Source organism: Nocardiopsis sp. NRRL B-16309 (genome assembly GCF_001279585.1).
In the GTDB taxonomy this organism is placed as follows: domain Bacteria; phylum Actinomycetota; class Actinomycetes; order Streptosporangiales; family Streptosporangiaceae; genus Nocardiopsis.
Map to the genome: position 1 here is coordinate 1 of NZ_LGEC01000027.1, position 57,671 is coordinate 57,671.

Here is a 57,671-nt window from a genome sequence, read left to right on the forward strand (position 1 = left end):
CCGGAGAGGGGCGGGGGGTCAGGCGGGGCGCGCGGCTCCGCGCGGGAGGTGCGGCCGTGAGCGGATGGCGGCCACCGCGCCCGCCGCTCCGAGGAGGCCCAGCGCCACCGCCGCGACCCACAGCGGGTGCGGGCCCGCGGGCTGCCCGTCGACCCGTGCCGCGCCGAGGAAGTCCAGTGGGGCGAAGCCGTTGACGACCAGGTACCACAGCAGTGGATAGAGGGCCTGGAACGGTCGCCCCACCCTGCTCACCACCCCCAGAGCGAACGCCAGGCTCGGCACGAACACCGCCCCCGCGGCCCAGGCGGCCGCGCCGGCGGAGTCCCCGGCCGCGAGCATGCGGAGCAGCGGCCCGGCGCCGGCGGCCGCCGTCAGGAGCACCCCCGCCGTCCACTCGGCCAGGAACCTCCCGGCCGGGCTCGGGTACGAGCCCAGGAGGTCGTCCAGCCCGAGGAGGCGGGACCGCGACCCCAACCGCGACCAGACCAGCAGCGGCCAGATCCACGCGACGAGGAGCACGGTGGGCGCCGAGGCGGCGGGCAGGGCGAGGGCCGCCACCGTGATCGCGGCGGCGACCCCCCACCACCAGCGGCCAAGCCCGCTCAGCAGCATCCGCAGCTCACCCGCGACCAGGCGGGGGAACACGCCCCAGGCGCTCCGGGGCGCGCGTCCCGGAGCCGGTGTTGGCGGTAGCCCCCGCCACGCCCGGGGAGCCGGGCCGGCGGCCGCGGCACGCGGTTCGGGGGCCGGCACCGGCGTGGTGGACGCCTTCGCGGCGCCGGTCCCCCGGGCGGGGTCGAACCGGTCGAACCACAGGACCGGCAGCAGCACGAGAGCGAGGGCGATCCCGACGATCAGCAGGCGGCTCGCCACCAGGTCGCCGGTGGGCGTCCAACCGGACCAGTCGAACGTCCGCAGCGGCTCGTCGACGTAGGTCAGTCCCAGGCTGAACCCGCCTCCGGCCGCGTCGATCCCCTGGGCACCGAGGGAGTCGCGGAAGGACTCGGCCACGTTCCCGACGCCCAGGCCTCCGAGCGGCGCCTGAGCGGACTGCCCGACGATCATCAGCGCCAGCGCGACCACCGACCAGACCACGTTGCCCACGCCGCCCCGCAGCAGCGGCGTCGCCTCGAACAGGACGGCCGCCGCCGCGGTCAGGACCATCAGGGGAAGGGCGAGCACCACGTACGGGGTCAGCAGTGCCACCGGGTCGACGTGCGGGGCCTCGCCGCGGACCAGCTGCATCACCACGGCCGTGGCCGCGACGACGCCCAGCATCGACACCAGCACCGCGACGTTGCCGCCGAACTTCGCCACCAGGTAGCCGGGCGTGCCCAGCCGGGTCGCGGCCAGCAGTTCCCCCACGCCCGTCCACCGGTCCCGGGCGACGGTGTTCCGCACCACGTAGAAGCCCGCGAGGGTCAACCACAGGGCGCTGGCCAGGGCCGTCACCATCCCGACGTAGGCGCTGTCGTACACGCCGCGGTATCCCGCGACGTCCACGACCGTCCAGTGGGAGCCGACGGCGGGGACCGCGAGGTAGCCGAGGCCCACGGTGGCCAGCAGGGCGACCAGGTAGGCCGGTACGCGCACGCGTTCGCGCAGGTCCCCCAGGACCAGGCGCCAGTAGCCCCTCACCACGACGGCCCCCTGAGCGCTGCCTGGAAGGGGGCCGCGGCGGGGCCGGTGCGGGACGGGGGGACGACGAGGAGGTAGAGGTCCTCCAGGTCGGGCGGCACGCTGACGGCGTCGGGCAGCGGACTGTGCCGGGACACCAGGCGGACCCGCACCCCGTCGCCGGTGCGCACCATGCGGCTCACCCGGTGGCGCGACTGGAGTCCGGCCGCCGCGTCGGCGGGCACGACCGCCTCCCACACCAGCCCCGCCGCCTCCCGGAGCAGGGAGTCCGGGGAGCCGTGCCGCAGGAGCCGGCCCGCCGCGACCACGGCGAGGTCGGTCGCCACGGACTCGACGTCGGAGACGATGTGCGTGGACAGCACGACGATCCGGTCCCGGGACAGCTCCGCGAGGAGGTTGCGGAACCGCGCCCGCTCCTCCGGGTCCAGGCCCGCGGTGGGCTCGTCGGCGATGAGCACACGCGGGTCGGCGAGCAGCGCCTGGGCGATCCCGACCCGGCGCAGCATGCCGCCCGAGTACCCGCCCAGGGGCCGTCTGACGGCGGAGGTGAGGTTGACCAGTTCGAGGAGGTCGTCGATCCGGGCCCGCGCGGTGCGTGCGGGAAGGCCCTTGGCCGCGGCGAGGTAGCCGAGGAACTCCCGGGAGGTCAGGTGCGGGTAGACGCCGAAGTCCTGGGGGAGGTAGCCCAACACGGCCCGCATCGCCTTCGGACGCGCGACGATGTCGGTGCCGTCCAGCAGCACCCGGCCCGCGGTCGGCCGGGTCACCGTGGCCATGACGCGCATCAGGGTGGACTTGCCCGCGCCGTTGGGCCCGAGGAGGCCGACCACCCCGGGGGTCAGCCGCAGGGTCAGGTCCTCGACCGCGGTGGTCCCGCCCCGGAAGGCCTTGGTCACGCCCTCCAGGTCCAGGACCGGTCCCCGGCCGCCTCCGGGTTCGGCCGGACCGGCTCCGGGCCCGGTCGGCGCGTGTTCCGTCGTTCGCTCCGTCATGGGTCCAGCCTGGCCGCGGAACGGGCCGCGCTCCATCGGGCACGGGCTACATCGAGGGGTGGGGGCGTCCCTACCCCCGGCGAGCCCTCACAGCCCTCCGGTGCCCGCGATCTCGCGGCACAGCAGGGACACGGGCCGCTCGCCGATCCGGGTGAGGACCACCGTGACCGACTCCGGGCCCGACGCCCGCAGGTCCCGGCGCAGTTTCTCGGTGTCCACCGCCGATCCCCGCTTCATGACCGTGACCGTTCCGGCGCCCCGCGCGCGCAGGGCCGACCGCAGGCGTTTGAGCGAGAACGGCATCACCTCGGTCACCTCCAGCACCCGCCACAGCGGCGAGAGCACCGCCCGGTCGGCCGTGAAGTAGGCGATCCGCTCGTCCAGCAGCGCGCCGTCCACCCGGGCCGCCGCCTCGGCGACCAGGTGGGAGCGCACCACGGCCGGATCCGGGTCGTACAGGTACCGCCGGGCCGGCGCCACGGGCGCGGCGCCCAGCCCGGGCTCCTCCACCAGCTGCCACCCGACGTCCGCCGGCGGGGGGCCCTGCGCGCCGGGCCGGGCCCCGTCCTCCGGCACGGGTCCGCGACCCGGTCCCCCCTGGGCCGCGCCCTTCCTCTCGCTCAGCACGGTCGCCCGGCGGCGCGGTCCCCGGGCCGCCGCGCCGAACCACAGCACCGTCTCCTTCAGCTCGCCGTCCACGGAGATCCACTCGGCGGACGCGCTCGGCGGGATCGCCTCGTGCGGCAGTCCGGGCGCGGCCTTCAGGCAGGCCGCCCCGGATCCCTCGGCCAGGCGTACGGCCACGTCCCACGGAGGGGAGTAGGCCGCCGGGTCGAACACCCGCCCGCGGCCTCCGCGCCGGGCCGGGTCGCAGAAGAGCAGCGGGTAGGCCCCCGGGGCGATCCCGGCGGCGTCGCCCTCGCGCACCCGTGCCAGGTGCTCCAGCCCCAGCGCGGCCACGTTGGCGCGCGCGACCGCCACGGTCAGGGGGTCGGCGTCCACGCCCTCGACCGGCACGCCCCGTTCGGCCAGCGCGAGCAGGTCCGCGCCCACGCCGCAGCACAGGTCGCCCGCCGCGGCCCCGTCGAGGACGGCGTCCGCGACCGCGGCCGTGCGCTCGGCGCGGTAGGCCGCCACGACGTGCCGTGTCGACTGCTCCAGGCCGTCCGGGGTGAAGTACATCCGCTCGGCGCGGTCCCCGAACTTGGCCCGTCCGCGCCTGCGCAGCAGAACCTGGTTCAGGGCCGCGTTGACCAGATCGGAAACGGGTAGGGCGGGATCGAGCGCCGCCAGCCGCGGGTCGCCGCGCAGCCGGGACGCCGCGGCCAGCCGGTCCGCGGCGGCCGCCTCCGGGTCCACGTCCGCCAGCAGCTCCGCCCCCGCGTCGGTGAGCAGGGCCTCGAAGGCGGGCAGGTGCATCGGACCTCCTGGAGTCGGGTGGTGCGGCGCCTGTCACCCTCCCCGGTGCCGCTTGGGGCGCGTGTCGCGAAGCCCGGCCGACCAGGCCCTCCCGCCACATTTCCATTCTGGCACTCGCAGGGGTAGAGTGCTAATCGCGACGAGGCCGGTCTGGCACCCGCGACGACAGGCCGCCGTGGTCGCCCCTTTTTCGCAGCCGGTCCGTGCGCCCGCGCGGGCCGATCTCAGGACATCGAAATTTTGAAGGGGGAGGTCACACCGTGTCGACCGCCACCAAGACCGTGCTGAAGCCGCTCGAGGACCGCGTCGTGGTCAAGACCCTGGAGGCCGAGCAGACCACGGCTTCCGGTCTGGTCATCCCGGACACCGCCAAGGAGAAGCCCCAGGAGGGCGAGATCCTGGCCGTCGGTCCCGGTCGCTGGGACGACGAGGGCGAGAACCGCATCCCGCTGGACGTGAACGTCGGCGACGTCGTCCTGTACAGCAAGTACGGCGGCACCGAGGTCAAGTACGACGGCGAGGAGTACCTGGTCCTCTCCGCCCGCGACATCCTCGCGGTCGTCGAGAAGTAGGCGGCTCCCCGCGCCCGCGGGGCACACCCACCTCGGCAAGGCCCGCCATCGCGGGCCAGGAGCCATGCGCGTCCCGCACCGGCCGGCACATCGCCGTGCGGGTGCGGGACGCACTTTTCCGACCACGGTCAAAGGAAGCACGCACACATGCCGAAGATCCTGGAGTTCGAGGACGACGCTCGCCGCGCCCTCGAGCGGGGCGTCGACCGTCTCGCCAACGCGGTGAAGGTCACGCTCGGCCCGCGCGGCCGCAACGTCGTCATCGACAAGAAGTTCGGTGCGCCCACCATCACGAACGACGGTGTGACCGTCGCCCGTGAGATCGAGCTGGACGAGCCCTACGAGAACCTGGGCGCCCAGCTGGTCAAGGAGGTCGCCACCAAGACCAACGACGCCGCGGGTGACGGCACCACCACCGCCACCGTCCTGGCCCAGGCGCTCGTGCGCGAGGGCCTGCGCAGCGTCGCCGCCGGCGCCTCGCCGATGTCCCTCAAGCGCGGCATCGACCTGGCCGCCGAGCGGGTCGCCGAGATCCTGCTGGAGCGCGCCCGCCCCGTCGAGGAGCGCGCGGACATCGCCTACGTGGCGACCAACTCCGCTCAGGACGAGCAGATCGGCGACCTCATCGCCGAGGCCTTCGACAAGGTCGGCAAGGACGGCGTCATCACGGTCGAGGAGTCCCCGACCTTCGACCTGTCGCTGGACTTCACCGAGGGCCTGCAGTTCGACAAGGGCTACGTCTCGCCCTACTTCGTCACCGACGCCGACCGCCAGGAGGCGGTGCTGGAGGACGCCCAGATCCTCATCAGCCAGGGCAAGATCGGGAACCTGAACGAGCTGCTCCCGCTGCTGGAGAAGGTCGTCCAGGAGACCAAGAAGCCGCTGCTGATCATCGCCGAGGACATCGAGGGCGACGCCCTGGGCGCCCTGGTGCTGAACAAGATGCGCGGCACGCTCAACGTCGCCGCGGTCAAGGCGCCCGGCTTCGGCGAGCGCCGCAAGGCCATGCTGCAGGACATCGCCGTCGTCACCGGTGGCCAGGTCATCTCCGAAGAGGTCGGCCTGACCCTGGAGAACGCCGGTGTGGAGGCCCTGGGCAGCGCCCGCCGCATCACCGTCACCAAGGACGCCACCACCATCGTGGACGGCAACGGTGAGCAGAGCGAGGTCGACGACCGCATCCGCCAGATCCGCAAGGAGATCGAGGCGAGCGACTCCGACTGGGACCGCGAGAAGCTCCAGGAGCGCCTGGCCAAGCTCGCGGGCGGCGTCTCGGTGCTGCGCGTGGGCGCGGCCACCGAGGTCGAGCTCAAGGAGAAGAAGCACCGCCTGGAGGACGCCATCTCGGCGACCCGTGCGGCCATCGAGGAGGGCATCGTCGCCGGTGGCGGCGCCTCCCTGGTGCACGCCTCCACGGCCCTGGGCGACCTGGGCCTGAAGGGCGACGAGGCGACCGGTGTGGCGATCGTCCGCCGCGCGCTGGTCGAGCCCGCCCGCTGGATCGCGGAGAACGCCGGTGCCCAGGGCTACGTGGTGACCCACCGCGTGTCCGAGATGGAGGTCGGCCACGGCTACAACGCCGCGACCGGCGTCTACGGCGACCTGACCGCCGAGGGCATCATCGACCCCGTCAAGGTGTCGCGCTCCGCCGTCCAGAACGCCGCGTCCATCGCGGGCATGCTGCTGACCACCGAGGTGCTGGTCGCGGACAAGCCCGAGGACGAGGCCGACGACGGCCACGGGCACGGCCACTAGATCCCGGTCGTGACGACCGCGCCGAGGCGCGGTCACGGGTCCGGTACGGGGGCGGGGCGCACGCGCGTCCGGCCCCCGTCGCCGCCCGCCACCGGCCCGGTGCCGCGGATCGGGGGCGCCGGCCCCCCAGCGGATGGCCTTGGACCGGGGCTCCCGTCACGTGCGGCGGGCGGCCTTGGACCGGGGCTTCCGCCACGTGCGGCGGGCGCCGTCCGGACGGCGCCTTCTATCACGGGTTTCATGGGATTCCTCGCTTTGACTGGGTCGTTTTCTGGTGAATTTTCCAAAACGTGACCATTCCGTAGTTGGCGATTGGGGCGGTTGGGTCCCCCGGTGCGGGCATCATTCGTAACGTGACGGATGCAGGCGCCCGGGGGGGCGTTACCGCGCAGCGGCCAGGGACGCACGGGGAGCCGGACTCCACTGCGCGTGACTCGGGGTTGAACCATCTCGGCTCGCTCGCGGTTCGAGGGGACGACGGAGCCATGGACTCGCTCCTGCGGGAGGTCCGGCCCATGGTCGTCCGGTACTGTCGCGCACGGCTGGCCCGGGTCTCCGGGCTCGCGCACTACTCCGACGACGTCGCCCAGGAAGTGTGCATCGCGCTGCTCACGGCGATACCGCGCTACCAGGACCGGGGGCGCCCCTTCGCCTCCTTCGTCTTCGGGATCGCCGCCCACAAGGTCGCCGACACCCTGCGTGTGGCGGGCCGGGTGGAGACGGTGCCCACGGAGTCCGTGCCCGAGCGGGCCGACGACGGCCCCGGGCCCGAGGAGTCGGCGGTGCGCGGCATCGAGGCCCAGCGCGCCAGAGAACTCCTCGACGAACTGCCGGAACAGCAACGCAGACTCCTGATCATGCGAGTGATCGCGGGTCTGACAGCGGATGAGACGGGACATGTACTTGGAATGTCGGCGGGTGCGGTACGGGTTGCCCAGCACCGAGCTATTGCTCGGCTTCGGCAGGTGGCCGTGGCGAACCGCCTCTTCACCTGAGCACGCCGGCCGCGACCGCGGGCGCCGTGTGTGCCCGCGGCGTCCCTCCGCCCGGGCTCGGGGCTACTGCCGCTACCACCACCCCGTCGGACCGAGCGACCCCGATCTCAAACTGTGAGACAGCTCACTTTTCGGCCCGGTGACCGTTCCAACAGGCCGTTCCTCGTGGGGCGGCCGTCGCCACGCCCTAGGATGAGGTGACACGCGGGGGCGAATCCGCGCAGGTGTGCCGGAACAGCGGAGGTTGTGTCATGGTCCAGGAGTACAGCGACTACGGGGACAAGCTGCTCCCGCCCGGGCTGACCTACGACGACGTCCTGCTCGTCCCGGCCTACTCCGATCTCCAGCCCGGCGAGGTGGACACCGCCACCCGGCTGTCCCGCAACATCTCCCTGCGCATCCCGCTGCTGTCCGCGGCGATGGACACCGTCACCGAGGCCCGGATGGCCGTGGCCATGGCGCGCAACGGCGGCGCGGGCGTGCTGCACCGCAACCTCTCCGCGCAGGAGCAGGCCGCCCAGATCGACCTCGTCAAGCGCTCCGAGGCGGGCATGGTCACCGACCCGGTCACCTGTCAGCCCGAGGACGACCTCGCCGAGGTCGAGCGCCTGTGCTCCCACTACCGCATCTCCGGCGTTCCGGTCACCGACGCCCAGGGCCGTCTGGTCGGCATCGTCACCAACCGCGACATGCGCTTCGAGCAGGACCGCACCCGCCTGGTCCGCGACGTCATGACCACCGAGAACCTGGTCACCGCGCCGGTCGGGGTCAGCCGCGAGCGGGCCTTCGAGCTGCTGCGCGAGCACAAGGTCGAGAAGCTGCCCCTCATCGACGGCGACCGCCGCCTGCGCGGGCTCATCACCGTCAAGGACTTCATCAAGAGCGAGCAGTTCCCCGACGCCACCAAGGACGCCGACGGCCGCCTCGTGGTCGGCGGGGCCGTGGGCGTGGGCTCCGAGGCCGAGGAGCGCGCCAAGCTGCTGGTCGAGGCCGGGGTCGACTTCCTCGTCGTGGACACCGCGCACGGGCACTCGGCCGGCCTGGCCGACATGATCGCCAAACTCAAGGCCAACTCCCGTGCCGACGTCGTCGCGGGCAACGTCGCCACCCGCGCCGGCGCGCAGCTGCTCGTCGACGCCGGTGCCGACGCCGTGAAGGTCGGCGTGGGGCCGGGCTCCATCTGCACCACCCGCGTGGTCGCCGGAGTGGGCGCCCCGCAGCTCACCGCCATCCTGGAGGCGAGCAAGGCGTGCGGTCCGGCGGGCGTGCCGCTCATCGCCGACGGCGGCTTGCAGTACTCCGGCGAGATCGCCAAGGCCATCGTCGCCGGAGCCAGCACCGTCATGCTCGGCAGCCTGCTGGCGGGCGTCGAGGAGAGCCCCGGCGAGCTGATCTTCATCAACGGCAAGCAGTTCAAGGCCTACCGCGGCATGGGTTCGCTGGGCGCCATGCGCGGCCGCTCCTACTCCAAGGACCGCTACGCGCAGGCCGACGTCTCCGCCGAGGACAAGCTCGTCCCCGAGGGCATCGAGGGCCAGGTGCCCTTCCGCGGGCCGCTCTCCGCGGTCGCCCACCAGCTCGTCGGCGGCCTGCACCAGTCCATGTGGTACGCCGGTGCGCGCACCGTGGCCGACCTGCGCGAGCGCGGCCAGCTGATGCGCATCACCAGCGCGGGCCTGCGGGAGAGCCACCCGCACGACATCACGATGACCGTCGAGGCGCCCAACTACAACGCCCGTTAGGCCGCGGATGCGCTACGAGAACCCCGCCCCGCTGCCCCACGGCGAGGTGGTCGCGGAGCTGGAACGGGCACTGGCCGACCCCTCGTGGGAGCTCTCCGCCGCGAGTGCGCTGGTCGGGTCGGCGCTGTACGACGATGACCAGGAGTTCGTCGAGCGCTGCTGCGCCCTGGTCGCCGATCGCGCCGAGAGCGGGAATCAGCTGCTCGGGCTCGCCGGACTCTGCCTCGGGCACACCGCGCGGCGCTTCGGGGACCTCAGTGCTCCTTCGGTCGCGCTGGCCGAGTCCCTGGCCGCGCGGGCGGAGGCCGACCCGTCCGACGTGGACGGTCGTGCCCTCGACGGACTGGAGGACATCAGGGGTGCGCTCGGGCGCCCCTGAGACGGGGCCTTCGCGCCTTCCGGTGTGCCCGCTCGTTCCTCGCGGACCCACCTCCAGGCCCTCCAGGACCCGTCGGCGCCCTCGCTGTGCTTTCTTCGGGCCTCCGCTCGTTCCTCGCTTTGGCCCGGGGGTTCGGGGCGCTTCACGCCGGGTCCTTCGTCGTCGCTACTGCCTGTCCCGCCCGTCGCCCGCCACCACCCTCAACGGACGGCCTGCGGCCGCAGGCCTGCCCCAGGCTCGCTGGCGGCAGAGACTCCTCCTGCAGGCACCGGCGCGCCCCTCACACCTGTGCTTTCTTTGGGCCGCCGCTCGTTCCTCGCTTTGGCCCGGGGGTTCGGGGCGCTTCACGCCGGGGCCTTCGTCGTCGCTACTGCCTTGCTCGTTCCTCGCTGGCGGCAGAGACTCCTCCTGCAGGCACCGGCGCGCCCCTCACACCTGTGCTTTCTTTGGGCCGCCGCTCGTTCCTCGCTTTGGCCCGACCAACCCCCAGTGGTTCCCGCGAGCGGGACGGCTGGCCTTGAACCCCTGGGTCCCGGTGAGCGGGACGGCTGGCCTTGAATCCCCTCGGGACGGGGCCCTCGCCCCGAGGGTTCCGGGCTCAGACGGCGAGGGCGCCCAGCGGGGGTGCGGGCGGGGTGTCCGTGCGGCGGTAGTGCTCCCAGGCGCGCGCGATGCGGTCGACGGCTTCGGCCAGCGTCTCGGACGAGGCGAGGAACGGCAGCCGCAACCGGTCCGTGCCGCCGCCTCCTGCGCACAGGCTGTCACCGGGCAGCAGGGCGGCTCCGTGGCGGAGCGCCACCTGGGCGAAGGACGCCGAGTCGCCGTGCGGCAGGCGCACCCACAGGGTCTGGCCACCGGAGACCGGTGCGAACTCCCAGTCGGGCAGGCGCCGCCGGAGCTCGGCCGCGAGCCGGTCGTGCCGGCGGCGCAGTTCCGCGCCGCGCCGCCGCGTGACGGGCCCCAGGTCGCGCAGGAGGTGGGCGGCGGCCAGCTGTGACAGCACGTCGCCGCCCAGGTCGGTGAGGGTCTTCGTGCGGCGCAGGCGCTCCAGGGCCGGGCGCCGGGCCCGGATCCAGCCGATCCGCAACCCGCCCCACACCAGTTTGCTCAACGAACCCACGGTCACCACGTCCTCGCCGCCGGGGAAGGACGCCAGCGGTGCCGGGACCCGGCCGTCGAAGCCCAGGTGGGCCATGGTCTCGTCGTCCACCACCAGCCCGCCGTGCTCTCCGGCCGCCGCCGCGACCCGGCGTCGCAGCAGCGGGGGGAGGACCGTGCCGGTCGGGTTGTGGAACGAGGGCACCAGGTAGGTGAGCGCGGGGACGTCGGCCATCGCCGCCAGCAGTGCGGGCACGTCGATCCCCTCCGGACCGGTGTCGACGGCGCGCACGTCCGCGGCGGCCTCCCCGAACAGCGCCAGCGCCCCCGGGTAGGTGGGCCGCTCCACCAGGACCGTGTCCCCGGCCGACACGTGGCAGCGCACCAGCAGGTCCAGCGCCTGCTGGGCGCCGTTGGTGACGAGAACCTCGTCCGGAGAGGTGGGCAGCCCCCGCTCGGTGAAGCGCTCCGCGATGACGGCGCGCAGTTCGAGCAGGCCCGCGGGGTGGTAGCCGATGTCGTTGGCGAGCATGTCCACCCGTGCCGCCGCCTCCCGGTAGGCCGCGCGGAGTTCGGGGGGCGGGGCGTCCGGCGCGGCGCAGGTGAGCGTGAGCGTCCCGGCGGTGGGCTCGAACATGCTGAGGAACAGCGACCCGTCGTGCGTGCGCCGGATCGGTCCGGGCGAGGGGTCGGGGCCGGGGGCCACGCGGGTGCCGCTGCCGCGTCGGCGGACCAGGCGGCGTTCCTCGCTGAGCAGGTCGTAGGCGGCCACGACCGTGCCGCGCCCCACGCTGAGCCGGGCGGCCAGCCGGCGTTCGGCGGGCAGGCCGGCTCCGGGCGCCAGCACCCCCTCGTCGGCGAGCGCGCGCAGCCGGGCCGCCAGGAGGCGGTAGAGCGGTCCGCGTCCGGCCGCCCAGCGGCCGAGCAGGGCGGTCAGCTCGTCGGAAGAGATTGGCTCGCTCATGGATCCAATTCTGCCCGATTGGCTCTGCCGCCGGCGTGGCGGGGCGGTCAGAGTGGGAGACATGGCACCTCACATCCACACCCGTACCGTGCACCGACCCGTGGAACCGGTGGAGGGCAGCACTCCGCTGGGCACGCCCCTCTACCAGTCGCACACGTTCGCCTTCACCGACACCGACGCCATGGCCGCCTCCTTCGAGGGTCCGGGCTCGCCCTACGTGTACGCCCGCTACGGCAACCCGACCGTGGCCGCCCTGGAGGCCGCCGTGGCGGACCTGGAAGGGGGAGCGGGCGCGATCGCCTCCGGCTCGGGCATGGGCGCGATCACCTCCACCCTCTGGGCGCTGCTGGGCTCCGGAGGGCGGGTGGTGGCCCAGGACCGGCTCTACGGCGGCACCCAGAGCCTGCTCGACGACCTGCGCGGGCGGTGGGGCGTGGACGTCGTCCGGGTCGACGCCGACGACCTGGACGGCGTCCGCGCCGCGCTCACCCCCGGCACCGACGTGCTGCTGCTGGAGACCATCGCCAACCCCACCGGCCGGGTCGCCGACCTGCCCGTGCTCACCGCGCTGGCCCGGGAGGCCGGTGCCGCGACCGTCGTGGACAACACCTTCGCCACGCCGCTGCTCTGCCGCCCCATCGAACACGGCGCCGACGTCGTCGTGCACTCCGCGACGAAGTACATGGGCGGCCACTCCGACACCATCGGCGGCGTCGCCGTGTTCGCCGACCCGGGGGCGCTGGACGCGGTCCGCGCGCGCACCGCCGAGTTCGGCGCGGTGCTGGACCCCTTCGCCGCCTGGCTGATCAGCCGCGGGCTCAGCACGCTCGCGGTGCGGGTCTCGCGCCAGTGCGCCAACGCCCAGGTGCTCGCCGAGCGCCTGAACGCCCATCCGGCGGTCACGGCCGTGCACTACCCCGGGCTGCCGGACGCCCCCGGGCACGCGACCGCCCGGCGGATCCTGGACGGCGGCTTCGGCGGCGTGCTGGCCTTCGAGCTGGCGGGCGGTCTGGCGGCGGGCCGCGGGTTCGCCGCCGCGGTGGAGCTGGCCGCGCTCGCGCCCTCCCTGGGCGACGTGCGCACCCTGGTCATGCACCCGGCGAGCACGTCGCACCGCGCGATGGACGCCGAGGGACTGGCCCGGGCCGGGATCGCCGAGGGGCTCATCCGGGTCAGCGCCGGGATCGAGGACGTCGAGGACCTGTGGGCCGACCTGGAGCAGGCCGTCGGAGCGGCGGCCGGGGCGTAGGCGCCCGACCGTCCCGGTACGGCGGAGGTCCCTGCCCCGGAGTACATGCGCGACGCCCGCGCGGGGCGGTCCCCTGGCGGGTTCGGCCGCCCGTGCCGGGTCCGCAGCACGGTCGGAGCGGGGCAAACCCAGCTCAACCCGCGGGCCGATAGACTCTCGGCTGCAGGAAACACGCCGGTTGACCGACCGGCGTCGCACGTCAGAGGGGACCGAAGCGTTGGCACAGGTGGAGATCGGGTTGGGCAAGAACGGGCGTCGTGCCTACGAGCTCGACGAGATCGGGATCGTGCCGGCGCGCCGCACGCGTGACCCGGAGGAGGTGTCCATCGCCTGGCAGATCGACGCCTACCGGTTCGAGACGCCCCTGGTGGTCAGCCCCATGGACAGCGTCGCGTCGCCCGAGACGGTCGTGGCCGTCGGTCGCCAGGGCGGCCTCGGCGTCCTGGACCTGGAGGGGCTGTGGACCCGCTACGAGGACCCCGCGCCGCTGCTGGCGGAGATCCGTGAGCTGGACGACGTCGCCGCCACCCAGCGGCTCCAGGAGATCTACGCGGCGCCGATCCAGGAGGAGCTGATCGGCCGCCGGATCGAGGAGATCCGCGACGCCGGGCTGGTGACCGCCGCGCGGCTGTCGCCGCAGCGCACCGCGCAGTACCACAAGGCCGTCGTCGACGCCGGGGTGGACATCTTCGTCATCCGGGGCACCACGGTGTCGGCCGAGCACGTGTCGGGCCGCGCCGAGCCGCTCAACCTCAAGCAGTTCATCTACGACCTCGACGTCCCCGTCGTCGTCGGCGGCTGCGCCACCTACACCGCGGCCCTGCACCTGATGCGCACCGGCGCGGCCGGCGTGCTCGTCGGGTTCGGCGGCGGCTCGGGGCACACCACCCGCTCGGTCCTGGGCGTGGCGGTGCCCATGGCGAGCGCGATCGGCGACGTGGCCGCGGCCCGCCGCGACTACCTCGACGAGTCGGGCGGCCGGTACGTGCACGTCATCGCCGACGGCGGCATGACCGGCAGCGGCGACATCGCCAAGGCGCTGGCCTGCGGCGCGGACGCCGTCATGGTGGGCTCCCCGCTGGCGCGCGCCACCGAGGCGCCCGGCGGCGGCTACCACTGGGGCGCCGAGGCGCACCACAGCGAGCTGCCGCGCGGAGAGCGGGTCAACGTCGGCACGATCGGCGACCTGCAGTCGATCCTGCACGGCCCGGCCTCCACGAGCGACGGGTCCATGAACCTCATGGGCGCCCTGCGCCGCACCATGGCCACGTCCGGCTACACCGACCTCAAGGAGTTCCAGCGGGTCGAGGTCGTGGTCAACCCGCACCGCTGACCCCGCAGTGTCGAAGGGGCGTCCCGCAGGAGGGACGCCCCTTTTACGTGTCCGTCGCGTACTTTGGTCTCGCATGGTCCGCAGTTGACGAACACGTGAAGGAGGGCGGGGCGATGGGTAAGCGTCGGGCTCCCCGTACCGACCGGCCCCGCGGCCGCGGTCCCCTGGTGGCGGCGTGCGCGGCCCTGGCCGTGTGCCTGCTGGTCACCGGCGGCCTCGTCTACGTGGCCAACCGGATCTCCGCCGCTCTGGACGCCTGGTCGGGGCCCTCCGCCGCCGACGGGCGCGTGCCCGAGGACGGGTCGATCGAGACCCCGCCGCACGACGGGCTCACCGCGCCGCCGAGCACGTCCGAGGTCACCCCCGACGAAGGGTCGGGGAGCGAGCGGGGCGAGGCGGCGGCCGGCGCGGGCACCGGCACCGGCACCGGGGCCGACGAGCAGCAGACCCCGGCGTCCGCCCCGCGGCCCAGCGGCGACTGGCTCGACGAGGTGGCGGAGTCCACCACCATCCCGCGCCGCGCGCTGGAGGGGTACGCCAGCGCCCAGCTGGTCCTGGCCGAGGAAGAGCCCTCCTGCCGCCTGTCCTGGCCGACCCTGGCGGGCATCGGCTACGTGGAGACCAAGCACGGCACCCACGGCGGGGGCGAGATCGGGTCGGACGGACTGACGACCATCGACATCATCGGCATCCCGCTGGACGGCACGAACAACACCCGGGCGATTCCCGACACCGACGGCGGGCGCTACGACGACGACACCGAGTGGGACCGCGCGGTGGGCCCGATGCAGTTCATCCCCAGTACGTGGGAGCGCTGGGGAACCTCCCTGGAGGGCGGCGACCCCGACCCGCGCAGCATCGACGACGCCGCGCTCTCGGCCGGACGGTACCTGTGCGGGGGCGGGCGCGACCTCACCTCGGCGCGGGACTGGGAGTCGGCGATCCTCACCTACAACAGCTCCCGGACCTACCTCGACGACGTGCTCGCCTACGCGCACGCCTACGCCGACGCCTCCTGAGGGGCGCCGCGGACCCGGAGGCCGTGCCCGGCGGCGTGGCCACGACCGCCGCCGCGCTCCTCACCCCGGCGCCGCGCCGGGCCGGGGACCGGCAGGGCCGCGCCGCGCCCGCCCAGAACGTGGGACGTCGCGCCGCTGCGGCCTCCTCCCTGTACCGGCCGCGCGGCCACGGGGAGCGAGACACGCCCGTGGGTCGCGCGGCGTCCCCTGCCGTCGGCGCAACCCGGTTAGCCTGGGACATCGGAGCGGTCTGATGGGCCGGTCGGCCGGGCGGGTAGGCGCCTGGGCGAGAGCACCCATCGAGACGGAGGGACGGGCGGATGGCGACCACCTGGTTGGGACCGAAGGAGCGCGCGGCCTCACTCGCGGCGATGGCCGAGGAGGAGTTCGACGTCCTCGTGGTCGGCGGCGGCATCGTCGGCGCCGGGATCGCGCTGGACGCGGTCTCACGAGGACTGTCCACGGCGCTCATCGAGGCGCGCGACTTCGCCTCGGGCACCTCCAGCAGATCCAGCAAGCTCATCCACGGCGGCCTGCGCTACCTGGAGCAACTGGACTTCGAGCTGGTCCGCGAGGCCCTGCACGAGCGCGGCCTGCTGCTCACCACGATCGCGCCGCACCTGGTCCGGCCGGTGCCCTTCCTCTTCCCGTTCTCCCACCACTGGGAACGCGCCTACATCGGCGCGGGCGTCACGCTCTACGACGCCCTGGCCCTGACCTCCCGCAACAACCGCGGGCTGCCCGCGCACCGGCACCTGACCAGGTCCGGTGCCCTGCGGGTGTTCCCCGCGCTCAAGCGCGACGCCCTGGCCGGGGCCGTCCAGTACTGGGACGCGCAGGTGGACGACGCCCGCTTCGTGACCACCGTGCTGCGCACCGCCGCCGGGCTCGGCTCGCGCATCGCCTCCCGCGTCCAGGCGGTGGGCTTCCTGCGCGAGGGCGAACACGTCGTCGGCGCCGACGCCACCGACCTGGAGACCGGCGACAAGGTGCGGATCCGCGCGCGCCAGGTCGTCAACGCGGCCGGGGTGTGGACCGACGACATCCAGGAGATGGTGGGCGGCCGCGGCCAGATCCACGTGCGCGCCTCCAAAGGCGTGCACCTGGTGGTGCCGCGCGACCGCATCCAGGCGTCCTCGGGCATGATCCTGCGCACGGAGAAGAGCGTCCTGTTCGTCATCCCGTGGGGACGGCACTGGATCATCGGCACCACCGACACCGCGTGGGACCTGGACAAGGAGAACCCCGCCGCCAGCCGCGCCGACATCGACTACGTCCTGGACCACGTCAACCAGGTGCTGCGCACGCCCCTGGGCCGCGACGACGTGGAGGGCGTGTACGCGGGCCTGCGACCGCTGCTGTCGGGGGAGTCGGAGCAGACCTCCAAGCTCTCCCGGGAGCACACCGTCGCGCACCCCGTGCCCGGCCTGGTGCTGATCGCGGGCGGCAAGTACACCACCTACCGGGTGATGGCCGAGGACGCCGTGGACGCCGTCGCGCACGGGCTGGGCGGGGCGGTCCCCGCCTCGGTCACCGACCGGCTGCCGCTGGTGGGCGCCGACGGGTTCGCCGCCCTGAGCAACCAGCGCCACGTGCTCGCGCGCCACTCCGGCCTGCACGTGTCCAGGATCGGCCACCTGTTGCGCCGCTACGGCGCCTCCGTCCACGACGTGCTCGCCATGATCCGCGACCGGCCCGACCTCGGCCGCCCGCTGGCCGGCGCCGACGACTACCTGAGGGCGGAGGTCGTCTACGCCGCGCAGGCCGAGGGCGCCCGCCACCTGGAGGACGTGCTCTCCCGCCGCACCCGCATCTCCTTCGAGACCTGGGACCGCGGGATCGCGGTCGCCGAGGAGGCCGCCGAACTGCTCGCGGACGTCCTGGAGTGGGACGACGAGCAGACCCGGCGCGAGGTGGAGTACTACCGCAAGGGCATCGAGGCCGAGCGCGCGGCCCAGGAGCAGGACACCGACCAGGAGGCCGACGCGATCCAGCACGGGGCACCGGAGATCGTCCCGGACGCGCACGTCCGCCGGGGCTGAGGAGCGAGGCCCGGGGAGCACGGGCCCGCGGGTGACGGGCACGGGGAGCACGGGGGCGACTGTGTCCTACGGCACACCCTCCGGCTAGGGTTCGGGTACGACAACCGCCACCCGAGGCCCAGGCCCTCCCCGAAGGACCCCTACCGCCATGATCAAGGTGCTGCTCGTCGAGGACGACGTCCGTCTCGCCGACGCCCTGGCCGGTGCGCTGGAAGCCCGCGGATACGTGGTCGACCAGGTCCGTACCGGACAGGGCGCCCTGACCGCCGCACCGGTCGACATCGTCCTGCTCGACCTCGGCCTGCCCGACATGGACGGCGTCGACCTCTGCCGCCGCCTGCGCGAGCGAGCCGACGGCGCGGACACCGGCATCATCATGGTCACCGCGCGCGGCCGCCAGAGCGAACGCGTGCGCGGGCTGCGCTCGGGCGCCGACGACTACGTCGTCAAACCGCTGGCCGTCGACGAACTGTGCGCCCGGATGGAGGCCGTCCTGCGCCGCACCCGGCGCCGCCCGGAGGACCCGCCGCTGAGCGTCGGACCGCTGAGCGTGGACCTGGCCACGCGGACGGTGACCCGGGGCGAGGCTCCCGTGGACCTCACCCGCAAGGAGTTCGACCTGCTGGCCGCCCTGGTCCGGGAGGCGGGTTCGGTGGTCTCCCGCGAGCACCTGCTGCTGCGCGTGTGGCAGACGTCCTGGCCCGGCACCCTGCGCACCCTGGAGGTGCACATCGGCACGCTGCGCTCCAAGCTCGACGTGCCCGGCCTCATCGAGACCGTGCGCGGTGTCGGCTACCGCGTGGCCGCGGTCGAGGCGGACGCGACCACGGCCACCAGCGGCGGGAGCGGGGAGCCGTCCGTGCCGGTCGCCCCCGCCCAGACGGCCAGACGGCCCTGACCGCCCGCCAGGGGACGGGGGAGTCGATGCGCCGACGCGTGGTGACCGTGTACGTGGCCCTGCTGGTCGCGGCCTGCCTGGGCCTGGCCGTGCCGTTGTGCGTCAGCATCGCCGCGCGCGGGACCTCCGAGATGCGCCTGGACCGCATCAACGACACCGCCCGCTTCGCCGGTCTGGCCGAACCCAGCGTGCTCACCGGCTCCGAGGACACCCTGAGCGGCGAACTCGCCGCCTACGACCGGCTGTACGGCATCACGGCCCTCATCGTCGACCGGGACGGCACGGTGGTCGCCGCCTCCCGGGAGGGCGTCACCCTGGCCGACATCGCCGCCGGGACCGGGGACGGCCGGATCCCCGCCGCCGTGCGCACCGCCCTGGCGGGCAACCGGATGGGCGCGGACTCGATCGTCTACCCGTGGCAGGAGGGGCCGCTCGTGGTCGCCGAGCCCATCGGCCGCTCCGGGGAGACCGTCGGTGCCGCCGTCACGGCGTCCCCGACCGGGGCGCTGCGCCGCACCACGCTGGGCCAGTGGGCGGTGGCGTGGGCCGCCGCGACCGCGCTCCTGGTCGTCGGCATCGCCGCCGCCGGACCGCTCACCCGCTGGATCCTGCGCCCCATCGACGACCTGGAGGAGGCCACCCGCGCCGTCAGCGGCGGCAGCCTCGACGCGCGCGTGCCCACCGCCGCCGGGCCCGTGGAGCTGCGCAGGCTGGGGGAGTCGTTCAACCGGATGGCGGACACGATCAGCGCCATGCTGGAGAGCCAGCGCACCTTCGTCGCCTACGCCGGGCACCAGGTGCGCAACCCGCTGGCGGCCCTGCGGCTGCGGGTGGACTCGCTCAGCCGCCACCTGCCGCCCGAGGGCGCACAGGAGCACCGCCTGGCGCTGGACGAGGTGGACCGGCTCACCCGGGTCTGCGACAGCCTGCTCACGCTCGCCCGCACCGAGGACGCCGAGCACGCGACGGTGGTCGAGGAGGTCGCCGAGGTGGCCGCGGACCGGGTGGAGTCCTGGCGCCCCATCGCCGAGCGGGCCGGAGCGGTCCTGGAGTGCGAGGCGGAGGACGGCGTGCGGGTGCGCTGCGTGGAGGGCACCCTCGACCAGGCGCTGGACGCGCTGATCGACAACGCGCTGAAGTTCGGCGGGGCCGGGGTGCGGATCGTGGTGCGCGTGCACGGGGCCGCCCGGGGCGAGGACGGGACGGAGTACGTGGACGTGCACGTGGTCGACGACGGGCCCGGCCTGTCCGAGGACCAGCTGGGCAGCGCGACCCGGCCGTTCTGGCGGGACGGGCACGACGGGGTGGGCGGCACCGGGCTCGGCCTGTCCATCGTCGTCACCCTGCTGGAACTCCAGGGCGCCGACCTGGAGCTGCGTCCCGCGCGCCCGCACGGCATCGACGCCCGCATCCGCCTGCCGCTGTGACCGGCGGACTCCGGTGCCGTCCGGGGCCCGGTGAGTCCGACCGGGTGGTCCGGAAACCCGATGTGACCGGGCTCCGTGTCCTGTCAGGGTGGTCCAGGGACCCGGAGCCGCCCGGAGGCCGGGTGTCCGACCGAGTGGTCCGGGGAGCCGGGACGACCGGGCCCGGAGGGCGGATCGGGGGCTCGCGGGCGAGGGGCTCCGAAGTGGGCAGAGGCTCCCGGATCAGGGCGTGCGGTCGTCCTGGGGATCGTACGCGTACTTGACCGACCGGTAGTAGGCGGCGGCGCCGGGGTGCAGCGGCACCGGCAGGGTCGCGATCGCCGACCGCGGATGCAGGTGCAGTGCCACCGGGTGGGCCTCGAAGAGGGCTCCGCGCGACTCGAAGAGCAGCGCGGTCAGGTCCTGGGCCACGTCGTCGGGCATCCGCCGGTCGACCACCAGCAGGCTCGGCACGCCGATCGTGCGCACGGCGGGCACGTCCGGGTAGGTGCCCGCGGGGACGGGCCGTTCGGCGAAGTATTCGCCGTGGGCCGCCACCAGTTCCGGGACGTGTTCGGACAGGTCGAGCAGCCGGACCGGGTGCCGCTCGGCCAGATCGGCGACCGCCCGGGTGGGCAGGCCGCCCGACCAGAAGAACGCGTCGATGCTCCCGTCCTCCAGCGCCCGCGCCGACCGTTCGATCGACAGCCGGGTCGCGACCACCGCGTCGCCGTCGCCGTTGGCCGGGTCGCCGTCGCCGTCGGCCGGATCGGCGTCGCCGGGCAGTCGCTCCAGACCGGCCAGGTCGAGCAGCCGCTCGGCCATCATCTCCGTGCCCGATCCCGAGGCGCCCAGCGACACGGTCGCCCCCGCCAGGTCGGCGACCTGCTCATAGGGCGAGTCGGCGCGGACCACGACGTGGGTGTGGTTGTCGTACAGCCGGGCGATGGCCCGGATCGGCAGGGGTTCGTCGAAGGGCGGCTCGCCCGCGACGGCGAGCGCGGCCACGTCGGCCAGGGTGAAGGCCGCGTCCATCGCGCCGCCGGCGACCAGGCGGTTGTTCTCGACGCTGGCCGCGGTGGTGTGCGTGACGATCTCGACGTGGTCGACGTTGTCGGAGACCGACGACAGCCCGGAGCCGTACTCGTGGTAGACGCCGCCCTCGCCGCCCGTGCCCAGGGACAGGACGAGGGGCTCGGGGGCCGGGGGATGGGACCAGGTGAGGAGGGCGGAGGCCAGCAGCAGGGCGGCGCCGGTGGCGGTGGCCGACCACAGCCAGTCGCGGTGCGGCCGTGTCATGGCGACACAGTAGCAATACGCCCGCAACCTCAGAAGAGCCTCAATTCGCCGCTCCCGGGGTACGGATTGCGACCGGATGCACACTAGGTTGCTCGGGAACGGTGTGGCCCGCGCCACTCCCAACCCCCTGTAGGCCTTCCGAGAGGACCGATCGATCATGCGACGCCCGACGTTGACCCTGGCGGCCCTACCCCTGAGCGCGCTGCTGCTGGCCGGCTGCGCCCAGCCGCCCGAGGAACCGGCCGAGGGCGAGGAGGTCGAGCTCGGCAGCGCCCCCGTGCAGAACCAGCTCAACATCGCCACCGGCGGATCCACGGGCGTCTACTACCCGCTCGGCGGCGCCCTCGGCGGCATCATCGAGGAGAACATCGACGGCCAGGCCGGTACGGCCGAGACGACCGGTGCCTCGGTGGAGAACATCCGCCTCCTCGGCGGCGGAGAGGCGCACCTGGGCATCGTCCAGGGCGACGCCGCCGACCAGGCCTTCACCGGCACCGCCGACTTCGAGGGCGCACCCGTGGAGACCTACGCGCTGGCCGTGCTCTACCCCAACGTCTTCCACGCGGTGACGCTGCAGTCCACCGCCGAGTCCGAGGGCCTGGAGTGCTTCTCCGACGTGGTCGGCACGCGCTACTCCGTCGGCGCCGTCGGCAGCGGCAACGAGGCGACCACCAACCAGGTCTTCCAGTCCCTGGAGATCGCCCAGGACGAGATCGAGATGAGCCAGCTGGGCTACGCCGAGACGGCCGCCGCCCTGTCCAACGGCCAGCTCGACGCCGGCTCGTGGGTCGTCGGCCAGGGCCACGCCGGGATCACCGAGCTCGGCACCACCGAGGACATCCACATCATCGACATGTGCGAGGACGAGCGCTCCGCGGTCGTCAACGGCTACGGCGGCTATACCGAGCACACCATCCCGGGCGGCACCTACCCGGACGTGGAGGAGGACGTCGAGACCATCGCGGTCTGGAACGCGCTGGTGGTGTCCGGCGAGTTCAACGAGGACCAGGCCTACGAGATCACCTCGGCCATGTACGAGCACATCGACCAGCTCGTGTCCGTCTACGGCCCGGGCGAGGAGTACCTGGTGCCCGAGACCATCGAGAACAGCCCCGTCCCGGTGCACCCCGGTGCCGTCCGCTTCTACGAGGAGCAGGGCATCGAGATCCCCGAGGACCTGCAGCCCTGACGTGCGACGCCCGCTGACGGTGCCCCGGGTCTGCGGCGTGCTCGCCGCCGCGGCCCTGGGCGCCCTGCTGCTACCGGTGTGGCCCGTGCTCCGCGTGAGCGATGAGGGCTCCACCATCGGCTACCTGCCGCTGTCCGAGGGCGAGCGGTTCACCATCACCTACGTGCACTCCATCGACCACCTGCCGATCGAGGAGGACCTCGTCCTCCGCGACGGCCGCCTGGTGGCCGAGACCACGCGCATCCGCCAGTTCGGTGCCGGCATGGGCCAGATCCCCGGAGAGGGCACCGGGTACGCCGACGGCGAGTGGTGGGTCATCGACGGCATGAACCGCGACGTCGGCACGGAGCTGGCCCTGCGCGTGGGGTCGCCGACCGTCGACCACCGCCTCGTGGCGGACGGCACCGAGGTCCGGCTCTCCCCCTGCCTGGCCGCCCATCGGGTCACCCTCGACCCCGCACGGGCGGCGACCCTGCCCCTGCTGGTCAGGGGCGCCCCGAACCCCCGGTGCTGACTCCCCGCACCGGACACCGGCCACACGAACTGAGGAACGACCATGGCTGAGCCGACCCCCGACTCCGAGACCCGGAGCAGACCCACGGGCGCGGCCCCCGACGCGATCCCCGACGTCGAGGGCATCGACACCGCCCGGGGCCAGGCCCCCGTCTGGACACAGCTCGCCGAGAAGCGGTGGGGCCGGGGCCCCGGGACCTCCGCCGTCGGCCTGCTGATCCTGGTGCTCGCGGTGGGACTGACCGCCTTCCAGCTCTACGTCGCGCTCTGGGCGGGCCTGGACGCGCGCCAGCAGCGGCTCCTGCACCTGATGCTCACCATGGTCATGGTGTTCCTGATCCTGCCGCCCTTCGACCTGGAGGGGAGGGGCGGCTGGACGCTCCGCCTCCTCACCCTGGCCGCCACCCGGTCGCGGGGATCGGACGCACCGACGGGTGTGACCACGTCGCTGCGCCGGCTCGGCGGCGCCATGGACGCGGTGCTGATCGCCGCCGCCGTCGGGGTGAGCCTCTACCCGATCGCCTTCCAGGCCGAACTCGCCTCCCGCGCCGGGGCCTACACCGAGACCGACTGGCTCCTGGGCCTGGTCCTGATCGTCGTGCTGCTGGAGGCCACCCGGCGGGCCGTCGGCCTGGCCATGGTCATCATCGTCGTCGCGTTCATGTACTACGCGATGGTCGGCTGGCTCATCCCCGGCGTGTTCGGGCACTCCGGGGCGCGGATCGAGCGCATCGCCACGCAGAGCTACCTGGGGGACGGCGTCTACGGCCTCACCCTGGGCGTGGTCGTCACCTTCGTGTTCGTCTTCATCCTGTTCGGCGCGCTGCTGTCGCGCACCGGGGGCGGCAACTTCTTCGTCGGCCTGGCCTACGTGCTCACCGGCCGGATGGTCGGCGGCCCCGCCAAGGGCGCGGTCCTGGGCAGCGCCATGATGGGGTCGGTGTCCGGCAGCGCCATCGCCAACGTCGTCACCACCGGCCCGTTCACCATCCCCCTGATGCGCAGGGTCGGCTACCGGCGGCACGACGCGGCGGGCATCGAGGCCGCGGCCTCCACCGGCGGGCAGATCCTGCCGCCCATCATGGGGGCGGGCGCGTTCATCATGGCCGAGCGGGTGGGGGTCCCCTACGCCGACATCGTCAAGGTCGCCATCATCCCCGCGCTGATGTACTTCGGGGTGATGTTCCTGTTCGTGGACATCCTGGCCCGCAAGCACGGCATCGGCCGCGACGCCGACGACGAGCTGCCGCGACTGCGCACGGTGATGGCGGCGGGCTGGCACTTCCTGGCGCCGCTCATCCTGCTCATCGTCCTGCTGCTCCAGTACGTGCCGCCGACCCAGGCCGGGCTCTTCGCCTGCGGCGCCCTGCTGGTGGTGGCGATGCTGCGGGCGGGCAGCCGCCTGTCGCTCCGGGACTTCCTGGAGGTGTTCGTCATGGCGGCCCGCAACACGCTGCCGGTCTCGGTGGCCTGCGCGGTGGCGGGCATCATCGTGGCGATGGTGGGGCTCACCGGCCTCGGACTGACCCTGTCCAACGTGATGGTGAACGTGTTCGAGGGCAACCTGCTGCTCACCCTGTTCATGGTGCTGATCGCGTCGCTCATCATGGGGATGGGCCTGCCGGTCACCGCCTCCTACGTCGTGCTCGCGGTGCTGGCCGTCCCCGCCCTGGAGGAGCTGGGGCTGGCCGTCATCGTCGCGCACATGATCGTGTACTGGTACAGCCAGGACTCCAACGTGACGCCGCCGGTGGCGCTGGCCGCCTACGCCGCGGCCGGTGTGGCCGAGGCCAGCCCGATGCGGTCCGGGGTCTCCGCCTGGAAGTTCGCCAAGGGCCTGTACCTCATCCCGGTCCTGATGGCCTACACAGCACTGATGGCGCTGAACGGGCCGGTCACCGACGTCGTGGCGGCGGTGGCGAGCGGGTGCGTCGCGCTGGCGGCGTCGGCGATCGCGATCGAGGGCCACTTCCTGCGGCGTACCCTGCTCGGCGAGCGCCTGGCCCTGATCGCGGCCGCCGCGCTGGTCATGATCGCACCGGAGTGGAGCGCGCTGTTCCAGGCCGTTCTGTCGACGGAGGTCGTCCCCGGCGTGTTCACCGCCGTCGGGTCGGCGCTGTGCGTGCTCCTGATCGGTCTGCAGATCCTCCAGCACCTGCGCGACCGCTCCCGCGAGGACGGCGCGGACGCCGGACCCGGTACGCACGGCCCGGACGACGCAGCGACCGAGACCGCCTCGCTCGGCTGACCGGGCTCCCGGTACCGTCGGTGCTGGGAGGCGGTCACATGTGGGGATTCCGAAGGACTCCGGCGCGGCACGGCGGCGGGGCGGGGGCGGCGGCACTGGTGTCGGCCGCCCTCGGCACCGACCCCGTCCTGAGGGCGGGCTGCGCGTCCGTGGCCGAGGGCGGACTCGACGCGGGGCTGACACTGCTAGCCGAGACCCGGGGGGACCCCGAGGCGCGGGCCTACCGCGCCGAGGCCCTGGGCCGCGCCGCCGCCGACGAGCCCGCGCGGATCGCCGCGCTCGCCAGGACCGAGGCCGACACGGGTGACGGTCCGCGGCAGGCCGACGTCCTGCTCTGGCTCGGACACGCCCTGCTCGCCGGGGCCGTACGCCGGTCCGGCGGCACCACCCCGGCCGACCGCAAGGGAGCCGAGGCGGCCCTGGACGAGGCGCGCGGCCCCTTCGAGGCCGCCGCGCTCCTGGACGCCGACGACGCCGCGCCCTGGTCCGGGCTGCAGACCGTGGCCATGGGCCTGGGCGCCGACCGCGCGGACAAGGACCGGCTCTGGGCCGAGACGACCGCCCGGGCACCGCACCTGTTCGCCGCCCACACGACCCGCGTGCGCACCCTGTCGCCGACGCGCGGCGGATCCACCGAGGAGATGTTCGCGACCGCGGGCGCCGCCGCCGACTCCGCGCCCGAGGGCGGCCCGCTGCCCGCCGTGCTCGCCCTCGCCCACGCCGAGCACCTGCGCGCGGAGGAGCGCAGGCTCACCGAGGAGGGCAAGAGCGCCTTCATCGTGCGGATGGCCCTGGGGCGGCTGCACGGAGAACAGGTCGAGGAGCTGTTCGGTCTGGCCCGCGCGTGGGTGGGCGCCGCCGTCCCGCACGTGCGCGACGTCCAGGCCCACCACCTGTTCGGATGGGCCTTCCACCGGGCGGGACTCACCGACGCGGCGCGCTGGCACCTGGCCGCCGCCGACGGCTACGTCTGCGACGTGCCGTGGTCGTTCTTCGGCGACGCCCGCACGCAGGTGGCGCGGGCGATGGCCGACCTGGGCCTGGACCCGGCCCGCCCCGCGGCCCCGCCCGGGGTCTAGACGTACGGACCACGGAGGCTGGTCGCACCCAACCCGCCTGACACACAACAAGAGGGCCTTCGGTATCGGCGTGGATCGCGGCATCCACCCCGACCACCAGAAGGCCCTCGATGCCCCACACTGCCCGCGCCAACGCCCGTCTCACCCCCGCCGGACGCCTCGCCCCGGCCCGCCGCGTCGTCGAGGACGGCCGGCCGCGCGGCGCTAATCCACTGGCCGCCCGGTATCGCACTGGGACACAATGCTCGGGTGCTACTGACGATCACCACCGACGCGACCACGGGACACCCCGCCACGGACCTCGGCTTCCTGCTGCACAAGCACCCCGACCGGGTGCTGCGGTTCGAGCAGTCCTTCGGCACCGCCCACGTCTTCTACCCCGAGGCCACCGAGGAGCGCTGCACCGCCGCGCTCCTGCTGGAGGTGGACCCGCAGGCGCTGCTCCGGTCGCGCTCGTCGGTCAGCACGCCCGACTTCGCCCTCGCCCAGTACGTCAACGACCGGCCCTACGCCACGTCGTCGCTGTTCACGGTGGCGCTGGGCAAGGTGCTGCGCACCGCGCTGCGCGGCCGGTGCGACCTGCGCCCCGACCTGGCGGCCACCCCGCTCCCGCTCGTCCTGCGCCTGCAAGCGGTGCCCTGCCGGGCCGGGGCCGAGCGCGCCCGCGCGCTCTTCGAACCGCTGGGCTGGGCCGTGGACGCCGAACCGGTGCCGCTCGACCCCGGACTTCCCGGATGGGGCGACTCCCACTACCTCTCGCTCACCCTCACCGGCACCGTGCTGCTGTCCGAGGCGCTCAGCCACCTGTACGTGCTGCTGCCCGCCATGGACGGCCACAAGCACTACTGGGTGGACGAGACCGAGATCGACAAGCTCCTGCGCGCGGGCGGCTCCGAGGAGGGCCAGGGATGGCTGTCCGGCCACCCCGAGCGCGAATGGATCACCCGCCGCTACCTCGGCCGCCGCGAGCGCTACGTGCGCACGGCCCTGGACCGGCTGGCCGAGGCCGACGACCTGGTCGACTCCGAGGGCCCCGACGACCCGCAGGTGGAGGAGGCCGCCGCCGTGCCGCCGCTCGACGAGCGCGAGCCCTCGCTCGCCGACCAGCGCGCGGGCGCCGTGCTGTCCGTGCTGCGGGCCGAGGAGGCGCGCAGCGTCATCGACCTGGGCTGCGGGCCGGGCAGACTGCTGGAGCGGCTGGTCGCGGACCACACGCTGGAGCGGATCACCGGCGTGGACGTGAGCACCGTCTGCCTGGAGCACGCCCACCGCAGGCTGTGCGAGGGCTGCGACCCGGGCGGGCGCGGTCGCCACCGGAACGTGTTCACCGACACCGCCCAGCCCCGCGACGGCGGAAGGGCCCCGCGCCCCCGGCCCGAACTGCTCGTGGGGTCGGTCGTCTACCGCGACCGCCGCTTCGAGGGCTACGACGCCGCCGTGCTGATGGAGGTGGTCGAGCACCTGGACCCCTCGCGGCTGCCCGCCATGGAGGAGGTCGTGTTCGGCGCGGCCCGGCCCCGCGTCGTCGTGGTCACCACGCCCAACGCCGAGTACAACACGCACTACGAGGGCCTGGCCGACGGCTCCCTCCGCCACAGCGACCACCGCTTCGAGTGGACGCGCGCCGAGTTCACGGCCTGGACCGCCAGTGTGGCCGAGGCGCACGGCTACCGCGTCCGCCACCTACCGGTCGGGCCGGAGCACCCGGAGACCGGCGCACCGACCCAGATGGGAGTGTTCACCCGATGAGCGACGCCGAGAAGACACCGGCCGCCGAGCCGCGCGTGCTCGGCGTGCCCGAGATGGGGCTCGTCGTGCTGGTCGGGGTGTCCGGCTCCGGCAAGTCCACGTTCGCCGCCCGGCACTTCCGCCCCACGCAGGTGATCAGCTCCGACTACTGCCGGGGCCTGGTCAGCGACGACGAGAACGACCAGTCGGCCAGCGCCGACGCGTTCGCGCTGCTGCACACCATCCTGGACATCCGCCTGCGCCGGGGCCTGCTCACGGTCGTGGACGCCACGAACGTGCAGAAGCACGTCCGCGAACAGCTCGTGCGGGTGGCCAAGGACAACGACGTGCTGTGCACGGCGATCGTCCTGGACGTGCCCGAGGCCCTGGCCGTCGAACGCAACCGGGAGCGCCCCGACCGCGACTTCGGCGACCACGTGATCCGCCGCCAGCGCCGCGACCTGCGCCAGAGCGTCAAGCGCCTGGACCGCGAGGGCTTCCGCCGGGTGCACGTCCTGCGCGGCCCGGAGGAGATCGACGCCGCGGTCATCGAGCTGGAGAAGGGCTGGACCGACAGGCGCGAGCTGACCGGACCCTTCGACGTCGTCGGCGACGTGCACGGCTGCCGCGAGGAGCTGGAGGAGCTGCTCACCGGCCTCGGCTACGAGATCTCCCGCGACGAGCACGGACGGGCGGCCGGCGCCCGCCACCCCGAGGGGCGCACGGCGGTGTTCGTCGGCGACCTCGTCGACCGCGGCCCCGACAGCCCGGGCGTGCTGCGCCTGGTCATGGGCATGGTCGGCGACGGCGACGCCCTGTGCGTGTCCGGCAACCACGAGAACAAGTTCGTCCGCGTGCTCAAGGGCGCCAAGGCCCGGGTCACCCACGGCCTGGAGGTGACCCTGGCGCAGATGGAGGCCGAGAGCGACGAGTTCCGCCGCGAGACCCTGGCCTTCTGCGACAGCCTCATCAGCCACTACGTCCTCGACGAGGGCCGCCTGGTCGTCGCGCACGCCGGTCTGAAGGAGGAGTACCACGGGCGGGCCTCGGGCCGGGTGCGCGCGTTCGCGCTCTACGGCGAGACCACCGGGGAGTCGGACGAGTACGGGCTGCCCGTGCGGCTGCCCTGGGCCCGCGACTACCGGGGCAGGGCGGCGGTCGTCTACGGCCACGTGCCCACGGTCAAGGCCGAATGGCTCAACAACACCATCTGCCTGGACACCGGCTGCGTGTTCGGCGGCAAGCTCACCGCGCTGCGCTATCCGGAGCGGGAACTGGTCGAGGTGGCCGCCCACAAGGTCTGGTACGAGCCGACCCGGCCGCTGCCCGAGGACGTGCGGTCGGGCGGTGGGTCCGACTCCGGCGCCGAGCGGGGGCCGGGCGACACCGTGGACATCACCGACGTCGGCGTGGGCGACGGCGACCCGGGCCTTTCCGTGGCGACCGGGCACGGAACGGTGCGCGCCGACTCCGGCAGCACGCTGACGGCCCTGGAGGTGATGAGCCGCTTCGCGGTCGACCCGCGCTGGCTGCTCTACCTGCCGCCGACCATGGCTCCGGCACCGACCTCCGCCGAACCCGGCCTGCTGGAGCACCCCCGGGAGGCGTTCGCGTCCTTCCGCGGCTCTGGCGTCGGCCAGGTCGTGTGCCAGGAGAAGCACATGGGCTCGCGCGCCGTCGCGGTGCTGTGCAAGGACGGGGCCGCCGCCGCGCGCCGGTTCGTGCCGGGCGAGCTCGGCACCCTCTACACCCGCACCGGCCGCCCCTTCTTCACCGACCCCGACGTCCAGGCCGAGGTGGTGGACCGGCTGCGCCGGGCCGTCACCGACGCCGGTCTGTGGGAGAAGCTGGGCACCGACTGGATCGCGCTGGACGGGGAGATGCTGCCGTGGTCGGCCAAGGCCCGGTCGCTGATCCGCGAGCAGTACGCGTCCGTGGGCGCCGCGGCGCGCGCCGCCCTGCCCGCCGCGGCGGAGGCGCTGGCCCGGGCCGCCGAGCGAGGGCTGGACGTGGGCGGCCTCGCCGACACGGTGGCGCGCCGTGAGGAGCAGATGGAGGAGTTCAGCCGCGTGTACCGGCGCTACTCCTGGGACACCGACGGCGCCTCCGGACTCCAGTACGCGCCGTTCATGCTGCTGGCCGCCGAGGGCCGCGAGTACACCGACGCCGACCACCTGTGGCACATGGCGGTGGCCGAGCAGCTGGCCGAGGCGAACGGCCTGGTCCGCTCCACCCGCTACCTGGTGGTCGACACCACGGACCCGGCCGCCTGCGACGCCGCCGCCGGGTGGTGGCGCGACCTCGTGTCCGCGGGCGGTGAGGGCATCGTCGTCAAGCCGGTCCTGGGCGCCCGCGCCACGGGCCGCAAGGGCCTGGCCCAGCCCGGGCTGAAGGTCCGCGGCCCGGAGTACCTGCGCATCATCTACGGGGCCGACTACACCGACCCCGACCGGCTGGCCGTGCTCAGGGACCGCGGTCTGGGCCGCAAGTCGGGCCTGGCGATGCGCGAGCACAAGCTCGGGTTGGAAGCGCTGGCGCGCCACGCCCGGCGCGAACCGCTGTGGCGCGTGCACGAGCCCGTGTTCGCGGTGCTGGCCCTGGAGTCGGAGCCGGTCGACCCCCGGCTGTGAGCACGGCTCGCGGCGCGTGACCACTGACGCACCTGGGGCCGAAGGTGCGCACACGCGCCTCCGGCCCCGGGGGTGAGGGGCAGGCCGTCCCGCCCACGGGTCCGCAGGGAGTGTGGGGGTGCGTGCCCGATGAACGAGGGCGTGCGTCGGAAGGCGCGAAGACCCCGTCCTCCGGGCGCCCCGCGTGCGAGGGTGCGAGGGCGCTGGGAAGCACGGCGAGGGCGCTGACGGGTTCTGGAGTGGCTGAAGGTGCGGTCGTGAGGAACGGGGGCGTGCGTCGGAAGGCGCGAAGACACCGTCCTCCGGGTGATCCCGCCCGCGAACCACCCCGGGGACTCGGCGTCAAACCGGTTGCGCGGGCGCTGTGGCGCGCGCCACGATCGTCACGACGCCCGGCGGACCCGCCGCGGCGTCCGACCACAGCGAGGAGACAGGCATGCGGCGTTCCCACGGAGTTTTCGAGCCCACCCGGACACGAATTCCCGAGGGATCCACGACGCATGGCCTCCACACTGAACATCGGCGTCCTCGCCCACGTCGACGCGGGTAAGACCAGCCTCACCGAGCGCCTGCTCTTCGAGGCCGGAGCCATCGACCGGCTCGGCGGCGTCGACACCGGCGACACCACGACGGACACCGGCAGCATCGAACGCGCGCGCGGCATCACCATCCGCTCCGCCGTGGCCGGGTTCCGGGTCGGACCGACCCGGGTCAACCTGATCGACACGCCGGGCCACACCGACTTCGTCGCCGAGGTCGAGCGCGCCCTGGGCGTGCTCGACGGCGCGGTCCTGGTGGTCTCCGCCGTCGAGGGGGTCCAGGCCCACACCCGGGTGCTCATGCGCGTGCTCCGCGAGTCGGGCCTGCCCGTACTGCTCTTCGTCAACAAGACCGACCGCGCCGGCGCCCGGCCGGAGCGGGTGTTCGACGAGATCCGGCGCCGGCTCACCCGCCGCGCCCTGGCCATGGACGCCGTGCTGGACGCGGGCACACCGCACGCGCGCACCGAGCCAGGGGACTGGCGGGACCCCGCGTTCGCCGGCCGTGCCGCCGAGGTGCTCGCCGAACACGACGACGCACTGCTGGCCGCCCTGGTCGAGGACCGCCCGCTCCCGGGACCGGACCCGCTCCGGGCCGCGCTGCGGCACCAGGTCGGACGCGCACTCGTGTACCCGGTCCTGTGCGGCTCGGCGGTCACCGGTGCGGGGGTCGGCGCGCTGTCACGGGCGCTGACCGCCCTGCTGCCGGTGACCACGGCGGTGCCCGGCGAGCACGGCACCGACGGGCTCCGGGGCACGGTGTTCGCGATCGAACGCGCCCCCACCGGGGAGAAGACCGGATACCTGCGGCTGCGCTCCGGGTGCCTGGAGCCCCGCGCGCACGTCGAGTTCGAGCGCGCCGGCGCGGGCGACGACGGGCCGCACGGGGGCCGGATCACCGGCCTGGAGGTCGTCGGAGCGGAGGGCGAGCGGCCCCGGGCGCTGGTCGCCGGTGAGATCGGCCGCATCCGCGGGTTGCCCGGCCTGCGGGTCGGGGACCGGCTGGGCCCGCCGACCGCGGCCGTACGGTTCGCGCGCCCCGCGCTGGAGGCGGTCGTGCGTCCGGAGGAGGGCGGCGACGCGAGCCGCCTGCACGCCGCCCTGGCGGCGCTCGCCGACCAGGACCCCCTCATCCACCTGCGCACGGTGCCGGGCGAGGGCCTGTCGGTCCTGCTCTACGGAGAGGTCCAGAAGGAGGTCATCGCCGCCACGCTGGCCGAGGAGTTCGGCGTGCGGGTCGTGTTCGAGCGCAGCCGGACCACGCACACCGAGCGCCCGGCGGGAACCGGGTCGGCGGTCGAGGAGGTTTCCGCGCGGCGTCCCGTCGGCACGTGGGCCACGGTCGGACTGCGGGTCGATCCGGTCGAGGAGGGCACCGGGGTCGTGTTCCGCCGCGAGGTGGAGTTCGGCGCGCTGATCGGGGCGTTCGACCGGGCCATCGAGGACACCGTCCGCGAGACCCTGCGCCAGGGCCTGTACGGGTGGCCCGTGACCGACTGCGCGGTGACGCTCATCCGCAGCGGGTTCGTGGCCCCGACCACGCCCGCCGACTTCCGCGAGCTGACCCCGCTCGTGCTGATGCGGGCCCTGGACCGGGCGGGCACACGCGTGTTCGAGCCGGTGCACGGCTTCGAGCTGGAGGTCCCGGCGGACGTGCTGGGCGCCGTGACGGCCCGGCTGAACGGGCTCGGGGCGCGCGTGCGCGACACCGTGGAGACGCCCGAGGGGTGGACGCTGACGGGGGAGGTGGCGGCGAGGTCGGTGGACGCCTTCCGGACCGAGCTGCCCGGCCTGTCCCGCGGCGAGGGCGTGTGGTGGACGTATCCGCGAGGGGAGCGCCCGGTCACCGGGCCCGTGCCCCGCCGGGCCCGCACCGACGGCAACCCGTTGGACTACGACGAGTACCTGGTGCACCGCGCCAACGCCGGGCGGCGCGGCTGAGGCCGTCCGGGGCGCTCCGCCTCGGGCGCCCGGGAGGCGTGGACCTCCCGGGCGCCCGTGTCCCTACTGGATGATCCTCCAAGGACGATTCCGCCTGATCATGGTTGGAATCCACCAAAATGCCCGCCGGTCGTCTCCATTTCACACGCTCTCTTTCGGTCGGACATCCAAACGGGCCATGATGTGCCAGCCCCCTCACCCTCCGCCATGAGGTGCCGACCCAGCCCCTCACCCCCACAGCCCCACCCCTGGATCCCCACCCCCGACCAGACCGGAGAAGGCGTGTCCTCCAGCAGAACCCCCTCCAGACGTGTGCTCGCGTCCGCCACGGCGGTGACGGCCCTGTCCCTGACCGCCGCGCTCTCCGCGGCCCTGCCCGCCGCGGCCGAGGCGACCGGCCCCGTCATCGGCGAGGTCTACGGCGGCGGCGGCAACAGCGGCGCCGACCTGCGCAACGACTTCGTCGAACTCGGCAACCCCACCGACAGCGCCCTCGGCCTCGACGGCTGGAGCGTGCAGTACCTGCCCGCGCGGCCCGGTGACTCCACGCGGGCCCAGGTCACCCCGCTCGGCGGCGTCATCGAGCCGGGCGCGTCCTACCTGGTGCGCCAGGGCGCCGGGGCCGGAGGCACCGTCGACCTGCCCGCTCCCGACGCCACCGGGGGCACCGCCATGGCCGCCGGCTCGGGCGTGGTCCTCCTGGTGGAGGGCACCGAGCCGGTCTCCTGCCGGACCGCCGCCGAGTGCGCCGAGGAGGAGGGCGTCGCCGACCTCGTCGGCTACGGCTCGGCCGTGATCTTCGAGGGCTCGCCCGCGCCGGGCCTGAACAACACCACCTCGGCCGCCCGCGACGCCGACCTCACGGACACCGGCGACAACGCCGCCGACTTCACCGCCGGCGCCCCCACCCCCACCAACACGGCTGGGGAGACCGTCGGCGACGGCGGCGGCACCGACCCCGAGGACCCCGTCGAGCCCGGTGAGCTGCGGATCCACGACGTGCAGGGCACCACCCGCACCTCGCCCCTGGAGGGTGAGACGGTCAGCGGCCTGCCCGGCGTCGTGACCGCCGTGAACGCCTTCGGCAGCGCGCGCGGCTTCTGGTTCCAGGACACCGAGGGCGACGGCGACCCGCGCACGAGCGAGGCGCTCTTCGTCTTCACCGGCTCCACCACGCCCGACGCGGCCGTCGGCGACGAGATCCTGGCCGCGGGCCGCGTCAGCGAGTACCGGCCCGCCTCCGGGAGCCAGAGCATCACGCAGCTGGACCGGGCCCGCTGGACCGTGGTCTCCGAGGGCAACGACGTCCCCGCGTCCGTCGACCTGGGCGGGGACACCATCCCCGACACCTACGCCCCCGACCACGGCGGCGACACCACCGGCCTGGAGCTGGAACCGGACACCTACGCCCTGGACTTCTGGGAGGCCCACGAGCACATGGTCGTGCGCGTGGAGGACGCCCCCGTGATCGACGCGACCGACCCCTACGACGCCCTGTGGGTGACCGCCAAGCCCGACGAGAACCGCACGGCCAACGGCGGCACGCACTACGGCTCCTACGACGAGCCCAACACCGGCCGGGTCAAGATCGAGTCCCTGCTCGACCTGGAACAGCACCCCTTCCCCCGGGCCGACGTCGGCGACACCCTGACCGGGGTCACCGAGGGCCCGGTCTACTACAGCCGGTTCGGCGGCTACCTCGTGCGCGCCACGACCATGGGCGAACTGGCCGCCGGCGACCTGGAGCGCGTCCCCGCCCGCGACGCGGAGCGGTACGAGGTCTCCGTGGCCACCTACAACGTCGAGAACCTCGACGGCGAGGACGACCAGGCCAAGTTCGACGACCTCGCCGAGGGCGTCGTCGACTACCTGGGCGCGCCCGACATCGTCGGCCTGGAGGAGATCCAGGACAGCAACGGCCCCGTCAACGACGGCACCGTGGACCCCGACGTCACCCTGGACCGCCTCGTGGCCGCGATCGAGGCCCAGGGCGGCCCCGCCTACGAGTGGCGGCAGATCAGCCCGCGGGACGGCCAGGACGGCGGCCAGCCCGGCGGCAACATCCGCAACGTGTTCCTCTTCAACCCCGCTCACGTGCGGTTCGTCGACGTCGAGGGCGGCGACGCCACCACCCCGGTGGAGGTCACCGAGGGCCCCCGGGGCGCCGAGCTGAGCGTGTCACCCGGCCGCATCTCCCCGCAGGACGAGGCCTGGGACAACAGCCGCAAGCCGCTCGTCGGCCACTTCCGGGCCAAGGGCCGCGACCTGTACGTGGTGACCAACCACTTCAACTCCAAGGGCGGCGACCCGTCGCTGCACGGCGTCGAGCAGCCGCCGGTCCGCACGAGCGAGGTGCAGCGCAACGCCCAGGCGGCGCTCGTCCGCCAGTTCGCCGAGGACCTGCTCGCGGTCGACCCGGACGCGAACCTCATCGTCATGGGCGACCTGAACGACTTCCCGTTCTCGCCCACCCTGGACATCCTCACCGCCGACGGCCTGCTGGCCAACCCGATGGACGCGCTGCCGGAGGAGGAGCGCTACAACTACGTGTTCGACGGCAACTCCCAGGCGCTCGACCACATCCTGGTCAACGGCGCCCTCGCCGACCGGATGGACTACGACGTCGTGCGCGTCAACTCCGAGTTCCACGACCAGGTCAGCGACCACGACCCGCAGGTGCTGTGGTTCGACACCCGCCGCGGCCCGCCCCACCGCCCCTGACGCCGTGAGGTAGGAGCGGGCCCCCTCGGGGCTCCGGACGATGTGTCCGGAGCATCTATCCTGAGGGGGCCCGCGCCATGGCGGGCCCCTCACACCCAGGAAGCCAGGCATGAACGTACTGCTCACCGGTGGTGCCGGATACATCGGCTCCCACACCGCCGTGGAACTCCTCGACGCCGGACACGAGGTGGTCGTGGTCGACTCCCTCGTCAACAGTCACGAGGAGTCCCTGCGCCGGGTCGAGCGGATCACCGGGCGCTCGGTGGCCTTCCATCAGGGGGACTGCACTGATCCCGACACCCTGCGCCGGATCTTCGGCGAGCACGGGATCGACTCCGTCATCCATCTGGCCGGGCTCAAGGCGGTCGGAGAGTCCACCGAGCAGCCGCTGCGCTACTACCGCAACAACCTGGACGCCCTGCTCGCGCTCGCCGAGGCCATGGACGCGCACGGCGTGCGGAATCTGGTGTTCAGCTCCTCCGCCACGGTGTACGGGGACCCCGAGACGGTGCCGATCCCCGAGAGCGCGGCCCTGACCTCCACCAACCCCTACGGCTCCACCAAGCTGTTCGCCGAGCGGATCCTGGCGGATCTGGCCGCGGCGGACCCGCGCTGGCGGATTGTCGCGCTGCGGTACTTCAATCCCATCGGCGCCCACCCCAGCGGGCTGATCGGGGAGGACCCCCAGGGCACGCCCAACAACCTGTTCCCCTACATCGCGCAGGTCGCCGCGGGCCGCCGCGAGCGCCTCCGGGTGTTCGGCGACGACTACGACACCCCGGACGGTACCGGCGTGCGCGACTACCTGCACGTGGTGGACCTGGCACGCGGGCACCTGGCGGCGGTGGAGCACCTGGCCGACGCCACGGGTTGCCGGGCGTACAACCTGGGCACCGGTGAGGGCACCTCGGTGCTGGAGAGCGTGCGCGCGTTCGAGCGGGCCACGGGAGCGCCCATCCCGTACGAGGTGGTCGAGCGCCGTGCCGGGGACATCGCCGTGTGCTACGCCGACCCCTCCGCCGCCGCGCGCGACCTCGACTGGAAGGCCGTGCGGGGCGTGGACGAGGCCTGCGCGGACGCCTGGCGCTGGCAGTCGGCCAACCCGGAGGGCTTCGCGAGCTGAGGGACTGCGCACACCCCGTGCCGCTCGGGGCGGGTGCCCGCGGATGACGCCCTAGACTGGGCGGACATCCCTGTTCTCCTGCGGAAGGTCCTCCGTCGTGTCCGTTGGTGCTGAGAGCACGTTCGACACCGTTCTCGTCGTCGACTTCGGCGCGCAGTACGCGCAGCTGATCGCGCGTCGCGTCCGCGAATGCCACGTGCACAGCGAGATCGTGCCCTCGACCATGCCCGTCGAGGAGATGCTCGCCAAGAACCCCAAGGCCATCATCCTCTCGGGCGGCCCGTCCTCGGTCTACGCCGAGGGCGCGCCCCACGTGGGCGCCGAGCTCTTCCAGACCGGGGTGCCCACCTTCGGTATCTGCTACGGCTTCCAGGCGATGACCCGGGCGCTGGGCGGCACCGTGGAGCGGACCGACCTCAGCGAGTTCGGCCGCACGGAGCTGACCGCCACGAACGACTCCGTCCTCTTCTCCGGCCTGCCCGACGAGCTGCTGGTGTGGATGTCGCACGGCGACTCCGTCGTCGCGGCGCCCGAGGGCTTCGCCACGGTCGCCAGCACCGCGGGCGCCCCCGTCGCCGCGTTCGAGGACACCGACCGGCGGCTGTTCGGCGTGCAGTTCCACCCCGAGGTGATGCACACCGAGCACGGCCAGGACGTGCTGCGCACCTTCCTCTACGAGGGTGCGGGCTGCCGTCCCACGTGGACGATGGTGAACATCGTCGAGGAGCAGCTGGAGCGCATCCGTGAGCAGATCGGCGACAAGCGCGTCATCTGCGCGCTGAGCGGCGGCGTCGACTCCGCCGTGGCCGGAGCCCTGGTGCAGCGCGCCGTCGGCGACCAGCTGACCTGCGTGTTCGTCGACCACGGCCTGCTGCGCAAGGGCGAGGCCGAGCAGGTCGAGAAGGACTACGTGGCCATCACCGGCGCGACCCTGAAGGTCGTCGACGCCGAGGACCGCTTCCTCGAAGCCCTCTCCGGGGTGACCGACCCCGAGGAGAAGCGCAAGATCATCGGCCGCGAGTTCATTCGGGTGTTCGAGCAGGCCGCCCGCGAGGTCGTCGTCGAGAGCGGCGAGCACGGCGCCGAGGTCGAGTTCCTGGTCCAGGGCACGCTCTACCCGGACGTCGTCGAGTCCGGCGGCGGCACCGGCACCGCGAACATCAAGTCGCACCACAACGTGGGCGGACTGCCGGAGGACCTCCAGTTCACCCTGGTGGAGCCGCTGCGCGAGCTGTTCAAGGACGAGGTCCGCAAGGTCGGCGAGGAGCTCGGGCTGCCGCCGGAGATGGTGTGGCGCCAGCCGTTCCCGGGCCCGGGCCTGGGCATCCGCATCATCGGCGAGGTCACCCGCGACCGCCTGGAGATCCTGCGCGAGGCCGACGCCATCGCCCGCGAGGAGCTGTCCCGCGCCGGGCTGGACCGCGACATCTGGCAGTGCCCGGTGGTGCTGCTCGCCGACGTGCGCTCGGTGGGCGTGCAGGGCGACGGTCGCACCTACGGCCACCCGGTGGTCCTGCGGCCGGTCAGCAGCGAGGACGCCATGACGGCCGACTGGTCGCGCGTGCCCTACGACGTGCTGGCCAAGATCTCCAACCGGATCACCAACGAGGTCCGCGAGATCAACCGCGTCACCCTCGACGTCACCAGCAAGCCCCCGGGCACCATCGAGTGGGAGTAGGCGGCCGCCTACTCCCCTGACGCCCGACCACGGGCCCGGCGCGCCCCGCGTGCGCCGGGCCCGTCGTGTCGCACGGTCGCCGAGGGCCGTGGGGGCCGTGGGGGCCGTGGGGCCGAGGAGGCCGTGGGGCCGGTGCGCGCGACTTTTCCCATGGCGGCATCACCGCGCACGCTCTAGTCTCGGACCATGACATCGACCTGGGAGCCCGGAGCGCCGGGTGTGCTGGGCCTTCCGTCGGGGCGGCTCGTCCGCGGGCGCGGTCTGGCCCGCCCGCTGCCGGAGGGCCCGAGACCCGACTTCGCCCTCTACCTGCTCGGCCGGACACCGCCCGCCGTCGCGTGGGAGGCCAAGTGGGTCCAGTGGCCGGACTTCGGCCTGCCGAGGGACCGCGCGGCGACCGGCGATGCCCTGCGCGAGGCGTGGACCCGGTCCGCGGGCGAACGGGTGGAGGTGGCCTGCGCGGGCGGGCAGGGCCGGACCGGGACGGCGTTGGCGTGCCTGGCGGTCCTGGACGGCGTGCCCGCGGCCGAGGCGGTCGCCTACGTCCGGAAGCACTACCTGCCGCGTGCCGTGGAGACGCCCGGCCAGCGCCGGTTCGTCGCCCGCTTCGCCTGAGGTTCCCGCTCAGCGCACGAGGTGGCCGATCGAGATGTCGGTGCGCTCGGCGCCGTCCCCGTGGGTCAGGGACAGCACCTCGGGGCGGCCGTCGCCCTCGCGGAGGATGAACACCAGCTCGCCCCCGGCCGTGGTGCCCGGCGCCACGCCCGGCCCCTCCCACAGCGGCTGCTGCCGCTCTTCGTTCGAGGGGTTCTCCGCCTCGGCGGTGTTCTGGCTGGTGGTCGTGAGGATCTGGTCCCCGGCGTCGAACCGCAGCAGGTCGCCGTGGGTGTTGGTCAGGCTCAGCTCGATCACGCAGTACTCGGCGTCGGACTGCAGGCCCGAACGGATGTTGTGCTTGGTCAGTCCGCACGTGACATCGCTGACGTCGTACTGCACGGCGCCGTCGGGGGAGGTGACCGGCATGTCGCTGGGCGGCCCGGTCGGCTCCTCCTCGTCGTCCGGCACGTCCCCTGGCGCGGCCGCGCCCGGTTCCTGGGCGTCCGGCTCCTCCTCCTGGCCCTGCGAGGAGTCGCCGTCGGACCAGGGGAGGAAGGACCCGTTGCTGGTCAGGAAGGTCACCAGCAGCACCAGGGCGAGGAGGGCTGCCAGCCCGGCGAGCACGGTGCCGAGCACCAGGCCCTTGCGCCGCGAGGGCGCGGCGGGCCGGTGCGGGGGCGGGGGGACGGGCGGCACGTAGGGCTGCGGCCGGGAGACCTGCTGCTCGGCGGGTGGCGGCACCATCGGGATGGGGCCGGTGGAGGCCGGGTGCTGGGCCGGCGGCTGGCCGACGGGATGGGCCTGCCCCTGGGGCGCGTGCTGGGGCGGCGGCCCTGCCGGATGGCCGGCGGCCGCGCGTCCGGGCGGTGGTCCCTGGGGCCGGGGGTAGTTGCCGGTCTGGTGGGCGGGCGGGGGCATGGGCGGCGCGGCCTGGTAGGGGCCCGGCCCGGGGTGGCGCATGCCCGTCATGGTCTGGTGCGCGGCCTGCCCGTGCCCGGGGCGGGGCATCCCGGGCGGCATCGGGGGCAGGTTCGGCCGCCACGACTGGTGCAGGGCGTGCGAGACCATGTCGTTGGGGTTGGTGGGGTCCTCGCCGCCGGCGAGTTCCAGGAGCAGGTCCTGCGCGGTGGGCCGACGGCCCGGCTCCTTGGCCAGGGCACGCGTCACCAGGCGGTCGAGCGGGCTGTCCAGCGAGCCGATCTGCGGCTCGGCGAACAGGACGCGCTTGCCCAGCGTCATGGCGTCGCCGTTGCCGAAGGGGTGGGTGCCGTTGCCGGCGAACGCCACCAGGCACCCCCAGGCGAAGATGTCCGCCGAGGTGGTGACCTGTTCCTCCAGGAGCTGTTCCGGGGCCATCCAGCCGGGGCTGCCCATGACGATGCCGGTCTGGGTGTGGTTGGTGGCGGTGTTCATCGCGCGGGCGATGCCGAAGTCGATCACCCGGGGGCCCGACAGCGACAGCAGCACGTTGGCGGGCTTGAGGTCGCGGTGGACCAGCCCGGTGCGGTGGATGGCGGCCAGGGCGGCGGCCACGCCCAGCGCGAACCCGTGCAGGGTCGAGGAGTCCAGCGGCCCGTTCTCGGCGATGTGCTCGGCCAGCGCGGTGCCCGCGATGTACTCGGTGACCATGTAGGGGCGGTTCTCGAACGTCCCGTGGTCGAGGACCTTCGCGGTGCAGAAGGAGGCGACCTTGCGGGCGTTCTCCATCTCGTCGTGGAACCGCGCGCGGGTGGCCTCGTCGAAGGCCAGCTCCGGGCGGATGACCTTGATCGCTACCTGGGGCGCGTCACCCCGCGCCCGCGGTGTCGAACTGTTCCTGTCCGCGGCGCTGCCCAGGTAGACGGTACCCATGCCGCCACTACCCAGCTTCCCGGACAGCACGTAGGGACCGATGGTGGCCGGATCTCCGGCGGCCAGCGGTTCCAGGTTCTTCGGGAGCCCATCCGACGGCAAGCGACCCTCCCCGACGGTGTCCAAACTCCGCCTCGCCCCAAGGTAGCGGTGTTTGTGCCCTGATTCCCACTCGCGGGCCGGATCAGGCCGTGAGTGGTGCGGGCGGTAACTGACATGACAGAAGTGACGGTCCCCAGCGTGCGTCGAACACACCGCTGACCCGCGGGGGGTGTGTGTTCACGCAAGGTGGGGGTTCCTTTACGATTGGGGACTCGTGACCGTTAATACCACCGTAACCGTGCGGGTCCCCGCGAAGGTGAACCTCCAGTTGGCGGTGGGGCCCGGACGCGAGGACGGGTTCCACGACCTCGTCAACGTGTTCCATGCCGTCTCACTGTTCGATGAGGTTACCGTTACGGCGGCGCCTTCGCGTCCCGAGACCGCCCTCACGGAACTGACCGTGGGCGGTGGGCTGGGCTCCCACCTGTCGCGCGTGCCCCTGGACGGGACGAACCTGACCGCCCGCGCCGCGGCCCTGCTGGCCGAGCGGACGGGTCTGGGCCACCCGGTCACCATCCACATGGACAAGCACATCCCCGTGGCGGGCGGGATGGCCGGCGGCAGCGCCGACGCCGCCGCCGCGCTGGTGGCCTGCGACCGCCTGTGGGGCTGTGACCTGCCCCGGAGCACCCTGCTCGACTACGCGGCCGAGTTGGGCAGCGACGTGCCCTTCGCCCTGGTGGGGGCCACCGCGGTCGGTCGCGGGCGCGGCGAGATCCTCGAACCGATGACCGGATCCGGTCGTTTCCACTGGGTGTTCGCCCTCTCGCCGCACGGCCTGTCCACGGCCAAGGTGTTCGCCGAGTACGACCGCCTGCGCCCGGACGCCCCCGAACCGCGCGCCGACGCCGCCCTGGCGGCCGCGCTGGCCGCCGCCGACCCGGTGGCGCTGGGCCGGGCGCTGAGCAACGACCTGCAGGGCGCCGCGCTGTCCCTGCTCCCGGAGCTGGAGCGCACGCTCCGGACCGGGCGGGAGGCCGGAGCGCTGGGAGCCCTGGTCTCCGGGTCCGGGCCGACCTGCGCGTTCCTGGTCGGCGGCGGCGCGGAGGAGCGCTCGGTGATCGACGGGCGCGAGCGCGCCGTGGTGGCGGCCCTGGAGGCGAGCGGGCTGTGCGAGCGGGTCGTGACGGCCTACGGGGACGTGCCGGGCGCCACCGTCCTGTGACCGCACTGGTGTGACGCAGATCACCCAGGCCGGCGGGTGCCCCGGCGGGTCCGCGCGGGTTGACCTCAATCGTGCTTGAGGTTGAACACTGGGTCCATGCCGACCGCAGCCACGTTCTCCCGCTACGCCGACCTTCCCACCCTCATCGGCCTGATGGAGGGTGACGAGAAGCACAGCGCCGCCGCGCACACCACGCTCGACGTCCTGTGGGTCCTCTACGACCGCGTCCTCACCGTCACCCCCGAGACCGCCGACGATCCCGCGCGCGACCGCTTCCTGCTCTCCAAGGGCCACGGCCCCGCCGCCTTCTACGCCGTCCTGGCGGCCAAGGGCTTCCTGGACGTGCCGACCCTGCGCACCTGGGCGGCCTTCGACTCCCCGCTGGGCCACCATCCCGACCGCGTACTCGTGCCCGGAGCGGAGATCGGCAGCGGCTCCCTCGGCCACGGGCTGCCCCTGGCCCTGGGCACGGCGCTCGGACTGCGCGCCCAGGACGTGCGCCGACCCGACGGGGCCGCGCCACGCGTCGTCGTGCTCGTCGGCGACGGCGAACTCGACGAGGGCAGCAACCACGAGGCCATCGCCGCCGCCGGCCGCTTCGGCACGGACAACCTCACCGCCGTGGTGGTGGACAACCGCTCGGCCAGGTACGGCTGGCCCGGCGGCATCGCGTCGCGCTTCGCCCTGGAGGGCTGGGAGACGCGCGAGGCGGACGGACGCGACCAGGACGCCCTCCACGGCGCCCTCACCCGCCCGCACCCCCGCAGGCCGCTCGCCGTCGTCGCGCGGGTGCGTGTCGGGACATGAGCGAGAACACGGACACGGACATGAACAGGAACACGAACATGCGCCAGGCCTTCGCCGACGCCGTCAGCGCCGCCCTGGACGACGACCCGCGTACCGCCCTCGTCCTCGCCGTCATCTCCGGCGACATGTTCCGGCGGGCCGCCGCCCGCCACCCGGGCCGCGTCATCGACGTCGGGATCCGGGAGCAGGCGATGATCGGGGTGGCCGGAGGGCTCGCCCTGACCGGCATGCGCCCCATCGTGCACAGCTACGCGCCCTTCCTGGTCGAGCGGCCCTTCGAGCAGGTCAAGCTGGACTTCGGCCACCAGGGCACCGGTGCGGTCCTGGTCGGCATCGGCGGCTCCTACGACGCCTCCACGGCGGGCCGCACCCACCAGGCGCCCGGGGACGTCGCACTCCTGGACACCCTGCCCGGGTGGAACGTGCACGTGCCCGGCCACCACGACGAGGTGCGCGACGTCCTCAGGGACGCGATCTCCGGCGACGACCGCGTGTACGTGCGGCTCTCGGCCACGGGCAACCGCGCGCCGAGGCCCGTCTCGCCCCGCCTGACGGTGCTGCGCGAGGGCTCGGCCCGCTCGGCGGGCGTGGTCGTGGCGGTCGGCCCGATGCTCGACCGGGTCCTGGCGGCCACGTCCGACCTGGACGTCACGGTCGCCTACGCCTCCACCGTGCGGCCCTTCGACCGCGAGGGGCTGAGCGCGCTCGCGGGGCGGGCCGGGAACGCCGACGTCCTGGTGGTGGAGCCCTACCTGCGGGGCACCTCCGCACACGAGGTCGCCGAGGCCCTGTCCGACCGGCGCCACCGCCAGCTCGGGCTGGGCGTGGACCGGGGCGAGGAGCTGCGGGCCTACGGCACGCCCGCCGACCACGACCGGGAGCACGGCCTGGACGCGGAGGGCATCGCCAAGGCGGCCCGGGACTTCTTCCTGGTGTGACTCCCGGGCCGCGTCGGCGCGGACCCGCGGGCCCTGGGCCGGTTCCGGTCCGATTCCCGGTCCGCCCCCACGCGCCCGCTGGCGTGGTGCGGTTCCGGGCGCGTCCCGTCGTGGGTACGGTCACGACCAGGTGCCGATCGCACCGAGCGGGCCGACCGAGAAGTGGAGTGCACGATGGCACAGCCGACGGCGACACTGCGGGTGGTGGCGGGCGACGCGGTCCTGCTCCTGGAACGGCGCTTCGCGGCCGACCCGGAACGGGTCTGGCGCGCGGTGTCCGACCCCGCGGAGCTCGCGCGCTGGTTCCCCGCGGCCATCGACGGAGATCTGCGCGTGGGCGGGCACCTGCGCTTCACCTTCTCCGAGGACCCGGCCGACGCCGGGGACGGCGGCGAGGGGCAGGTCACCGAGTTCGAGCCCCCGCGCGTGTTCGGGTTCCTGTGGAACCGCGACGCCCTGCGCTTCGAGGTGGCACCCGACGGCACCGAGGCCGGCGGAACGCGGTTCACGCTCACGCACGTCGCCGGAGGGGGCGCGCTCGGCCGCGTGGCGGCGGCGGGCACCGCCCACGGCTGGGACACGTGCCTGGCCGCCCTGGAGGACCTTCTGGAGGGGCGCGAGCCCGAGGCCGCCCCCGAGGCGGCGTCCGACCGTCTGGCGGCCGTGGAGCGCTATGTGGCCGAGTTCGGCCTCGACGAGGGCACGGCGGTGACGACCCCCGACGGCTACGTCGTCTCGTTCACCCGCGACCTGCTGTGGACGCCGCTCGACGACGCCTGGGCCGCCCTGACCGGAGGCGGGGAAGTCGAGGCCGCTACCGCGCCCCCGGTGGGCGCCGTCAACGACGACGTGGGCGCCGGCCCCGTCACCGAGGCCGACCCCCCGCGCGTGCTGGAGTACACCTGGACGCACGAGGGCGCCGCGGCGGGCACGGTCCGCTGGGAGCTGATCCACGATCCGGAGCTGGGCAACCGCGTCGAACTCACCCAGACCGTGCCCGAGCACCTGGGGTCGGTCCTGCCGACGGCGCTCGCCGCCTGGCACACCCACCTGGAGCGGTACTTCGCCGCGGTCAACGGCGACGTGCGCGGCCCGTGGCCGCGCGAGAGGGCCGAGGAGCTGCGCGGCCGCTACGCCGCGCGCCTGGGCTGAGGCGCCGCACCCGCGGACCCGGGCGGAACGCGGAGGGTACGGGGCCGAACGCGCGCCCGTCCGTCGCGCGGCACCGCGCGGTCCGGGCACCGCGCCGGGGGGACCACAATGGACAGTGATGAATCTGGTCAATCTTCAGGACGTGTCCCTGGCCTACGGGCCCCTCGTACTCCTCGACAAGGTCTCGCTCGGCGTGGACGAGGGCGACCGCATCGGCGTCGTCGGCCGCAACGGGGGCGGCAAGTCGACGCTGATCTCCGTGCTGTCGGCGCTCACCGAGCCCGACTCGGGCCGGGTCGTGCACAACCGCGGGCTGCGCGTCGGCTTCCTCCACCAGCGCGACACCTTCCCCGACACCACCGTGGGCGAGTTCGTCCTGGGCGACCGGGCCGAGCACGAGTGGGCGGGCGACGCGCGCATCCGCGACCTCCTGCGCGGCCTGCTCAGCGGCTGGGACCTGGACACCTCGATGGCGGACCTGTCCGGCGGCGAGCGCCGCCGCACCGGTCTGGCGCGGCTCCTGGTGGACGACCACGACCTCATCGTCCTGGACGAGCCCACCAACCACCTCGACATCGAGGGCATCGCCTGGCTCGCCCAGCACCTGAACGCCCGTCCCGAGGCGCTCGTGGTCGTCACCCACGACCGGTGGTTCCTGGACGCGGTCACCACGCGCACCTGGGAGGTCGGGCGCGGCGCCGTCGAGCGCTACGAGGGCGGGTACGCCGCCTACGTGCTGGCCAAGGCCGAGCGCGACCGCCAGGCCGCCGCGGCCGAGGAGCGCCGCCAGAACCTCATGCGCAAGGAGCTGGCCTGGCTGCGCCGGGGCGCCCCCGCGCGCACCTCCAAGCCCAAGTTCCGGATCGAGGCGGCCAACCAGCTCATCGAGGACGAGCCGCCGGTCCGCGACTCCGTCGAGCTGGTCCGCTTCGCCAGCTCCCGCCTGGGCAAGACGGTCGTCGACCTCAAGGACGTGACCGTCGCCGTCCCCGACCGGGTCCTGCTCGACCACCTCACGTGGCAGCTCGGCCCCGGCGACCGGGTCGGACTGGTGGGCGTCAACGGCGCGGGCAAGTCCACGCTGCTCAAGATCCTCGCCGAGGAGCGCGAGCCCGACAGCGGGTTCGTCCGCACGGGCCGCACGGTCAAGCTGGCGCACCTGTCGCAGAACGTGGCCGAGCTCGACCCCGCCGCCCGGCCGCTCCAGACGGTCATGGAGGTGCGCGAGCACATCACCATCGGCAAGCGCGACTACACCGCCAGCCAGATGCTGGAGCGGTTCGGCTTCCGCGGCGAGCGCCAGTGGACCCCGGTCGGCGAGCTCTCCGGCGGCGAGCGCCGCCGCCTGCAGCTGCTGCGGCTGCTCATGGACGAGCCCAACGTCCTGCTCCTGGACGAGCCCACCAACGACCTCGACATCGAGACCCTCACCGAGCTGGAGGACCTGCTCGACGGCTGGCCCGGCTCGCTCGTCCTGGTCAGCCACGACCGCTACTTCCTGGAGCGGGTCACCGACCGCGTCCTGGCGCTGATGGGCGACGGCGGGCTGGCCTTCCTGCCCGGCGGCGTCGACGAGTACCTGGAGCGCCGTGCGCTCAGGGCGGGCGAGGCCACGGTGCCGCTGGGCGCCTCAGAGACGGCCGCGGAGCCCGAGTCCAGGGCCCCGGCCGTGTCCGCGGCCGACCGCCGCGCCGCCCAGAAGGAGATGCAGCGCGTCGAGCGCCGCATGGACCGGGTGTCCAAGCGCGAGACCGAGCTGCACGAGCTGATGGCCGCCGCGGCCGACGACTACACCCGCCTGGCCGAGCTGGACGCCGAGGCCAAGGCGCTGGCCGCCGAGCGCGAGCAGCTGGAGGAGACCTGGCTGGAGCACGCCGAGCAGGTGGACGACTAGGTCGTGTTCTTTGCGGCATTCCGGGCTCGCGGCCGCCAGGCCGCCTCTCGCCGCGCCTCTGCGCTCGTGAAGCACCACCAGGCTGAACTTCGCACATCGTCTTGCGAGAGATGGCCTGACGACCGCTCGCTCACCCGAAAGCCTTCAGAAAGACACTCCCTGGGTCCCCGGCGACCGGCCGTGCCGGGGCCTGGCCCGCGCGCTCGCACGGGCCGCCCCGGGCCGCACGTCGGCTACTGGACGAGGTCCTCGAACGTGGCGGCGATCTCCTGGGCGCCCGCCTGGTTGGTGTGGATGTCCGGACCGCGGTCGGTGTCGCACATCCACGTCAGGTCGCAGATGGCCTGCACGTTGGCCGGCATGCCGGTGGCGCTGTCCGCGGGCACCTCGAAGTCCGTGGACTCGAAGGTCGCCTCGACGTCGGCGACCTCGATGTCCTGGGCGGCGTAGGACGACCGCAGGGACTCGTTCATCTCCTCCAGGACACCGGTGGCGTACTCCACGAGGTCGGGCTCGCCGGCCTCGGCGCCGTCGGCGCCGTCGGCCCCGTCCTCGCCGGTCCCGTCCGCGTCCTCGGGGCCGTCACCCGGCTCGGCGTCCTCCGACTCCTCCTCGTCGGCCCCGCCGCCCTCCAGCAGCAGCGCGGCCAGGAACGGGTTGTAGTAGGTCATCGCGATGATCTGCGTGTCCGGTCCGGCGGCCGCGCGCAGGCGGCTCGCGATGACCGGGACCTCCGTGTCGATGCGCTCCAGGCCGTCCTCGACGCACGCGGTGTCCAGGGAGGGCCCGTCCGCGCTCTCCAGGTCGCTCACGCAGCCGGTGAAGTTGTTCCCGCCGATGGTGAGGGTGACGAGGTCGACCCGGCCCGCGTTCTCGGTCAGGAAGGCCTCCGCGGCCTCCAGTTGGGAGGCGCCGTCGTACTGCTCGTCGCAGTGCGCGAGCCCGCCCTCGACGAAGCTCGTGGTGTCCTCGCCGCCGCAGCCCATCCGCTCGTGGTCGAGCGTGGAGTCGGAGTCGTACATGTTCCGGTACAGGACGTCGGTGTACCCGTCGGAGGTCGTCTCCGGCCGCCCGTCCGCGTCGGGCTGGACGCCGACGGTCAACGAGTCGCCGAGGGAGAGGTAGTAGCTCGACTCCGTCCCGACCCGCTCGTCGGCCGGGTCCCCGCCGTCGGCCCCGCAGCCCGTCATGGCGACGGCCGCCGCGGCCAGCGCCGCGATCCACCGGATTCTCACTGTGATCTCCAACCAAGCCTGGAATGTGGTTCGCGCCCAGACAGACGGGTCCCGGTGAGAGAGACGGATACCGCCGAGTAACTAGTCTTGTGGATCTCCCGGACCCCTGTCGAGTGGCGCGAGAAGGCATCTCAGTAACGATGCCAGCTGCTCGCGGTCGTCGTCCGGCATCGGCGCCAGCAGCGACTCCTCGTACCGCACGAGCGAGGCCAGGGCGGCGTCGATCCGCTCGGCCCCCTGGTCGGTGAGCCTGACCAGCACGCCGCGCTTGTCGGCCGGGTCGGGGCGGCGCCGGACCAGGCCGGCGGCGGCCAGGCGGTCCACCCGGTTGGTCATCGTCCCGGAGGTCACCAGGGTGGCCCGGAGCAGGCGCCCGGGGCTGAGCTCGTACGGGGGGCCGGAGCGGCGCAGCTCGGCCAGGACATCGAACTCCCACGTCTCCAGCGAGTGCTCGGTGAACACCGTGCGGCGGGCGCGGTCCAGGTGGCGCGCGAGCCGGGACACCCGGCTGAACACCTCCAGCGGTGACACGTCCACGTCCGGGCGTTGGGAGCGCCACGCCTCGATCAGCCCATCCACCTCATCGCGCATGGGCCCAGCATATCTCTTGACATCAAGATAGCGGGGGCGGTACCAGGAGTACCGCCCCCGCCGTCACCGCTTCCGGCGACTCAGTCCGTTCCGCGCCCCTTGGTCTGGAGCTTCGGCCGCGCCTCCAGGCTCGACAGTCCGTTCCAGGCCAGGTTGACCAGGTGCGCGGCGACCACCTCGCGCTTGGGCCGGCGCACCTCCAGCCACCACTGTCCCGTCAGGGCCCACATACCCACCAGGGCCTGGGCGTACATGGGGGCCAGCGCCGGGTCGTAGCCGCGGTCGGCGAACTCGTCGACCATGATGTACTCGACCTGGCTGGCGATGTCGTTGAGCAGGCTGGCGAAGCTTCCCGTGGCGGAGGCCACGTGCGAGTCGCGGGTCAGGACCCGGAACCCGACGGTGTTCTCCTCCACGTACCGGAGCAGCGCCAGCGCCGCCTTCTCGATCTTGGTGCGCGCGTTGTCGGCGGTGAGGGCCTCGCCCATCATGTCCAGGAGCGTGCGCATCTCCCGGTCCACGACGACGGCGTAGATGCCCTCCTTGCCACCGAAGTGCTCATAGACCACGGGCTTGGACACACCCGCCCGTGCTGCGATCTCCTCCACGGAGGTCGCGTCGAACCCGCGTTCGGCGAACAGCTCCCGGCCGATCTCGACAAGCTGTTGCCGACGCTCCTTGCCCGTCATGCGCTTGCGGCGCACACGAGTCGTCTGATCGCTGTCGGCTGCTCCCATGATGGCTTCAGATCCTAGACGCTGACCCGCTTGGCGGCGAGCCGTTCCTTGTTGGGCCAGCGGACCTTCGTGGCCCAGCCGAACTTCTCGAACGCCCAGATGACCCGGGCGGAGATGTCGATCTGACCCTTGAGCACACCGTGGCGGGCGCAGGTCGGGTCGGCGTGGTGCAGGTTGTGCCAGGACTCGCCGAAGGACGGGATGGCCAGCCACCACACGTTGCGGGAGCGGTCGCGGACCTCGAAGTTCTCCTCGCCGATGGTGTGGCAGATGGAGTTGATCGACCAGGTGACGTGGTGCAGCAGCGCGACGCGGACCAGGCTCGCCCAGAAGAACGCGGTGACCGCGCCCCACCAGGACATGGTGACCAGGCCGCCGATGAGCGCGGGGGCGCCCAGCGAGAAGATCACGATCGGCAGGAAGAGCTTGTCGACGAGGACGACGTCCTTGTCCTTGAGCAGGTCCGGGGTGAACCGGCGCGGCGAGGTCTTCTTCTCGTCCAGGTACATCCACGCCATGTGGGCGTAGTAGAGGCCCTTGGCGACCGACTTCCAGTCGTCGCCGAAGCGCCACGGCGAGTGCGGGTCGCCCTCGGCGTCGGCGTACTTGTGGTGGCGGCGGTGGTCGGCCACCCACTTGATGACACTGCCCTCGATGGCCATGCTGCCGGCGATCGCCAGCGCGATGCGCAGCGGGCGGTTGGCCTTGAACGAGCCGTGGGTGAAGTGCCGGTGGAAGCCGACCGTGATGCCCAGGCCGCTGATCAGGTAGAAGACCGTGCCGATGACGATGTCCGTCATGGACAGGCCCCAGCCCCAGAAGAAGGGGGTCGCCGCGAGCAGGGCGATGAGCGGGATGAACACGAACGCGAAGACGGTGTAGCGCTCGGCCCGGCCCCTCAGTTCCGGCTCGTACTCGGGGATGACCTCGCGCTTCCGGGGGGTCGCGGTCGGTACCTCAGGAGCTGCGGTCATGGTCTCCAACACCTCGCGTCACTCGAACGTCGTCTCGGTCAGGACGGCGACCGAGGGTGTGTGCACCCACCGCGACAGCCCAACCTATTCCTACGTAACCGTAACCTACGTTGCCGTAGGTTTGGCAACCCCCCTCGCGGAGGCGCTATGTTGGTGGCGGCCGACAGGGCGCACGACCGGCGCCCCGCCGTCCCGGATGATGTAATCGGCAGCATGTGGGGTTTTGGTCCCCATCGTCCAGGTTCGAGCCCTGGTCCGGGAGCTCGGGCGCCTTGAGAACGGGAACCTTCGCGCCTTGCGGTGCACGCCCTCGTTCCTCGGGAGTGCACCTCCAGGCCCTCCAGAACCCCGTCGGCGCCCTCGCCGTGTTTTCTGGGGGCCTCCGCTCGTTCCTCGCTTTGGCCCCGTGCTCGGGGCGCTGGAGGCCAGATGTTCTTCGTCGTCGACTTGCCTTGCTCGTTCCTCGGCGGCCCCGTCTCCTCCTGCAGAACACTGGCGCGCCCCTCGCGACACCCCCTGTGGCCCCGCAGGCTGAACGGCCACGTCTCACCCCCTGGGGTCCCGGAACGCTGAACTGCCCACCTCTGACCCCCGAGGGCTGAGGGCGGGCTGAACGGCGACCTCCAACCCCCTGGGGTCGACGTAGGTCTGTTCGTGCAGGGCCACCCCCTGCGGGTTCCCTCGGTCGCATGGCTCGCGTCTCACCCCCTGGGATTCACGTCGGCCTGTCCGTGCACGTCCAACACACGGGGTTCGACGTGGCTCATGCCTCCCCACGGCATCTCCGGGCACCCCATCTGGATGGCCTATGTCTCACTCCAGGTTCGCGTGGGCCAATGTCGCTCTCTGGAACCGGCTACCCGGCGCCCCGAGCACCGGACCAAGGCGAGGAACGAGCGGAGGCCCCAACAAAGCAGGCCCGCTGGGTGGCAGGTGACGCACATGTATCCTTCCCATGTCGGCCGCTGGATCATCCGACGGCCGCCCGTGCGCCGCGCGTGGCGCGCCGCCGCAGGGTGAGCCGACAGTGCAATCGCCAGCTATCACGAGGGGTCCCCTTCAGTGAGCGTGAACCGCCCGGCTGCCGTCATCGTCCTCGCGGCGGGCGAGGGCACCCGAATGAAGTCCAAGCTTCCCAAGGTCCTCCATGAGATCAACGGGCGAAGCATGCTCGGACACGTGCTCTCCGCCGCCCGTGACCTGTCTCCCCAGTACTCGGTGGTCGTCGTCGGCCACGCCCGGGAGCAGGTCCGGGCCCATCTGGCGCAGGCCGCTCCCGAAGCCCTCACCGCGGTCCAGGACGAACAGAACGGCACCGGCCACGCTGTGCGCATGGCCGTGGAGGACCTCGCCTCGCAGGGCGTGAAACTCACCGGGACGGTCATCCTCACCTGCGGCGACACACCCCTGCTCCGTGCCGAGACCCTCGCCGGGCTGGTCGCCGAGCACGAGAGCGAGGGCAACGCCGTCACGGTGCTCTCCGCCCGCGTGCCCGACCCCCACGGCTACGGGCGCATCGTGCGCGACGCGGACGGCTCCTTCACGCGCATCGTCGAGCACGCCGACGCGGCCCCCGAGCAGCGCGAGATCGACGAGATCAACTCCGGCATGTACGCCTTCGACGGCGCCCTGCTCTCCTCCGTCGTCCAGCGGCTGTCCACGGACAACGCCAAGGGCGAGGAGTACATCACCGACGCTGTCGCCCTGCTGCGCGGCGACGGCCACAGCGTGGGCGCCTGGGTCGCCGGGGACTGGCAGGAGGTCCAGGGCGTCAACGACCGCGTCCAGCTGGCCGAGGCCCGGCGCGTCCTGAACGAGCGCCTGCTGCGCGAGCACATGCGCGCCGGCGTCACGGTCGTGGACCCCGCCACCACCTGGGTGGACGTCCAGGTGCGCATCGGCCGCGACGCGGTGATCGAGCCCGACAGCCGCCTGCTCGGTGCCACCGTCATCGGTGAGGACGCCCGTGTCGGCCCCGGAGTCACCCTGGAGGACACGGTGGTGGGCGAGGGCGCGCGCGTGCGCGAGACCACCGCGGACGGGGCGGAGATCGGCCCCGGGGCCACCGTCGGCCCCTACACCTACCTCCGGCCGGGCACCCGCCTGGCCGAGCGGGCCAAGGCCGGCGCCTTCGTCGAGGTCAAGAACTCGAACATCGGTGCCGGATCCAAGGTCCCGCACCTGACCTACGTCGGCGACGCGGACATCGGTGTGGGCAGCAACATCGGCTGCTCCTCGGTGTTCGTCAACTACGACGGGGTCGAGAAGCATCGGAGCACCATCGGCGACCACGTGCGGCTCGGCAGCGACAACACCTTCGTCGCGCCGGTGCACGTGGGCGACGGTGCCTACTCCGGGGCCGGAGCCGTGATCCGGGACGACGTCCCGCCCGGCGCCCTGGCGGTCTCCGAGGGGAACCGCCAGCGCAACGTCGAGGGCTGGACCCGGCGCAAGCGTCCGGGTACGGCGGCCGCGGAGGCGGCGGAGCGGGCCGAGCGGCACAGAGCCGACAACGAGCAGTGACTGTGGGGGAGAAACACGTGAGCGGCATGAAGACCACCGGCCAGAAACAGATGATGCTCTTCTCGGGGCGCACGCACCCCGCGCTGGCCGAAGAGGTAGCGAAGGAGATGGGGATCGACGTGGTCCCCACGCGGTTCGACACCTTCGCCAACGGTGAGATCTTCGTCCGCTACCTGGAGTCGGTGCGGGGCAGCGACGCCTTCGTGATCCAGTGCCACGCGGATCCGATCAACGAGGCCATCATGGAGCAGCTGATCATGGTTGACGCGCTCAAGCGGGCCTCCGCCAAGCGCATCACCGTGGTCACGCCGTTCTTCGGCTACGCCCGCCAGGACAAGAAGCACCGCGGGCGCGAGCCCATCTCGGCGCGCCTGATGACCGATCTGTTCCGCACCGCCGGGGCGGACCGGATGATGGCCGTCGACCTGCACACGGACCAGATCCAGGGCTTCTTCGACGGGCCGGTCGACCACCTGTTCGCGCTGCCGATCCTGGCCGACCACATCGCGAGCCGCGTCGACCTGTCCGAGATCACCGTCGTGTCCCCGGACGCCGGCCGCGTGCGCACCGCCGACAAGTGGGCCGACCGCCTGGGCGCGCCGCTCGCGATCATCCACAAGCGCCGCGACCCGGACGTGGCGAACCAGGTGAAGGTGCACGAGGTCGTCGGCCAGGTCGAGGGCCGCACCTGCGTGCTGGTGGACGACATGATCGACACCGGCGGCACCATCGTCAAGGCGGCCGACGCGCTCTTCGAGCAGGGCGCCGCGAAGGTCCTCGTCGCCGCCACGCACGGCGTGCTGTCGGGCCCGGCCGCGCAGCGCCTGCAGGACTCGCGGATCTCCGAGGTGGTCATCACCAACTCGCTGCCCGTGCCCGAGGAGCGCTCCTTCGCCAAGCTGACGCAGCTGTCGATCGCCCCGCTCGTGGCCCGCGCCATCAGCGAGGTCTTCACCGACGGCTCGGTCACCAGCCTGTTCGAGTAGCCGGTCGTCGCCGCTCTCCGGCGGCGCCCCGCGGGGCGCCGCCGGAGAGCGGCGCGAGGGCGCGGACGCGGTATCCTGTCCTTCGCGCACCGAGCCCCGGCCGGGCCCGCGAGGCCGTATTAAAGGGGTCCGCGGAACCAGTAGACTTGACCGAGTGTCCCCGTGCCCAGACGGAGCCCTTGCGGGCTGCGTGTGGCAAAGCGGGCAGGGGTGCGCGACGAGCGTTCCCGGGCCGGACGGGTCCGGTGGCGGCTCGCCGGGCACGCCTGGAACCAGCGCGGTCGCGTCCCCTGCTTGTGGGGTGACCCCGCCGCTTCCCCGCCGAGGGCGGGAATCGTTCGTACTACTGGAGTCGTGTTCCCCGTGCTGCGGGGTTGAACCCGAGGAGTTTTGTCGTGTCCGAGGTACGTATCGCTGCCGAGCCCCGCACGGAATTCGGCAAGGGCGCGTCCCGTCGCGCTCGCCGCGCGGGTAAGGTGCCGGCCGTCCTCTACGGCCACGGCACCGAGCCCCGCCACCTGAACCTGCCGGGCCACGATCTCATGCTCGCCCTGAAGACCCCCAACGTCCTGATTCGTCTGGACGGCCTGGACAAGGACAACCTCGCCCTTCCCAAGAGCGTGCAGCGCGACGCCATCAAGGGCTTCCTTGAGCACGTCGACCTGCTGGTCGTGTCCAAGGGCGAGAAGGTCGAGGTCGAGATCAACGTGACCCTGACCGGTGAGGTCAAGGCACCGGGTGTGCTCAACCAGGAGCTCGTCACCGTGACCGTCGAGGCCGAGGCCACCCACATCCCCGAGGGCGTGGAGTTCAGCGTCGAGGGCCTGGAGGTCGGCGACAACCCGACCGCCTCCCAGCTCAAGCTGCCCGAGGGCACCACGCTGGTCACCGACCCCGACTCGCTGCTGCTCACCGTCTCCGCGCCCCGCGTGGAGGAGGAGCCCGCCGAGGGCGAGGAGAGCACCGAGGGCGAGTCCGCCGCCGAGTAGGCGAAGGACGCCACCACCGCATCGCGAACGCGCGGTCCCCGGTTCCGGGGGCCGCGCGTTCGTCGCGTGGCCGATAGGGTCGGCCGTATGTGGAGCTGGTGGCGGGGGTCGAAAAGGTCGGGCGTCAGGAAGAACGAGGACATGGCTGAGACCGAGCGGTGGCTGGTCGTCGGGCTGGGCAACCCCGGCCCCGCGTACGCGGCGAACCGGCACAACGCGGGCTTCATGGTGGTCGACGCGCTGGCCCGCGCCGCGAACGAGCGCTGGAAGTCCCACAAGGCCCGGGCCGAGGTCGTGGAGACCCGGCTCGACGGTACGCCGGTGGTGCTGGCCAAGCCGCGGACGTACATGAACCTCTCCGGTGGCCCCACGGCCGCGCTGAGCGCCTTCTACAAGATCCCCGTCGAGCGGATCATCGTCGTCCACGACGAGCTCGACATCGACTACGGCGCGCTCAAGCTCAAGCGCGGCGGCGGTTCCGGCGGGCACAACGGGCTCAAGTCGCTGACGGCGTCCCTGTCCGGCCCGGACTACGTGCGCGTGCGCTTCGGGGTGGGCCGTCCGCCGGGGCGGATGGACGCGGCCGCCTTCGTGCTCAGGGACTTCTCCGCCACGGAGCGCGGCGAGCTGGACCTCAACGTCGAGCGCGCCGCCGACGCGGTGCGCACCGTCCTCACCGACGGCCTCGACCGGGCCCAGAACGTCTTCCACACCGCCGCCTGACCCGGCCGGGCGCACCGGTCAGGCCCTGCCCGGAGGCCCCGTCCCCGCAGGAGCCGCGCGGTCGCGGTGCTCGCCCGCGTCGCCGGCGGGCTCCCACGACCCGTTGGGCGGCCCTCGTCCTGCTCGGCGCCATGGTGCCCGAGGACGGCTGACCCGGGTTTCGGTCCGGTATCGGTCCGGACACAGTCCGCCGGTACCGGGCCGAGTTGCCCAACAAGCCGACACAGTGCGCGACTTATCCACTACTTTTGGTTACTGTACGGTGCGTCGGCCCTCCGCGTTCGAGGCGGCGTCCCACTCCCGCCCTCCGCGTCGACTCCTGCCATGCCGAGGGTGGTCACGCACAGTGAGTAAATCGTCATTGTCAGTACTCCTGGAGGGATCTGTGGTCACAACCAGCGGGGTGAAGGCCGACCGGATGCAGCCGGCGCCGATCACCACGGGCCTCGGCGGCGCGCGGCGGGCGCGCCCGAGCGGCTGGACGCGCTCCTACGTGGCGGGCCTGGTCGCGCTCGACCTCACCGCCGCCCTCACCGCCACCGCGGCGGGCACCGCGGCCCGCTTCCACGACTCCCTGGACGCGGCGACCACGACCCCCTACTTCCACCTCTCCCTCCTGCTTCCCCTCGTCTGGGTCGTGTTCGTCTACCTCGGCGGCGGCTACGCGCGGCGCTTCCTGGGCGTGGGGACCGAGGAGTACCGGCGGGTCGCCGTCTCCGGCGCCCTGCTCGCGTCGGCCGTCGCCATCGGCGCCTACGCGGTCAAGTTCGACCTGGCCCGGGGCTACGCCCTCGTCGCCCTGCCGCTCATCGTCCTGATGAGCCTGGCCCTGCGCTACACGCGCCGCAAGGCCCTGCACCGGCGGCGGCGCTCGGGCGAGTGCATGAGCGGAGTCGTGGTCGTCGGCTACCGGGTGGCCGCCCGCGACCTCATCCGGCGCTTCCGGGGCGAGATCTACCACGGCATGCGGGTCGTGGGCGTGTGCCTGCCCGAGAGCGAGTCCCTCGGCGGGCGCGCCCCCGACGAGGTCGAGGGCTGCCCGGTCCTGGGCTCCTTCACCGACGCCGCGGACGCCGCCGCCCTGGTCGGCGCGGACACCGTCGCCGTGCTGGCCTGCCCCGAGATGGACGGGGCCGAACTGCGCCGACTGGCCTGGCGGCTGGAGAAGAGCGGGACCGACCTCATCGTCGCCTCCGCCCTCATGGAGGTCGCCGGTCCGCGCACGTCCATCCGCCCGGTGGCCGGTTTGCCGCTGCTGCACGTGGAGCACCCCGAGCTCGCCGGGGCGCGCCGCGTCCTCAAGAGCGTCTTCGACCGGACGGCCGCCGCGCTGGCCCTGATCCTGCTCTCCCCGCTGCTGCTGGTGCTGTGCGCGCTCATCCGGTCGGAGGGCGGCGGACCGGCGCTGTTCACCCAGACACGCGTCGGCAGGGGCGGGGCCGAGTTCACGGTTTACAAGTTTCGTACCATGGTGGTCGGGGCCGAGGCGTTGAAGGCGATGCTCACGCCCCGCAACGAGCACGACGGTGTGCTGTTCAAGATGCGTCGCGATCCCAGGGTCACGTCCGTGGGGGCATGGCTGCGCCGGTACTCGCTGGATGAGCTTCCCCAGCTCATCAACGTGGTACGAGGGGAGATGTCGCTCGTCGGCCCCAGGCCGCCGCTGCCGGAGGAGGTCGCCCAGTACGGGCACGACGTCCGCCGCAGGCTGGTGGTCAAACCGGGGTTGACGGGCCTCTGGCAGGTCAGCGGCCGATCCGACCTCTCATGGGAGGAATCGGTCCGCCTGGATCTGCGGTACGTGGAAAACTGGTCGCTGACGTTGGACATCCAGATCCTGTGGAAGACGTGGTCAGCGGTGATCCGTGGGGCGGGAGCATACTAGCCGGTGAAGAGCATTCGAGACGATCATGAGGTGGCGCGCGACCTGGCGAGCGAGGCGGGTCAGCTGCTGCTGCGCCTGCGCGCCCGGCACGGCTTCGCCGAGCCCGAGGTCCTGCGCACGCTGGGGGACCGGACCTCGCACGAGTTCCTCTTCTCCGCCCTGGGGCGGCTGCGTCCCAGCGACGCGGTGCTCTCCGAGGAGGGCGCCGACGACCCGGCCCGCCTGAGCGCGCGGCGGGTGTGGATCATCGATCCCCTGGACGGGACGCGCGAGTTCTCCGAGCCCGGCCGCACCGACTGGGCCGTGCACGTGGCCCTGTGGGAGAACGGCGAC

At 73.2% G+C, this 57,671-nt stretch carries 43 protein-coding genes (1 of these 43 running past the window's edge); 33 read left to right on the plus strand and 10 right to left on the minus strand.

Annotated features, from left to right (window positions below; translation table 11 throughout):
* Positions 1–18: 18 nt before the first annotated feature.
* The 3 genes from ADL05_RS04705 to ADL05_RS04715 all read right to left on the minus strand — a co-directional run bounded on the left by ADL05_RS04705 (position 19) and on the right by ADL05_RS04715 (position 4,049).
* Positions 19–1,638: a hypothetical protein gene (locus ADL05_RS04705; RefSeq protein WP_197285684.1), complete on the minus strand. Its 1,620-nt coding sequence runs from the start codon at positions 1,636–1,638 to the stop codon at positions 19–21.
* Positions 1,635–2,630, minus strand: a complete 996-nt coding sequence (locus tag ADL05_RS04710) for an ABC transporter ATP-binding protein (RefSeq protein ID WP_082376107.1) — start codon at positions 2,628–2,630, stop codon at positions 1,635–1,637. Before ADL05_RS04710 ends, ADL05_RS04705 begins: the two co-directional genes overlap by 4 nt.
* Before the next feature lie 87 nt (positions 2,631–2,717).
* Entirely contained in the window at positions 2,718–4,049 is a 1,332-nt protein-coding gene (locus tag ADL05_RS04715) for an SAM-dependent methyltransferase (RefSeq protein ID WP_053615628.1), read from the minus strand.
* Positions 4,050–4,309: 260 nt separating this feature from the next.
* Here ADL05_RS04715 and groES point away from each other — a divergent pair, with 260 nt between their 5' ends.
* The 5 genes from groES (at position 4,310) to ADL05_RS04740 (ending at position 9,492) form a co-directional block, all read left to right on the plus strand.
* Positions 4,310–4,621, plus strand: a complete 312-nt coding sequence (gene groES, locus ADL05_RS04720; RefSeq protein ID WP_053615629.1) for a co-chaperone GroES — start codon at positions 4,310–4,312, stop codon at positions 4,619–4,621.
* Positions 4,622–4,768: 147 nt separating this feature from the next.
* On the plus strand, positions 4,769–6,376 hold the full coding sequence (gene groL / locus ADL05_RS04725; RefSeq protein ID WP_053615630.1) for a chaperonin GroEL: 1,608 nt from the start codon (positions 4,769–4,771) through the stop codon (positions 6,374–6,376).
* Positions 6,377–6,729: 353 nt separating this feature from the next.
* Positions 6,730–7,371 (plus strand): sigma-70 family RNA polymerase sigma factor, encoded by a 642-nt coding sequence (locus ADL05_RS04730; RefSeq protein WP_082376122.1) that lies wholly within the window; start codon positions 6,730–6,732, stop codon positions 7,369–7,371.
* Between the two features lie 251 nt (positions 7,372–7,622).
* Positions 7,623–9,113, plus strand: coding sequence for an IMP dehydrogenase (gene guaB, locus ADL05_RS04735; RefSeq protein ID WP_053615632.1), 1,491 nt, complete (start codon positions 7,623–7,625; stop codon positions 9,111–9,113).
* A 7-nt stretch (positions 9,114–9,120) separates the two neighbouring features.
* A complete protein-coding gene (locus tag ADL05_RS04740) occupies positions 9,121–9,492 on the plus strand; it encodes a hypothetical protein (protein WP_053615633.1) in 372 nt (123 codons plus the stop codon).
* Positions 9,493–10,090: 598 nt separating this feature from the next.
* Here ADL05_RS04740 and ADL05_RS04745 read toward each other — a convergent pair.
* A complete protein-coding gene (locus ADL05_RS04745; protein ID WP_053615634.1) occupies positions 10,091–11,554 on the minus strand; it encodes a PLP-dependent aminotransferase family protein in 1,464 nt (487 codons plus the stop codon).
* A 61-nt stretch (positions 11,555–11,615) separates the two neighbouring features.
* On the opposite strand from ADL05_RS04745, the gene ADL05_RS04750 reads away from it, so the two are divergent.
* The 6 genes from ADL05_RS04750 (at position 11,616) to ADL05_RS04775 (ending at position 19,522) form a co-directional block, all read left to right on the plus strand.
* Positions 11,616–12,803, plus strand: coding sequence for a PLP-dependent aspartate aminotransferase family protein (locus ADL05_RS04750; RefSeq protein WP_053615635.1), 1,188 nt, complete (start codon positions 11,616–11,618; stop codon positions 12,801–12,803).
* 226 nt (positions 12,804–13,029) lie between these two features.
* The gene (locus ADL05_RS04755) at positions 13,030–14,136 is read left to right on the plus strand and encodes a GuaB3 family IMP dehydrogenase-related protein (RefSeq protein WP_053615636.1); all 1,107 of its coding nucleotides are present in this window, start codon (positions 13,030–13,032) and stop codon (positions 14,134–14,136) included.
* 113 nt (positions 14,137–14,249) lie between these two features.
* Positions 14,250–15,155 (plus strand): lytic transglycosylase domain-containing protein, encoded by a 906-nt coding sequence (locus ADL05_RS04760; RefSeq protein WP_053615637.1) that lies wholly within the window; start codon positions 14,250–14,252, stop codon positions 15,153–15,155.
* 320 nt (positions 15,156–15,475) lie between these two features.
* Positions 15,476–17,197: a glycerol-3-phosphate dehydrogenase/oxidase gene (locus ADL05_RS04765; RefSeq protein ID WP_053615638.1), complete on the plus strand. Its 1,722-nt coding sequence runs from the start codon at positions 15,476–15,478 to the stop codon at positions 17,195–17,197.
* A 148-nt stretch (positions 17,198–17,345) separates the two neighbouring features.
* Positions 17,346–18,095: a response regulator transcription factor gene (locus ADL05_RS04770; RefSeq protein ID WP_053615639.1), complete on the plus strand. Its 750-nt coding sequence runs from the start codon at positions 17,346–17,348 to the stop codon at positions 18,093–18,095.
* A gap of 26 nt (positions 18,096–18,121) precedes the next feature.
* Complete coding sequence (locus ADL05_RS04775) at positions 18,122–19,522, plus strand: HAMP domain-containing sensor histidine kinase (RefSeq protein ID WP_053615640.1); 1,401 nt, start codon at positions 18,122–18,124, stop codon at positions 19,520–19,522.
* A 222-nt stretch (positions 19,523–19,744) separates the two neighbouring features.
* Here the strand turns inward: ADL05_RS04775 and ADL05_RS04780 are convergent, their stop codons facing one another.
* Positions 19,745–20,800 carry a TAXI family TRAP transporter solute-binding subunit gene (locus tag ADL05_RS04780; RefSeq protein ID WP_053615641.1) on the minus strand — a complete coding sequence of 352 codons (1,056 nt, stop codon included), beginning with the start codon at positions 20,798–20,800 and terminating at the stop codon, positions 19,745–19,747.
* Positions 20,801–20,957: 157 nt separating this feature from the next.
* On the opposite strand from ADL05_RS04780, the gene ADL05_RS04785 reads away from it, so the two are divergent.
* The 11 genes from ADL05_RS04785 (at position 20,958) to ADL05_RS04835 (ending at position 38,804) form a co-directional block, all read left to right on the plus strand.
* Positions 20,958–21,989, plus strand: a complete 1,032-nt coding sequence (locus tag ADL05_RS04785) for a TAXI family TRAP transporter solute-binding subunit (RefSeq protein WP_053615642.1) — start codon at positions 20,958–20,960, stop codon at positions 21,987–21,989.
* A gap of 1 nt (position 21,990) precedes the next feature.
* Positions 21,991–22,503 (plus strand): DUF1850 domain-containing protein, encoded by a 513-nt coding sequence (locus ADL05_RS04790; RefSeq protein ID WP_156365717.1) that lies wholly within the window; start codon positions 21,991–21,993, stop codon positions 22,501–22,503.
* 42 nt (positions 22,504–22,545) lie between these two features.
* Positions 22,546–24,750 carry a TRAP transporter fused permease subunit gene (locus ADL05_RS04795; protein WP_053615644.1) on the plus strand — a complete coding sequence of 735 codons (2,205 nt, stop codon included), beginning with the start codon at positions 22,546–22,548 and terminating at the stop codon, positions 24,748–24,750.
* Between the two features lie 38 nt (positions 24,751–24,788).
* Positions 24,789–25,829, plus strand: a complete 1,041-nt coding sequence (locus tag ADL05_RS04800; protein ID WP_053615645.1) for a hypothetical protein — start codon at positions 24,789–24,791, stop codon at positions 25,827–25,829.
* A 249-nt stretch (positions 25,830–26,078) separates the two neighbouring features.
* Positions 26,079–27,578, plus strand: coding sequence for a 3' terminal RNA ribose 2'-O-methyltransferase Hen1 (locus tag ADL05_RS04805; protein WP_053615646.1), 1,500 nt, complete (start codon positions 26,079–26,081; stop codon positions 27,576–27,578).
* Positions 27,575–30,187: a polynucleotide kinase-phosphatase gene (locus ADL05_RS04810; protein WP_053615647.1), complete on the plus strand. Its 2,613-nt coding sequence runs from the start codon at positions 27,575–27,577 to the stop codon at positions 30,185–30,187. The genes ADL05_RS04805 and ADL05_RS04810 overlap by 4 nt, the downstream gene beginning before the upstream one ends.
* Before the next feature lie 500 nt (positions 30,188–30,687).
* Positions 30,688–32,667: a translation factor GTPase family protein gene (locus ADL05_RS04815; protein WP_053615648.1), complete on the plus strand. Its 1,980-nt coding sequence runs from the start codon at positions 30,688–30,690 to the stop codon at positions 32,665–32,667.
* A gap of 207 nt (positions 32,668–32,874) precedes the next feature.
* Complete coding sequence (locus ADL05_RS04820) at positions 32,875–35,388, plus strand: endonuclease/exonuclease/phosphatase family protein (RefSeq protein ID WP_156365718.1); 2,514 nt, start codon at positions 32,875–32,877, stop codon at positions 35,386–35,388.
* Positions 35,389–35,497: 109 nt separating this feature from the next.
* The gene (galE, locus tag ADL05_RS04825; protein WP_053615650.1) at positions 35,498–36,511 is read left to right on the plus strand and encodes a UDP-glucose 4-epimerase GalE; all 1,014 of its coding nucleotides are present in this window, start codon (positions 35,498–35,500) and stop codon (positions 36,509–36,511) included.
* 97 nt (positions 36,512–36,608) lie between these two features.
* Entirely contained in the window at positions 36,609–38,189 is a 1,581-nt protein-coding gene (gene guaA / locus ADL05_RS04830; RefSeq protein WP_053615651.1) for a glutamine-hydrolyzing GMP synthase, read from the plus strand.
* 186 nt (positions 38,190–38,375) lie between these two features.
* Entirely contained in the window at positions 38,376–38,804 is a 429-nt protein-coding gene (locus tag ADL05_RS04835; protein WP_053615652.1) for a protein-tyrosine phosphatase family protein, read from the plus strand.
* A gap of 9 nt (positions 38,805–38,813) precedes the next feature.
* On the opposite strand, the gene ADL05_RS04840 is transcribed toward ADL05_RS04835, so the two are convergent.
* Entirely contained in the window at positions 38,814–40,739 is a 1,926-nt protein-coding gene (locus ADL05_RS04840) for a serine/threonine-protein kinase (RefSeq protein WP_053615653.1), read from the minus strand.
* 214 nt (positions 40,740–40,953) lie between these two features.
* Between ADL05_RS04840 and ADL05_RS04845 the strand changes: the two genes are divergently transcribed.
* The 5 genes from ADL05_RS04845 to ADL05_RS04865 all read left to right on the plus strand — a co-directional run bounded on the left by ADL05_RS04845 (position 40,954) and on the right by ADL05_RS04865 (position 46,695).
* Entirely contained in the window at positions 40,954–41,904 is a 951-nt protein-coding gene (locus tag ADL05_RS04845) for a 4-(cytidine 5'-diphospho)-2-C-methyl-D-erythritol kinase (RefSeq protein ID WP_082376108.1), read from the plus strand.
* Between the two features lie 96 nt (positions 41,905–42,000).
* The gene (locus tag ADL05_RS04850) at positions 42,001–42,711 is read left to right on the plus strand and encodes a thiamine pyrophosphate-dependent enzyme (protein ID WP_053615655.1); all 711 of its coding nucleotides are present in this window, start codon (positions 42,001–42,003) and stop codon (positions 42,709–42,711) included.
* A gap of 38 nt (positions 42,712–42,749) precedes the next feature.
* Complete coding sequence (locus tag ADL05_RS04855) at positions 42,750–43,649, plus strand: transketolase family protein (protein WP_053615767.1); 900 nt, start codon at positions 42,750–42,752, stop codon at positions 43,647–43,649.
* A gap of 174 nt (positions 43,650–43,823) precedes the next feature.
* Positions 43,824–44,801, plus strand: a complete 978-nt coding sequence (locus ADL05_RS04860) for an SRPBCC family protein (protein WP_053615656.1) — start codon at positions 43,824–43,826, stop codon at positions 44,799–44,801.
* A gap of 118 nt (positions 44,802–44,919) precedes the next feature.
* Positions 44,920–46,695 carry an ABC-F family ATP-binding cassette domain-containing protein gene (locus tag ADL05_RS04865; RefSeq protein ID WP_053615657.1) on the plus strand — a complete coding sequence of 592 codons (1,776 nt, stop codon included), beginning with the start codon at positions 44,920–44,922 and terminating at the stop codon, positions 46,693–46,695.
* A gap of 233 nt (positions 46,696–46,928) precedes the next feature.
* Here the strand turns inward: ADL05_RS04865 and ADL05_RS04870 are convergent, their stop codons facing one another.
* The 4 genes from ADL05_RS04870 to ADL05_RS04885 form a co-directional block, all read right to left on the minus strand.
* Complete coding sequence (locus ADL05_RS04870; RefSeq protein WP_053615658.1) at positions 46,929–47,930, minus strand: GDSL-type esterase/lipase family protein; 1,002 nt, start codon at positions 47,928–47,930, stop codon at positions 46,929–46,931.
* An 81-nt stretch (positions 47,931–48,011) separates the two neighbouring features.
* Complete coding sequence (locus ADL05_RS04875) at positions 48,012–48,521, minus strand: MarR family winged helix-turn-helix transcriptional regulator (RefSeq protein WP_053615659.1); 510 nt, start codon at positions 48,519–48,521, stop codon at positions 48,012–48,014.
* A gap of 80 nt (positions 48,522–48,601) precedes the next feature.
* On the minus strand, positions 48,602–49,258 hold the full coding sequence (locus tag ADL05_RS04880; protein ID WP_231640599.1) for a TetR/AcrR family transcriptional regulator: 657 nt from the start codon (positions 49,256–49,258) through the stop codon (positions 48,602–48,604).
* Between the two features lie 14 nt (positions 49,259–49,272).
* Positions 49,273–50,232, minus strand: a complete 960-nt coding sequence (locus ADL05_RS04885; RefSeq protein WP_053615660.1) for a fatty acid desaturase — start codon at positions 50,230–50,232, stop codon at positions 49,273–49,275.
* 1,062 nt (positions 50,233–51,294) lie between these two features.
* Here ADL05_RS04885 and glmU point away from each other — a divergent pair.
* The 6 genes from glmU to ADL05_RS04915 form a co-directional block, all read left to right on the plus strand.
* Positions 51,295–52,755 carry a bifunctional UDP-N-acetylglucosamine diphosphorylase/glucosamine-1-phosphate N-acetyltransferase GlmU gene (gene glmU, locus ADL05_RS04890; RefSeq protein ID WP_082376109.1) on the plus strand — a complete coding sequence of 487 codons (1,461 nt, stop codon included), beginning with the start codon at positions 51,295–51,297 and terminating at the stop codon, positions 52,753–52,755.
* Between the two features lie 17 nt (positions 52,756–52,772).
* Positions 52,773–53,741, plus strand: coding sequence for a ribose-phosphate diphosphokinase (locus ADL05_RS04895; RefSeq protein ID WP_053615770.1), 969 nt, complete (start codon positions 52,773–52,775; stop codon positions 53,739–53,741).
* 395 nt (positions 53,742–54,136) lie between these two features.
* A complete protein-coding gene (locus tag ADL05_RS04900; RefSeq protein ID WP_053615661.1) occupies positions 54,137–54,730 on the plus strand; it encodes a 50S ribosomal protein L25/general stress protein Ctc in 594 nt (197 codons plus the stop codon).
* 87 nt (positions 54,731–54,817) lie between these two features.
* The gene (gene pth / locus ADL05_RS04905) at positions 54,818–55,453 is read left to right on the plus strand and encodes an aminoacyl-tRNA hydrolase (protein WP_053615662.1); all 636 of its coding nucleotides are present in this window, start codon (positions 54,818–54,820) and stop codon (positions 55,451–55,453) included.
* A gap of 418 nt (positions 55,454–55,871) precedes the next feature.
* Positions 55,872–57,338 (plus strand): sugar transferase, encoded by a 1,467-nt coding sequence (locus tag ADL05_RS04910; protein WP_053615771.1) that lies wholly within the window; start codon positions 55,872–55,874, stop codon positions 57,336–57,338.
* Between the two features lie 3 nt (positions 57,339–57,341).
* Positions 57,342–57,671, plus strand: partial view of a 3'(2'),5'-bisphosphate nucleotidase CysQ gene (locus ADL05_RS04915; RefSeq protein ID WP_053615663.1) — the 5' portion only. The gene runs 462 nt beyond the window's last position; 330 of the gene's 792 nt are visible here — the first part of the coding sequence; the start codon lies at positions 57,342–57,344; the stop codon falls past the right edge of the window.

What these genes read in the sequence shown, in the direction of transcription:
- ADL05_RS04855 (WP_053615767.1), top strand. Translation starts at nt 42,750, where the DNA reads ATGCGCCAGGCCTTCGCCGACGCCGTCAGCGCCGCCCTGGACGACGAC.
- ADL05_RS04785 (WP_053615642.1), top strand. Translation starts at nt 20,958, where the DNA reads ATGCGACGCCCGACGTTGACCCTGGCGGCCCTACCCCTGAGCGCGCTG.
- ADL05_RS04860 (WP_053615656.1), top strand. Translation starts at nt 43,824, where the DNA reads ATGGCACAGCCGACGGCGACACTGCGGGTGGTGGCGGGCGACGCGGTC.
- ADL05_RS04810 (WP_053615647.1), top strand. Translation starts at nt 27,575, where the DNA reads ATGAGCGACGCCGAGAAGACACCGGCCGCCGAGCCGCGCGTGCTCGGC.
- ADL05_RS04880 (WP_231640599.1), bottom strand. Translation starts at nt 49,258, where the DNA reads ATGGGAGCAGCCGACAGCGATCAGACGACTCGTGTGCGCCGCAAGCGC.
- ADL05_RS04760 (WP_053615637.1), top strand. Translation starts at nt 14,250, where the DNA reads ATGGGTAAGCGTCGGGCTCCCCGTACCGACCGGCCCCGCGGCCGCGGT.
- ADL05_RS04910 (WP_053615771.1), top strand. Translation starts at nt 55,872, where the DNA reads ATGCAGCCGGCGCCGATCACCACGGGCCTCGGCGGCGCGCGGCGGGCG.
- groL (WP_053615630.1), top strand. Translation starts at nt 4,769, where the DNA reads ATGCCGAAGATCCTGGAGTTCGAGGACGACGCTCGCCGCGCCCTCGAG.
- ADL05_RS04765 (WP_053615638.1), top strand. Translation starts at nt 15,476, where the DNA reads ATGGCGACCACCTGGTTGGGACCGAAGGAGCGCGCGGCCTCACTCGCG.
- ADL05_RS04795 (WP_053615644.1), top strand. Translation starts at nt 22,546, where the DNA reads ATGGCTGAGCCGACCCCCGACTCCGAGACCCGGAGCAGACCCACGGGC.
- ADL05_RS04750 (WP_053615635.1), top strand. Translation starts at nt 11,616, where the DNA reads ATGGCACCTCACATCCACACCCGTACCGTGCACCGACCCGTGGAACCG.
- pth (WP_053615662.1), top strand. Translation starts at nt 54,818, where the DNA reads ATGTGGAGCTGGTGGCGGGGGTCGAAAAGGTCGGGCGTCAGGAAGAAC.
- ADL05_RS04775 (WP_053615640.1), top strand. Translation starts at nt 18,122, where the DNA reads ATGCGCCGACGCGTGGTGACCGTGTACGTGGCCCTGCTGGTCGCGGCC.
- ADL05_RS04710 (WP_082376107.1), bottom strand. Translation starts at nt 2,630, where the DNA reads ATGACGGAGCGAACGACGGAACACGCGCCGACCGGGCCCGGAGCCGGT.
- ADL05_RS04745 (WP_053615634.1), bottom strand. Translation starts at nt 11,554, where the DNA reads ATGAGCGAGCCAATCTCTTCCGACGAGCTGACCGCCCTGCTCGGCCGC.
- ADL05_RS04740 (WP_053615633.1), top strand. Translation starts at nt 9,121, where the DNA reads ATGCGCTACGAGAACCCCGCCCCGCTGCCCCACGGCGAGGTGGTCGCG.
- ADL05_RS04800 (WP_053615645.1), top strand. Translation starts at nt 24,789, where the DNA reads ATGTGGGGATTCCGAAGGACTCCGGCGCGGCACGGCGGCGGGGCGGGG.
- ADL05_RS04875 (WP_053615659.1), bottom strand. Translation starts at nt 48,521, where the DNA reads ATGCGCGATGAGGTGGATGGGCTGATCGAGGCGTGGCGCTCCCAACGC.
- ADL05_RS04780 (WP_053615641.1), bottom strand. Translation starts at nt 20,800, where the DNA reads ATGACACGGCCGCACCGCGACTGGCTGTGGTCGGCCACCGCCACCGGC.
- galE (WP_053615650.1), top strand. Translation starts at nt 35,498, where the DNA reads ATGAACGTACTGCTCACCGGTGGTGCCGGATACATCGGCTCCCACACC.
- ADL05_RS04820 (WP_156365718.1), top strand. Translation starts at nt 32,875, where the DNA reads ATGAGGTGCCGACCCAGCCCCTCACCCCCACAGCCCCACCCCTGGATC.
- ADL05_RS04865 (WP_053615657.1), top strand. Translation starts at nt 44,920, where the DNA reads ATGAATCTGGTCAATCTTCAGGACGTGTCCCTGGCCTACGGGCCCCTC.
- ADL05_RS04835 (WP_053615652.1), top strand. Translation starts at nt 38,376, where the DNA reads ATGACATCGACCTGGGAGCCCGGAGCGCCGGGTGTGCTGGGCCTTCCG.
- ADL05_RS04715 (WP_053615628.1), bottom strand. Translation starts at nt 4,049, where the DNA reads ATGCACCTGCCCGCCTTCGAGGCCCTGCTCACCGACGCGGGGGCGGAG.
- ADL05_RS04815 (WP_053615648.1), top strand. Translation starts at nt 30,688, where the DNA reads ATGGCCTCCACACTGAACATCGGCGTCCTCGCCCACGTCGACGCGGGT.
- guaB (WP_053615632.1), top strand. Translation starts at nt 7,623, where the DNA reads ATGGTCCAGGAGTACAGCGACTACGGGGACAAGCTGCTCCCGCCCGGG.
- ADL05_RS04770 (WP_053615639.1), top strand. Translation starts at nt 17,346, where the DNA reads ATGATCAAGGTGCTGCTCGTCGAGGACGACGTCCGTCTCGCCGACGCC.
- ADL05_RS04885 (WP_053615660.1), bottom strand. Translation starts at nt 50,232, where the DNA reads ATGACCGCAGCTCCTGAGGTACCGACCGCGACCCCCCGGAAGCGCGAG.
- ADL05_RS04850 (WP_053615655.1), top strand. Translation starts at nt 42,001, where the DNA reads ATGCCGACCGCAGCCACGTTCTCCCGCTACGCCGACCTTCCCACCCTC.